The organism is Sphingomonas kyeonggiensis (assembly GCF_014196745.1).
Classification (GTDB): Bacteria; Pseudomonadota; Alphaproteobacteria; order Sphingomonadales; family Sphingomonadaceae; genus Sphingomonas; species Sphingomonas kyeonggiensis.
In genome coordinates, this window is sequence record NZ_JACIEH010000004.1 from 166971 (window position 1) to 222371 (window position 55401).

General features: G+C 67.7%; 54 protein-coding genes (1 of these 54 cut by a window edge). 34 read left to right on the top strand and 20 right to left on the bottom strand.

Annotated features, from left to right (window positions below):
• Positions 1 to 158 precede the first annotated feature (158 nt).
• Both GGR46_RS22315 and GGR46_RS22320 read left to right on the top strand, forming a co-directional pair.
• Positions 159 to 722 carry a TMEM165/GDT1 family protein gene (locus GGR46_RS22315; RefSeq protein ID WP_184000280.1) on the top strand — a complete coding sequence of 188 codons (564 nt, stop codon included), beginning with the start codon at positions 159 to 161 and terminating at the stop codon, positions 720 to 722.
• Between the two features lie 97 nt (positions 723 to 819).
• Positions 820 to 1317, top strand: coding sequence for a Dps family protein (locus GGR46_RS22320; protein WP_184000281.1), 498 nt, complete (start codon positions 820 to 822; stop codon positions 1315 to 1317).
• 96 nt (positions 1318 to 1413) lie between these two features.
• On the opposite strand, the gene GGR46_RS22325 is transcribed toward GGR46_RS22320, so the two are convergent.
• Both GGR46_RS22325 and GGR46_RS22330 read right to left on the bottom strand, forming a co-directional pair.
• On the bottom strand, positions 1414 to 1737 hold the full coding sequence (locus GGR46_RS22325) for a hypothetical protein (RefSeq protein ID WP_184000282.1): 324 nt from the start codon (positions 1735 to 1737) through the stop codon (positions 1414 to 1416).
• 35 nt (positions 1738 to 1772) lie between these two features.
• Positions 1773 to 2618: a metallophosphoesterase gene (locus tag GGR46_RS22330; RefSeq protein WP_184000283.1), complete on the bottom strand. Its 846-nt coding sequence runs from the start codon at positions 2616 to 2618 to the stop codon at positions 1773 to 1775.
• A 51-nt stretch (positions 2619 to 2669) separates the two neighbouring features.
• Between GGR46_RS22330 and GGR46_RS22335 the strand changes: the two genes are divergently transcribed.
• The 5 genes from GGR46_RS22335 to GGR46_RS22355 all read left to right on the top strand — a co-directional run bounded on the left by GGR46_RS22335 (position 2670) and on the right by GGR46_RS22355 (position 7382).
• The gene (locus GGR46_RS22335; RefSeq protein WP_184000417.1) at positions 2670 to 4247 is read left to right on the top strand and encodes a cisplatin damage response ATP-dependent DNA ligase; all 1578 of its coding nucleotides are present in this window, start codon (positions 2670 to 2672) and stop codon (positions 4245 to 4247) included.
• A 62-nt stretch (positions 4248 to 4309) separates the two neighbouring features.
• Complete coding sequence (locus GGR46_RS22340; RefSeq protein ID WP_184000284.1) at positions 4310 to 5605, top strand: metal-dependent hydrolase family protein; 1296 nt, start codon at positions 4310 to 4312, stop codon at positions 5603 to 5605.
• A gap of 39 nt (positions 5606 to 5644) precedes the next feature.
• Positions 5645 to 6082, top strand: coding sequence for a hypothetical protein (locus tag GGR46_RS22345; protein WP_184000285.1), 438 nt, complete (start codon positions 5645 to 5647; stop codon positions 6080 to 6082).
• Positions 6079 to 6912, top strand: coding sequence for an SMR family transporter (locus GGR46_RS22350; protein WP_343058306.1), 834 nt, complete (start codon positions 6079 to 6081; stop codon positions 6910 to 6912). Before GGR46_RS22345 ends, GGR46_RS22350 begins: the two co-directional genes overlap by 4 nt.
• 149 nt (positions 6913 to 7061) lie before the next feature.
• Positions 7062 to 7382, top strand: a complete 321-nt coding sequence (locus tag GGR46_RS22355) for a ribonuclease E inhibitor RraB (protein WP_184000286.1) — start codon at positions 7062 to 7064, stop codon at positions 7380 to 7382.
• A gap of 352 nt (positions 7383 to 7734) precedes the next feature.
• Here GGR46_RS22355 and GGR46_RS25760 read toward each other — a convergent pair whose 3' ends face one another.
• Entirely contained in the window at positions 7735 to 8568 is an 834-nt protein-coding gene (locus GGR46_RS25760) for a cold-shock protein (protein WP_184000287.1), read from the bottom strand.
• A 210-nt stretch (positions 8569 to 8778) separates the two neighbouring features.
• Between GGR46_RS25760 and GGR46_RS22365 the strand changes: the two genes are divergently transcribed.
• From GGR46_RS22365 to GGR46_RS22400, 8 genes are all read left to right on the top strand, one after another.
• On the top strand, positions 8779 to 9618 hold the full coding sequence (locus GGR46_RS22365; RefSeq protein ID WP_184000288.1) for a TerC family protein: 840 nt from the start codon (positions 8779 to 8781) through the stop codon (positions 9616 to 9618).
• A 9-nt stretch (positions 9619 to 9627) separates the two neighbouring features.
• Positions 9628 to 10248, top strand: coding sequence for a ribonuclease D (locus GGR46_RS22370; protein ID WP_184000289.1), 621 nt, complete (start codon positions 9628 to 9630; stop codon positions 10246 to 10248).
• Complete coding sequence (lptC, locus tag GGR46_RS22375; protein ID WP_184000290.1) at positions 10248 to 10892, top strand: LPS export ABC transporter periplasmic protein LptC; 645 nt, start codon at positions 10248 to 10250, stop codon at positions 10890 to 10892. Before GGR46_RS22370 ends, lptC begins: the two co-directional genes overlap by 1 nt.
• Positions 10893 to 10895: 3 nt before the next feature.
• Complete coding sequence (locus GGR46_RS22380; RefSeq protein ID WP_184000291.1) at positions 10896 to 11486, top strand: LptA/OstA family protein; 591 nt, start codon at positions 10896 to 10898, stop codon at positions 11484 to 11486.
• A 124-nt stretch (positions 11487 to 11610) separates the two neighbouring features.
• The gene (lptB, locus tag GGR46_RS22385) at positions 11611 to 12387 is read left to right on the top strand and encodes an LPS export ABC transporter ATP-binding protein (protein WP_184000292.1); all 777 of its coding nucleotides are present in this window, start codon (positions 11611 to 11613) and stop codon (positions 12385 to 12387) included.
• A 116-nt stretch (positions 12388 to 12503) separates the two neighbouring features.
• On the top strand, positions 12504 to 14039 hold the full coding sequence (rpoN, locus tag GGR46_RS22390; protein ID WP_184000293.1) for an RNA polymerase factor sigma-54: 1536 nt from the start codon (positions 12504 to 12506) through the stop codon (positions 14037 to 14039).
• Positions 14036 to 14869 (top strand): endonuclease/exonuclease/phosphatase family protein, encoded by an 834-nt coding sequence (locus GGR46_RS22395; protein WP_246426308.1) that lies wholly within the window; start codon positions 14036 to 14038, stop codon positions 14867 to 14869. Before rpoN ends, GGR46_RS22395 begins: the two co-directional genes overlap by 4 nt.
• A gap of 51 nt (positions 14870 to 14920) precedes the next feature.
• Positions 14921 to 15307: a hypothetical protein gene (locus tag GGR46_RS22400; protein ID WP_184000294.1), complete on the top strand. Its 387-nt coding sequence runs from the start codon at positions 14921 to 14923 to the stop codon at positions 15305 to 15307.
• A 231-nt stretch (positions 15308 to 15538) separates the two neighbouring features.
• Here the strand turns inward: GGR46_RS22400 and GGR46_RS22405 are convergent, their stop codons facing one another.
• The gene (locus tag GGR46_RS22405; RefSeq protein ID WP_184000295.1) at positions 15539 to 16537 is read right to left on the bottom strand and encodes a ligase-associated DNA damage response exonuclease; all 999 of its coding nucleotides are present in this window, start codon (positions 16535 to 16537) and stop codon (positions 15539 to 15541) included.
• 18 nt (positions 16538 to 16555) lie between these two features.
• Here GGR46_RS22405 and GGR46_RS22410 point away from each other — a divergent pair, with 18 nt between their 5' ends.
• From GGR46_RS22410 to GGR46_RS22420, 3 genes are all read left to right on the top strand, one after another.
• Positions 16556 to 18973 (top strand): ligase-associated DNA damage response DEXH box helicase, encoded by a 2418-nt coding sequence (locus GGR46_RS22410; RefSeq protein ID WP_184000296.1) that lies wholly within the window; start codon positions 16556 to 16558, stop codon positions 18971 to 18973.
• 62 nt (positions 18974 to 19035) lie between these two features.
• Positions 19036 to 20076: an aspartyl protease family protein gene (locus tag GGR46_RS22415; protein ID WP_184000297.1), complete on the top strand. Its 1041-nt coding sequence runs from the start codon at positions 19036 to 19038 to the stop codon at positions 20074 to 20076.
• A 73-nt stretch (positions 20077 to 20149) separates the two neighbouring features.
• Positions 20150 to 21583, top strand: coding sequence for a mannitol dehydrogenase family protein (locus GGR46_RS22420; protein WP_184000298.1), 1434 nt, complete (start codon positions 20150 to 20152; stop codon positions 21581 to 21583).
• A 228-nt stretch (positions 21584 to 21811) separates the two neighbouring features.
• Here GGR46_RS22420 and GGR46_RS22425 read toward each other — a convergent pair whose 3' ends face one another.
• The 3 genes from GGR46_RS22425 to GGR46_RS22435 all read right to left on the bottom strand — a co-directional run bounded on the left by GGR46_RS22425 (position 21812) and on the right by GGR46_RS22435 (position 25892).
• Positions 21812 to 22912 carry an ATP phosphoribosyltransferase regulatory subunit gene (locus tag GGR46_RS22425; RefSeq protein WP_184000299.1) on the bottom strand — a complete coding sequence of 367 codons (1101 nt, stop codon included), beginning with the start codon at positions 22910 to 22912 and terminating at the stop codon, positions 21812 to 21814.
• A 108-nt stretch (positions 22913 to 23020) separates the two neighbouring features.
• Positions 23021 to 24598, bottom strand: coding sequence for a phosphoglycerate dehydrogenase (gene serA / locus GGR46_RS22430; RefSeq protein ID WP_184000300.1), 1578 nt, complete (start codon positions 24596 to 24598; stop codon positions 23021 to 23023).
• Between the two features lie 133 nt (positions 24599 to 24731).
• Positions 24732 to 25892, bottom strand: a complete 1161-nt coding sequence (locus tag GGR46_RS22435) for a phosphoserine transaminase (RefSeq protein ID WP_184000301.1) — start codon at positions 25890 to 25892, stop codon at positions 24732 to 24734.
• A 147-nt stretch (positions 25893 to 26039) separates the two neighbouring features.
• Between GGR46_RS22435 and GGR46_RS22440 the strand changes: the two genes are divergently transcribed.
• From GGR46_RS22440 to GGR46_RS22450, 3 genes are all read left to right on the top strand, one after another.
• Positions 26040 to 26699 (top strand): DUF4328 domain-containing protein, encoded by a 660-nt coding sequence (locus GGR46_RS22440; protein ID WP_184000302.1) that lies wholly within the window; start codon positions 26040 to 26042, stop codon positions 26697 to 26699.
• Positions 26700 to 26741: 42 nt separating this feature from the next.
• Complete coding sequence (locus tag GGR46_RS22445) at positions 26742 to 27413, top strand: extensin family protein (protein WP_246426309.1); 672 nt, start codon at positions 26742 to 26744, stop codon at positions 27411 to 27413.
• Positions 27414 to 27492: 79 nt separating this feature from the next.
• A complete protein-coding gene (locus tag GGR46_RS22450) occupies positions 27493 to 28416 on the top strand; it encodes an LOG family protein (RefSeq protein ID WP_184000304.1) in 924 nt (307 codons plus the stop codon).
• On the opposite strand, the gene GGR46_RS22455 is transcribed toward GGR46_RS22450, so the two are convergent.
• The 4 genes from GGR46_RS22455 to GGR46_RS22470 form a co-directional block, all read right to left on the bottom strand.
• On the bottom strand, positions 28406 to 28801 hold the full coding sequence (locus GGR46_RS22455) for a DUF4440 domain-containing protein (RefSeq protein ID WP_184000305.1): 396 nt from the start codon (positions 28799 to 28801) through the stop codon (positions 28406 to 28408). The two genes, GGR46_RS22450 and GGR46_RS22455, sit on opposite strands and share 11 nt — an antisense overlap.
• Before the next feature lie 12 nt (positions 28802 to 28813).
• Positions 28814 to 29899: an HD-GYP domain-containing protein gene (locus tag GGR46_RS22460; RefSeq protein ID WP_184000306.1), complete on the bottom strand. Its 1086-nt coding sequence runs from the start codon at positions 29897 to 29899 to the stop codon at positions 28814 to 28816.
• 93 nt (positions 29900 to 29992) lie between these two features.
• The gene (locus GGR46_RS22465; protein WP_221262958.1) at positions 29993 to 30919 is read right to left on the bottom strand and encodes a hypothetical protein; all 927 of its coding nucleotides are present in this window, start codon (positions 30917 to 30919) and stop codon (positions 29993 to 29995) included.
• A 79-nt stretch (positions 30920 to 30998) separates the two neighbouring features.
• Positions 30999 to 31673, bottom strand: coding sequence for a c-type cytochrome (locus GGR46_RS22470; protein ID WP_184000308.1), 675 nt, complete (start codon positions 31671 to 31673; stop codon positions 30999 to 31001).
• A 102-nt stretch (positions 31674 to 31775) separates the two neighbouring features.
• On the opposite strand from GGR46_RS22470, the gene GGR46_RS22475 reads away from it, so the two are divergent.
• From GGR46_RS22475 to GGR46_RS22485, 3 genes are all read left to right on the top strand, one after another.
• Entirely contained in the window at positions 31776 to 32669 is an 894-nt protein-coding gene (locus GGR46_RS22475; RefSeq protein WP_184000309.1) for a prephenate dehydratase, read from the top strand.
• Between the two features lie 84 nt (positions 32670 to 32753).
• Positions 32754 to 33032: a helix-turn-helix transcriptional regulator gene (locus tag GGR46_RS22480; RefSeq protein ID WP_307117132.1), complete on the top strand. Its 279-nt coding sequence runs from the start codon at positions 32754 to 32756 to the stop codon at positions 33030 to 33032.
• A 14-nt stretch (positions 33033 to 33046) separates the two neighbouring features.
• Positions 33047 to 33550, top strand: coding sequence for a hypothetical protein (locus GGR46_RS22485; RefSeq protein ID WP_184000310.1), 504 nt, complete (start codon positions 33047 to 33049; stop codon positions 33548 to 33550).
• Positions 33551 to 33598: 48 nt separating this feature from the next.
• On the opposite strand, the gene nudC is transcribed toward GGR46_RS22485, so the two are convergent.
• The 3 genes from nudC to GGR46_RS22500 are packed head-to-tail and all read right to left on the bottom strand — an operon-like array spanning position 33599 to position 36809.
• The gene (gene nudC / locus GGR46_RS22490; RefSeq protein WP_184000311.1) at positions 33599 to 34471 is read right to left on the bottom strand and encodes an NAD(+) diphosphatase; all 873 of its coding nucleotides are present in this window, start codon (positions 34469 to 34471) and stop codon (positions 33599 to 33601) included.
• A gap of 11 nt (positions 34472 to 34482) precedes the next feature.
• The gene (locus GGR46_RS22495; protein WP_184000312.1) at positions 34483 to 35766 is read right to left on the bottom strand and encodes a serine hydrolase domain-containing protein; all 1284 of its coding nucleotides are present in this window, start codon (positions 35764 to 35766) and stop codon (positions 34483 to 34485) included.
• Positions 35754 to 36809 (bottom strand): NUDIX domain-containing protein, encoded by a 1056-nt coding sequence (locus GGR46_RS22500; RefSeq protein ID WP_184000313.1) that lies wholly within the window; start codon positions 36807 to 36809, stop codon positions 35754 to 35756. Before GGR46_RS22500 ends, GGR46_RS22495 begins: the two co-directional genes overlap by 13 nt.
• Positions 36810 to 36836: 27 nt before the next feature.
• Between GGR46_RS22500 and GGR46_RS22505 the strand changes: the two genes are divergently transcribed.
• The 6 genes from GGR46_RS22505 to GGR46_RS22530 all read left to right on the top strand — a co-directional run bounded on the left by GGR46_RS22505 (position 36837) and on the right by GGR46_RS22530 (position 43107).
• A complete protein-coding gene (locus tag GGR46_RS22505; protein WP_184000314.1) occupies positions 36837 to 37370 on the top strand; it encodes a DUF721 domain-containing protein in 534 nt (177 codons plus the stop codon).
• Positions 37370 to 38095, top strand: coding sequence for a thioredoxin domain-containing protein (locus tag GGR46_RS22510; protein ID WP_184000315.1), 726 nt, complete (start codon positions 37370 to 37372; stop codon positions 38093 to 38095). Before GGR46_RS22505 ends, GGR46_RS22510 begins: the two co-directional genes overlap by 1 nt.
• Before the next feature lie 28 nt (positions 38096 to 38123).
• On the top strand, positions 38124 to 38882 hold the full coding sequence (locus tag GGR46_RS22515) for a DsbA family protein (RefSeq protein WP_184000316.1): 759 nt from the start codon (positions 38124 to 38126) through the stop codon (positions 38880 to 38882).
• A gap of 29 nt (positions 38883 to 38911) precedes the next feature.
• Positions 38912 to 42319 (top strand): AAA family ATPase, encoded by a 3408-nt coding sequence (locus GGR46_RS22520; RefSeq protein ID WP_184000317.1) that lies wholly within the window; start codon positions 38912 to 38914, stop codon positions 42317 to 42319.
• Positions 42320 to 42386: 67 nt separating this feature from the next.
• Complete coding sequence (locus tag GGR46_RS22525; protein ID WP_184000421.1) at positions 42387 to 42806, top strand: acyl-CoA thioesterase; 420 nt, start codon at positions 42387 to 42389, stop codon at positions 42804 to 42806.
• Between the two features lies 1 nt (position 42807).
• The gene (locus GGR46_RS22530; protein ID WP_184000318.1) at positions 42808 to 43107 is read left to right on the top strand and encodes a hypothetical protein; all 300 of its coding nucleotides are present in this window, start codon (positions 42808 to 42810) and stop codon (positions 43105 to 43107) included.
• 12 nt (positions 43108 to 43119) lie between these two features.
• Here the strand turns inward: GGR46_RS22530 and GGR46_RS22535 are convergent, their stop codons facing one another.
• Positions 43120 to 43620: a winged helix-turn-helix transcriptional regulator gene (locus GGR46_RS22535; RefSeq protein ID WP_184000319.1), complete on the bottom strand. Its 501-nt coding sequence runs from the start codon at positions 43618 to 43620 to the stop codon at positions 43120 to 43122.
• Between the two features lie 149 nt (positions 43621 to 43769).
• Between GGR46_RS22535 and GGR46_RS22540 the strand changes: the two genes are divergently transcribed.
• Positions 43770 to 44081 carry a CC_3452 family protein gene (locus GGR46_RS22540; RefSeq protein ID WP_184000320.1) on the top strand — a complete coding sequence of 104 codons (312 nt, stop codon included), beginning with the start codon at positions 43770 to 43772 and terminating at the stop codon, positions 44079 to 44081.
• Positions 44082 to 44198: 117 nt separating this feature from the next.
• The gene (locus GGR46_RS22545; protein ID WP_184000321.1) at positions 44199 to 46289 is read left to right on the top strand and encodes a RelA/SpoT family protein; all 2091 of its coding nucleotides are present in this window, start codon (positions 44199 to 44201) and stop codon (positions 46287 to 46289) included.
• Here the strand turns inward: GGR46_RS22545 and GGR46_RS22550 are convergent.
• The gene (locus tag GGR46_RS22550; protein ID WP_184000322.1) at positions 46267 to 47103 is read right to left on the bottom strand and encodes an alpha/beta fold hydrolase; all 837 of its coding nucleotides are present in this window, start codon (positions 47101 to 47103) and stop codon (positions 46267 to 46269) included. The two genes, GGR46_RS22545 and GGR46_RS22550, sit on opposite strands and share 23 nt — an antisense overlap.
• Before the next feature lie 14 nt (positions 47104 to 47117).
• Positions 47118 to 48983 (bottom strand): SGNH/GDSL hydrolase family protein, encoded by a 1866-nt coding sequence (locus GGR46_RS22555; protein WP_184000323.1) that lies wholly within the window; start codon positions 48981 to 48983, stop codon positions 47118 to 47120.
• A gap of 158 nt (positions 48984 to 49141) precedes the next feature.
• On the opposite strand from GGR46_RS22555, the gene GGR46_RS22560 reads away from it, so the two are divergent.
• Positions 49142 to 50302 (top strand): helix-turn-helix domain-containing protein, encoded by a 1161-nt coding sequence (locus GGR46_RS22560; RefSeq protein ID WP_184000324.1) that lies wholly within the window; start codon positions 49142 to 49144, stop codon positions 50300 to 50302.
• A 54-nt stretch (positions 50303 to 50356) separates the two neighbouring features.
• Here GGR46_RS22560 and GGR46_RS22565 read toward each other — a convergent pair whose 3' ends face one another.
• Complete coding sequence (locus tag GGR46_RS22565) at positions 50357 to 51313, bottom strand: DUF6607 family protein (protein WP_184000325.1); 957 nt, start codon at positions 51311 to 51313, stop codon at positions 50357 to 50359.
• Positions 51314 to 51334: 21 nt separating this feature from the next.
• Positions 51335 to 53521, bottom strand: coding sequence for a TonB-dependent hemoglobin/transferrin/lactoferrin family receptor (locus GGR46_RS22570; RefSeq protein ID WP_246426310.1), 2187 nt, complete (start codon positions 53519 to 53521; stop codon positions 51335 to 51337).
• A gap of 213 nt (positions 53522 to 53734) precedes the next feature.
• Here GGR46_RS22570 and GGR46_RS22575 point away from each other — a divergent pair, with 213 nt between their 5' ends.
• Entirely contained in the window at positions 53735 to 54754 is a 1020-nt protein-coding gene (locus GGR46_RS22575) for a glycosyltransferase family 2 protein (protein ID WP_184000327.1), read from the top strand.
• Positions 54755 to 54852: 98 nt separating this feature from the next.
• On the opposite strand, the gene GGR46_RS22580 is transcribed toward GGR46_RS22575, so the two are convergent.
• Positions 54853 to 55401 carry the 3' portion of a class I SAM-dependent methyltransferase gene (locus GGR46_RS22580; RefSeq protein ID WP_184000328.1) on the bottom strand. Its footprint extends 180 nt past the window's final position, so 549 of the gene's 729 nt are visible here — the last part of the coding sequence; its start codon lies off the right edge, out of view; its stop codon occupies positions 54853 to 54855.

Below are 55401 nucleotides of genomic sequence, written 5' to 3' on the forward strand. Positions count from 1 at the left end.
TTCTGTAAAAAGAAAAGAGCGGCACGCTGAGGCGCACCGCTGCCAGACGCGGGCAACTGTGCGATTCTCTGCCAAAAGTCAAGGCTGCGCACCAAAGGCAGGATGCTTCACACGGGTTTAACCCCGCGGCGCCACAATATCCGCCGAAAGGGAGGCACATGGAAGCTCTGGTCCCGGCCTTCCTTCTGGCCGCCATCACTCAGTTTTGCGACAAGCCGGCGCTGCTCGCCGCGATCCTCGCCGATCGCTATGGGCGCCCGCTCACCGTGGCGCTCGCCGCGGGGCTGGCGCATGTCGCGGTCAATTTCGCCGCCGGGCTGGGGGGCATGCTGGTCGCCCCGATGATGACGCCCAACGCCCGCGCGCTGCTGCTCGCCCTCGCACTGATCTTCGGCGCGCTCGGCACGATCGGATCGGGCAAGGTGAAGGACCGGCTGGCCGGCTGGAAGCTCGGCCCCTTCCTCACACCCCTGCTCGGCGTGCTGATTCTCGCCTTTGGCGAGAGCACGCCCTTCTTCACCCTCGCCCTCTCCACCGGCGGGCAGCCCTGGTTCGCCGCCGCGGGCGCTTCGATCGCGTGCTTCGGGGTCGCCTTCGTCGCCGCCGTCCTCGGCGAGCGGACCTGGCAGGCCGTGCCGTGGCGCTGGCTGCGCATCCTCAGCGGCATCGGCTTCCTGATCGCGGGCTGCTGGATCGGCGTCGATGCGCTGCGTTTGACCTGATCGATTTCTGAGATCGGTAAATTGCAAGTGCGCGATCGGAACCGCTCCCTATATCCCGTTCGTTGATCCTCCGAATCAATTCCCCAGGGAGACGAACATGGCAGACACCAATGCGGCCCTCCGCACCCCCACCGATCTCAACCGCAACGACACCAAGAGCGTGGCGGATGCGCTGAACAGCGCCCTGGCGGACAGCTTCGCGCTCTATTTCAAGACCAAGAACTTCCACTGGCACGTCTCGGGCCCGCACTTCCGCGACTATCATCTGCTGCTCGACGATCAGGCGGCGCAGATTCTGGGCATCACCGATGCGATTGCCGAGCGCGTCCGCAAGACCGGCAACCTCACGCTGCGCTCGGTAGGCGACATCGGCCGCCGCCAGACGCTGACCGACAATGACGCCGACTATGTGTCGCCCGGCGACATGCTCGCCGAACTGCGCGAGGACAATCTCAAGCTGGTCGAGAGCTTCCGCACCGTGAAGCAGGCCGCCGAGGATGCCGGCGACAATGCGACCAGCGGGATCGTCGACGAATGGACCGACCAGGCCGAAGAGCGCGCCTGGTTCCTGTTCGAGGCCAGCCGCAAGGGCTGAGGCCTTTTTTTTGCTGTTCAGCAGAGCTGAACAGGCGCCGGGCCCGGCGAAGCCGGACAAAAAAGGGCCGGATGCGAATCCGGCCCCTTTTTCGCGTCACTTGATCTTGGCGAGGTCCGCGTCGAGCTTGGCGAGGATCTCGTCGGTGATCTTGCCTTCCGAGAAGGGCGCGACGCCGCGGAAGCTCATCGCCTTGAACTGGTCATAGGCCGGGTGCTTGTCGACATCGCCGAGGCCGTCGGCAACCAGCACCGCCTTGGCAGCCTCGTTGGCGAACAGCGCCTCGATCGGCGTGTCGGCGCTGAACTTGGCGGCCGCAGCGGGCGTCGCGGCAGGAGCCGGCGCGGGCGCAGGGGCGGTCTGGGCGAAGGCCGCGGCGGGCAGGCAGGCGAGCGCGGCGGCGGTGAGAATAAGCTTCATTACGTGGAGTCCCCTCCGGTGGTGGAACGTCGAGCCTAACGCGCTTTTTGTGACGACGCCATTGCTGCTGGCATCAGTGTCAGCAACCACACATCCGGCCTCGCGCCCAGGCGGAACGGCACGCCGCTGGTCCCCAGCCCGGCGGTGACCACCACCGTCCGCGCGCCCTCGCGCACCAGCCCGCAGCGATAGCGCCTGCCATAGCGGCTGACCTCCGGCGCGATATTCTGCCCGAACACCAGCACCTGCCCGCAATGGGTATGCCCCGCGAGCAGCAGATGCGCATCGGCGGGGAGGTCCGGCGCGACATCGGGGGAATGCGTCACCAGCACGATCGGCCCGCCCAGCGCCCGCGCCGCCTCCATCGTCGCCCGCACATCGGCATGGCCCGAAAAGTCGTCGCTGATCCCGCCCAGCGCCACGGGCCCGCGCGACACCGCGCTGTTCTCCAGCACTGTCACCCCCGCCTGGGCAAGCTGCGCCCGCACCGCCTGGGGTCCCGTCCAGTAATCGTGATTGCCGAGCACCGCCGCCACGCCCAGCGGCGCGCGCAACTCGCGCAAGGGGGCCACCATCGCCGGCCCCAGCTTCGCCGACCCCTTCGGATCATGCCCGAAGATGAAGTCCCCCGCGATCACCACCAGGTCGGGCTTCAGCGCATTCACCTGCGCGACGATCCGGCCGAGCCGCTTCGGCCCCATCGCCGCGGTGCCGACATGGATGTCGCTGAGCAAGGCGATCGTCACCGGCCGCTCCAGCCCGGGCATCGCCACCTCCGCACGGCGCACCACCGGATCGCTGGTCGCCTCGCGGAAGCACCAGCCGAGAAAGCCGGCGCCCAAAAAGGCCAGGGTGGCGAGAATCGCGAGAAGCTTGCGCATATCGAAACATCGTAACGGGAGCGCATCGGCCGCGCTATGCGTTGCGCCATCATGCGTGCCTTTGCCGACCTCCTCGACGGACTGATCTACACGCGCTCGCGCAACGCCAAGCTCAAGCTGATCGGCGACTATCTGCGCGCCACCCCCGATCCCGATCGCGGCTGGGCGATGGCGGCGCTCACCGGCAAGCTCGACCTGCCCGCGGTCAAGCCCGCGCTGATCCGCGCGATGGTCGAGGCCCGGGTCGATCCGGTGCTCTATGCGATGAGCCGCGACTTCGTCGGCGATTCGGCCGAGACCATCGCCCTGCTCTGGCCCGAGCCGGCGGTGCCGCCCGAAGACACCACGCCCCTCACCCTCTCGCACATCGTCGCCACGCTCGCCGGCATCTCCAAATCCGACGCGCCCGCGATCCTGGCATCGATGCTCGACCGGCTCGAGGCGGACGAGCGCTTCGCCCTGCTCAAGCTCGCGATGGGCGCGCTGCGTGTCGGCATCTCCGCCCGCCTCGCCAAGACCGCGCTGGCCCAGGCCTTCGGGCTCGACGTCGATGCCGTCGAGGAAGTCTGGCACGGCCTCGTCCCGCCCTATGCCCCGCTGTTCGACTGGGCAGAGGGTCGCGGCGCCCAGCCGGCCGCACGCAACGTTCCCGTCTTCCGCCCCTTCATGCTCGCCCATCCGCTCGAGGCCGAGAGCGTCGACCTTGCCGACTATGCCGCCGAATGGAAATGGGACGGCATCCGCGTCCAGCTCGTCCATGTCGCGGGCGAGACAAGGCTCTACAGCCGCGCCGGCGACGACATCACCCACAGCTTCCCCGAAATCGCGGCCAGCTTCGCCGCCCCCGGCGTGCTCGACGGCGAACTGCTGGTGAAGGGCGAGTTCCAGGGCGGGGAAGCGGCAAGCTTCAACGCGCTCCAGCAGCGCCTCGGCCGCAAGCAGGTCAGCGCCAGGACGCTCGCCGAATATCCCGCCTTCGTCCGCCTCTACGACATCCTGTTCGATGGCGAAGAAGACCTGCGCGCGCTCCCCTGGACCGAACGCCGCACCCGGCTGGAAGTCTTCGCCCCGCGGCTCGATCCCGAGCGGTTCGACGTCTCCGCGGTGATCGAGGCCGCCGACTTTGCCGCGCTGGAGGAAATCCGCGCCGGCGCCCGCGACGCCTCGATCGAGGGCGTGATGCTCAAGCGCCGCGACTCCCCCTATGTCGCCGGGCGCCGCGCCGGCCTGTGGTACAAATGGAAGCGCGACCCGCTGATCGCCGACTGCGTGCTGATGTACGCCCAGCGTGGCTCGGGAAAGCGCAGCAGCTTCTATTCGGACTACACCTTCGGCGCCTGGACCGCGGAGGGTGAACTGCTCCCCGTCGGCAAGGCCTATTTCGGCTTCACCGACGAGGAGCTGAAATGGCTCGACCGGTACGTGCGCACCCACACGGTCAACCGCTTCGGCCCGGTGCGCGAGACCGACAAGACGCTCGTCCTCGAAGTCGCCTTCGATTCGATCCACGAATCGAAGCGCCACAAGTCCGGCCTGGCGATGCGCTTCCCCCGGATCAGCCGCATCCGCACCGACAAGCCCGCACATGAAGCCGACACGATCGAGGGCCTGCGCAGGCTCGCCACCTGAGCAGCTCTCGACATCTGCACGCACCGGCATAAGCTCCGCCCCAACGAAAAAGAGGGGATTCCATGATCCGGAAATTGATCGCCGCCGCGCTGCTCGTCACCGCTTCGGGCACGGCCCAGGCGCAGACCTATGCCATCCAGGCGGGCCATGTGATCACCGATGCCGCGAAGCCGGCGCGCGGGCCGTCCACGCTGATCGTCGAGAAGGGCAGGATCGTCCGGATCGAGGACGGCGCCACCGCGCCCGCCGGCGCCACCGTGGTCGATCTGCGTAGCAAGACCGTGCTGCCCGGGCTGATCGACGTCCATGTCCACCTGACCTTCAGCGCCGGCGAGCCCTGGTATCAGGGCCTGACCACCAAATATTCCGAACCCTATGCCGCCACTGTCGGGCTGAAGAACGCGCTGGTCACCGCCCGCGCCGGCTTCACCACGGTGCGCGACCTGGGCGGCGCGGCCAATGCCAGCCTCGCGGTGCGCGATGCGATCGCCGATGGCAGCTTCCCCGGCCCGCGCGTCCTCGTCGCCGGGCCGGCATTGTCGATCATCGGCGGGCATGGCGATCAGACCACCGGCCTAGCCCCCGAGCTGCGCGACGCGATCGACCGGACCGGCGAACAATTCTGGGTGTGCACCGGCGCCGCCGAATGCGCCAAGGCGGTGCGCAAGCTGGCGGCGATGGGCATGGACGCGATCAAGTTCCACGCCACTGGCGGCGTGCTCGATCCCGGCGCGATGGGGCTCGAGCAGCATTTCACCGATGAGGAGATGAAGGCGATCTGCGACACCGCGCACCAGATGCACCTCAAATGCGCCGCCCATGCGCATGGCGCACGCGGGATTGAGGCGGCGGTGCGTGCCGGAGTCGATTCGATCGAGCACGGCACCTTCGCCGACGATACCGACGTCGCGCTGATGAAGAGCAAGGGCACCTATTTCTCGGCGACGCTGATGGCGTTCAGCGGACTGCAAATGTATCTCGGCAAGGGCATCTTCAGCGAGAATAGCGAGATCAAGGCGCGCCAGACGCTCGATCAATGGGGCAAGGCACTCAACCGCGCCTACAAGGCCGGGGTGAAGATCGCGCTCGGCACCGATGCCGCGGTCTACCCGCATGGTCGCAATGGCGAGGAGATCGGGCTGATGGTCTCCAAGGGCGGCATGACCCCGCGCGATGCGCTGATCGCCGCCACGAAAGGGGGCGCCGACCTGCTCGGCCTGTCCGCCGAGACCGGCACGCTCGATCCCGGCAAGTCCGCCGATCTGATCGCGGTCGATGGCGATCCGCTCACCGATCCCGCCGCGGTGCTCCGCATCGGCTATGTGATGGTACGCGGCAAGGTCGTGCCCTTGCAGTGAGGCGTTGCGCGCGCCGCCGCGCTGCGCCACTCTCCGCACATGGGGGAAGAACGCGTTCCGATACTGCCGCTTGTCGCCTGCGTTCTCGCGGGGCCGGTGATCGCGTCGCTGCTCCCGGGCATCTTCGCCGCCGGATCGAACGCGGGGGACAGTTTCCTGCGCATCTGGGGTACGCTGGCGCTGTTCGGCATCTGCTACGCCGCGATCGTCGGCGTGCCGATCGCGCTGCTGTTCCTGCGGGATCCGGCCTTGCCCTGGCGGCGCTGGTTCGGCGCCGGGCTGCTCGCGGGATTGGTGACCGCCGCGATCGTGCTGGGATGGACCGGGCTGACCAGCGTGCGCCACCTGGTCGCCGGACAATGGGCCGAAGTGCAGGTTCTGACGCTGTGGATCGTCGTTCCGCTCGTGCTGCTCTCGGCAATCGTATCCAGGGTCATTCTCGCTCTGTGGCTGGGCCGCCGACAGATCGAGTTGTGAGTCCCGAATTCCTGGCCCCGGCGATGATGATCGCCTCGGGCTCGATCCACGCGGTGGTCAATGCCATCCTCAAGGGCGGCAAGGACAAGATGACCGGCCGCGCGATCATCGACGGGTCGAGCGCGCTGATCCTGCTCCCCGCCACGCTGCTCGTGCCGTTGCCGGCGGGCGCTTGGGGCTGGCTCGGCCTCAGCGCCGCGATCCATTGCCTCTATCTCTACGCCGTCGTCCGCGCGTTCGAGACGAGCGACTTCTCCGCCGCCTACCCGGTGATGCGCGGCGTCGCCCCGATGCTCACCGCGGCGCTGGCGATCCTCGTCTTCGGCGAACATGTCTCGACGCGCGAGATCATCGGGATCGCGCTGATCGGCGGTGCAGTGGCGATGCTGGTGATCGGCCGCCACCTCGGTCGGGCCGGGCTCGGCTGGGCGCTGCTCACCGCGGCGATGATCGGCTGCTACACCATGGCCGACGCACACGGCGTGCGCGCTGCGCCGCGGCCGGTCAGCTATATCGTCTGGTCCTTCGTCCTGTCCGGCGGGGCGATCGTCACGATGTTCGGCCTTGCCTCGCGCGGCCGCATCTTCGTCGCGGCGCTGGGGCAATGGAAGGCGGGGGTGACCGCCGGCGCGCTGTCGATCGTCACCTATGGCCTGGCGCTCAACGCCTTTGCGCTCGGTGCGATCGCCCCACTCGCCGCGCTGCGCGAGACGGGCATGGTGACTGCGCTGGCGATCGCGATCTTCTTCCTCGGCGAGCGCGTGACGCCGATGCGTGCGCTCAGCGTCCTGGGGATACTTGGCGGGGCCACACTGATTCTAACAGCCTAGCTTCTCCGAAATTTTCCGCGCGAAGGTGATCACGCGCCCCTCGAAGTCGGTCAGGTCATATCGGCTGATACGCTCGTGAATCAGGTAATGAGGCGTTTGTGAATCCTGCTTCCCGATATAGCCTTGGTCGGCTCACAACTGAGGCGCCGATGTCGTTGTTCGAGGAGAATGCAGCGATCCTGCGGAATATGGGAGCGGATGGAAGCGACCTCGGCCCTTCTCGCGCTATCGATTTTTCTTACGTATTTCCCGATCGGGCCGCGGCTGACGCCTTCGCCCAGGCAGCAAACCGTGAAGGCTTCGCCGCTGTTGTCGAGAAAGTCGAACGCGAAGAAGACCCATGGGACGTCACTGCGTCCAAGGATATGGTCCCCACTTGCGAGAACATCACCGACACCGAGGAAAGGCTGCAAACCTTGGCACGAACGTACCGAGGACGGACAGATGGTTGGGGCTTCTTCCAAGCCTGATCAGTCTATGAGTTCACGGCCCGGTAGGTGCACGGGCGACCAAAGCGCGCGCGCCATTGGGCATCGCGAATCGCCCTAGCCCGTTCTTCTCTCGCCTCGTTGGACTTTCCACGCAGCTGCTGCTTCTGCTCCACAGTCACGTGCCCACATCGCCGCTAAATTGAGTGCGGATGATCAACTGAACCCGACCCGGGGTGAGGCACGCCCTCTCTATTCCAGTTGAGCTTGTCACTCATTCCGGTTCCTCCAGCGCCGACCTATGGGCAATCGTTACAGCGCAATATGCCCTGAAAGCAAAAGGGCCGGACGTTTCCGCCCGGCCCTTCCGTTTTACTTAGCCTGAAGGCTGGTCTCAGCTACCCGGCGTGAGGTTCACTGCCGCGTACTTGCCGCGACGATCGACCTCGAGCTCGAACTCGAGACGGTCGCCTTCGTTGAGCGTCGGCATGCCCGCACGCTCGACGGCCGAGATGTGCACGAACGCATCCGGCTGGCCGTCATCGCGCTGAATGAAGCCGAAGCCCTTCATCGCGTTGAAGAACTTGACCGTGCCGGTCGCCTTCTCGCCGGTCAGCTGGCGCTGCGGACCACCGCCGCCACGCTCGCCGCCGAAGCCGCCGCGATCACCGCCGCGGTCCTCGCGGGGTGCACGCTCTTCGACCGGCATCGGCTCGCCGTCGATCTTCAGCTCGGTAGCCGAGATACGGCCGCCGCGATCGACGAGCGTGAAGCCCAGCGGCTGGCCTTCGGCCAGGCCGGTGAGGCCTGCCTGCTCGACCGCCGAGATGTGCACGAAGACGTCTTCGCCGCCATCGTCGCGAACGACGAAGCCGAAGCCCTTCTGCGCGTTGAAGAACTTAACGACACCGGTGCCTTCGCCGATGACCTGCGGGGGCATACGGTTGCCACCGCCGAAGCCGCCGCCACCACCGCCGCCGAAGCCACCACCGCCGCCGCCGCCGCGGTAACCACCGCCACCGCCGCCGCCGCCGAAGCCGCCGCCACCGCCGCCGCGGTAACCACCGCCGCCGCCGCCGCCGAATCGATCACCGCCGCCGAAACCGCCGCGATCCTCGAAACCGCCGCCGAAGCTGCTGCCGCCACCAAAGTCATCGCCGCCGAAGCCATCACGCTTGTCGCGGCCACGTCCGCCGCGATCCCCACGGCGCCCTCTATCGAAACTCATGCCCTGTTCGTCTTCCCGGTTCGCCCAAAATCACAATCAAAAGCCAAGCGCCGGACGAAAAACGCAGGTCTTCAAGCGCAAAAAATCGCGCCACAGAATCGGTCATAGCCCAAAATCGAACAGTGAGCGAACGAAATTCGACTTGAACAGGGCGAACATCCGTTAACCGCGGCGCTTGCGCCACATTTCGTCGCAGGGCACGGTAGCGATATGGACGCGATCGCCGATTTGCTCGCCAGTCCGGCCGCCTGGGCCGCACTCCTCACGCTCATCGTGATGGAGGTGGTGCTCGGCATCGACAACCTGATCTTCATCTCGATTCTCTCGAACAAGCTGCCCGAGGGCGAGCGCCAGCGCGCGCGCCGAGTCGGCATCTCGCTCGCGCTGGTGATGCGCCTCGCCCTGCTCACCGGGATCAGCTGGATCATCAGCCTGAAGAACACCGTATTCTCGCTCGGCATCCAGGGCCCGCTCGATTCGCACGGGCAGCGCGCGTTCGAGACCGATTTCTCCTGGAAGGACCTGATCCTGCTCGCCGGCGGCCTGTTCCTGATGTGGAAGGCGACCACCGAGATCCACCATTCGGCCGATGCCGACGAACCCGGCGAGCAGGACCATCTGCTCGACAAGCACAAGGTGGCATCGCTCACCTTCACCGCGGCGATCGTCCAGATCCTGCTGCTCGACATCGTCTTCTCGGTCGATTCGATCCTCACCGCGGTCGGCATGACCGAGCATGTGCAGATCATGTACGTCGCGGTGATCGTCGCGGTCGGCGTCATGCTCGTCGCGGCCGATCCGCTCGCCAACTTCATCAACCGCAATCCCAGCGTCGTCATGCTCGCCCTGGGCTTCCTGCTGATGATCGGCATGGTGCTGATCGGCGAGGCGTTCGGCGCACACATTCCCAAGGGCTATATCTACACTGCCATGGCCTTCTCGGCGGCGGTCGAGGGGCTCAATATCTGGTCGCGGAATGCCCGCGCCCGCAAACAGGCGATGAAACAACCGCAGCCCACGGCCATTGAGCCCGGCGACGAACGGAGCTAGGCGACCCGCATGACTGTGCATTTCCACGAAGAAGACATCCCCGAGGGCCTGTTCGCGCCGGGCGCCTCGATCGCCGTCGACACCGAGACGATGGGGCTGATCACGCCGCGCGACCGGCTGTGCGTCGTCCAGCTGTCCGACGGGTCGGGGGACGAGCATCTCGTCCGCTTCGGCCCGCGCTCGGCCTATGACGCGCCGAACCTGCGCATGCTGCTCGCCGATCCCGAGCGGCTGAAGCTCTACCATTTCGCCCGGTTCGATCTGGCGGCGATCCGCTTCTATCTCGGCGTCACCGCCGGCCCGGTCTATTGCACCAAGATCGCCTCGCGCCTGGTGCGTACCTACACCGATCGCCACGGCCTCAAGGACCTGGCCCGCGAGCTGGTCGGCGTCGAGATCTCGAAGCAGCAGCAGAGCTCGGATTGGGGCGGTCCCGAACTTTCCGAGCCGCAGCGTGAATACGCAGCGTCCGACGTGCGTTACCTGCACGCAATGAAGACCGAACTCGACAAGCGCCTGGAGCGCGAAGGCCGCACCGACCTGGCCCAGGCCTGCTTCGACTTCCTGCCGGCGCGCGCCGAACTCGATCTCGCCGGCTGGCCCGAAACCGACATCTTCGCGCATATCTGATGTCCGAAGTCGCAGCACGCCTCAGATCACAAAAGCGCGGCTGGGCCCATCCCGGCAGCGGACATGATCGAGTCGTGCGGCTGTCGCTGCTCTTCCTGCCCGTCGGCATCGGCGTGCTTTCGGCCTTCCTCGTCCTCGCACCGCTGCTCACCAAGGGCGAAGTCAGCTTCGTGCTCGACAAGAACAAGGTCGAGCTGTCGCCCGAACGGCTCCGCCTCGAAGCGGCGGTCTATCGCGGCGAGGACGAGAAGGGCCAACCCTTCCGCCTCAACGCCGGCTCGGCGATCCAGAAGAGTTCGTCCGAGCCGATCGTCAAGCTCAACCAGCTCGCCGCCGAGATCAAGCTGCCCGAAGGCCCTGCCACGCTGAAGGCGGACAAGGGCCATTACGACATGGACAAACAGCAGGTCACCAGCGACGGCCCGATCAACTTCCAGACGACCGATGGCTATACGCTCGACACCACCAACGCCACGGTCGACCTCAAGACCCGCAAGCTGGAAAGCGGCGGTGCCGTCACCGGCAAGACGCCGACCGGCGTGTTCAGCGCCAACAAGCTGACCGCCGACTTGGAAAACCGCACCATCTCCCTAGATGGCAATGCACGCTTGCGGATTACGCCCAAGCGCGCGAATAGGCGCTAGATCATGATCCGTGCGACTGCCCTGCTTCCGATCGGCTTCACGCTGGCGCTGCTTGCCGCATCGCCTGCGGCTGCGCAGCAGCGGCACGACAGCAACGCGCCGATCGATTTCGACGCCCAGCACATCGAGCTGCAGGACAAGGCGAACCGCGTCCTCCTCTCGGGTGGCGTGCGGATCAAGCAGGCGGAGATGACGCTGATCGCGGCGCGCGTCACGCTCGCCTATGTCGGCCAGATCACCAACGGCTCGCCCGAGGTGACGCGCATCGACGCCTCCGGCGGGGTCAACATCACCCGCCCGGATCAGAGCGCGACCGGCCAATATGCCGTGTACGACGTCAACAAGCGGATCATCACCATGGTCGGCGGCGTCACCCTGAAGCAGGCGGGCAATGTCGTCTCGGGCGGACGGCTGGTCATCAATCTCGACACCGGCCGCGCGACGATCGACGGATCGGGCGTCGGCGGGTCGGCAACGCCGGGCACCCCGGGCGTGCAGAGTCGCGGCGGCCGCGTGACCGGACGCTTCAACGTGCCGCAGCGCGCCACTACGCCGTCGCCCGCGCCCACCGCCACGCCGACACCCAAGCAGTAATCGCCCTTTTTCCTCGGCACGCCGCGCGGGCTCTTCCCTTCCCGGCCGTCTTCATGCAGGAATCCTGCCAAACGGCCACGGGGAATCCCGCCGGAACCGCGAACCGTCCATGCAGGGACCGAGTATGACCGACGCCGCCACCCTCGAAACGCCCGTCGCGGATCCCGCCCCGCTGCCCGACAAGGGCCTCGCCGTCGTCTCGATCGCCAAGTCGTACGACAAGCGCGTGGTGCTCACCGACGTCTCGGTCTCGGTCGGCCGCGGCGAAGTGGTCGGCCTGCTCGGCCCCAACGGCGCCGGCAAGACCACCTGCTTCTATTCGGTGATGGGGCTGGTGAAGCCCGACAGCGGGCGCATCATGCTCGACGGCGAGGACATCACCCGCCTGCCCATGTATCGCCGCGCGATCCTGGGCCTCGGCTATCTCCCCCAGGAGACCTCGATCTTCCGCGGCCTCACCGTGGAGGGCAACATCCTGGCGGTGCTCGAGCTGGCCGAACCCGACAAGGACGCGCGCAAGCGCCGGCTCGACGAGCTGCTCGAGGAATTCGGCCTCACCCGCCTGCGCGCCGCGCCGGCCATGGCGCTGTCGGGCGGCGAGCGCCGCCGCGCCGAGATCGCCCGCGCGCTGGCCGCCGATCCGACGATCATCCTGCTCGACGAGCCGTTCGCCGGCATCGATCCCATCTCGATCTCCGACATCCGCGACCTGATCATCCAGCTCAAGAAGCGCGGCATCGGCGTGCTGATCACCGATCACAATGTCCGCGAGACGCTCGACATCGTCGATCGCGGCTACATCATCTATGATGGCCGCGTGCTCTTCGCCGGCGCGCCAGGCGATCTCGTCAAGGACGAGAATGTCCGCCGCCTGTATCTGGGCGAGAGCTTCGAGCTGTAGTCTATGAAAGGCGGCGCCTTTCCTAGCCGTCATCCCGGCGAAAGCCGGGATCTCAGGCCGTATCGCACGCGCCTGCCGCATGAGACCCCGGCTTTCGCCAGGGTGACGGCCTTGGCATGAGTCTCGCGCCTCGCCTCGATCTGCGCCAGTCGCAATCGCTGGTGATGACGCCGCAGCTCCAGCAGGCGATCAAGCTGCTGGCGCTCTCGAACCTCGAGATCGAGACCTTCATCGCCGAGGAGCTGGAGAAGAACCCGCTGCTCGAGAACGGCGGCACCGGCAATGACGAGCGCGAGAGCGGCAGCGAGGCTCCCGATGCCCCCGAGCCCGATTTCGACTTCGAGGAGCGGGACGGCCCGGCCGATGCCAGCGAACTGATCGCCGGCGGCGGCGAAGCCTCGGGCGAAGCGGCGCTCGACGTCGATTTCGCCGCCGAGACCTTCCACCATGACAGCGGCAGCGACACGATCGGTGCCGGCGGCGGGCTCGACGGCAGCCTGGGCCTAACCGGCACCGGCGGTGGCGGGTCGGAAGACGGGCCGGACTTCGACAATCTCGGCAGCAGCGATCTCAGCCTCGCCGATCATCTGATGGCCCAGGCCGGAGCGAGCATCGACGGCGGCGACCTGTTCATCGCCGCGCATCTGATCGACCAGATCGACGAGGCCGGTTATCTCACTGCGCCCCTGCTCGACATCGCCAACCGGCTCAACGTGGCGCTCGCCCGGGTGGAAGATGTGCTGGCGACCATCCAGACCTTCGACCCCACCGGCGTCGGCGCGCGCAACCTGGCCGAATGCCTCGCGCTCCAGGCGAAGGAGGCCGATCGCTACGATCCCTGCATGGCGCGGCTGATCGACAATCTCGATCTCGTCGCGCGCGGCGACCTGCCGCGGCTCAAGCGCATCTGCGACGTCGATGATGAGGATCTGGCGGACATGATCCGCGAGCTGCGCAACTACGATCCCAAGCCCGGCTGCCGCTATGGCGGGGAACCCACGCTTGCGGTCACTCCCGACATCTTCGTCGCGCGCCGCGGCGCCGGCTGGGCGGTCGAGATCAACGCAGCGACGCTGCCCAGGCTGCTCGTCAACCGCGCCTATTACACCGAAGTCTCCTCCGGCCCGCAGGACAAGGCGAGCAAGGCCTGGCTCACCGACATGCTGGCCAGCGCCAACTGGCTGGTGAAGGCGCTCGACCAGCGCCAGCGCACGATCATCAAGGTCGCCAGCGAGATCGTGAAGCAGCAGGAAGCGTTCTTCCTCAAGGGCGTCGCGCATCTCAAGCCGATGACCCTGCGTCAGGTCGCCGAGGCGATCGAGATGCACGAATCGACGGTGAGCCGTGTCACCTCGAACAAGTATCTCAGCTGCGCACGCGGGCTGTTCGAGCTGAAATATTTCTTCACTTCGGCGATCCAGTCCTCGGAGGGCGGCGACGCGGTCTCGGCGGAAGCCGTGAAGAACGCGATCCGCACGCTGATCCAGGCCGAGGATCCCAAGAAGATCCTGTCCGACGACACGCTGGTCGAGCTGCTCAATGCAAAGGGCTTCGACATCGCCCGGCGCACCGTCGCCAAATATCGCGAGGCGATGGGGATCGGCAGCTCGGTGCAGCGGCGCCGGCAAAAGGCACTGGAGGGCGTGGGTTGATTCGTTTCCTGTGGTTGGTGCTCGCCCTGCTCGCTCCCGTCGCGGCGCAGGCGCAGGACAAGCTCGTCGTGATGAGCTTCAACGTCCGCTATCCCTCGCCCAATGACGGCGCCAATGTCTGGGAGAAGCGCCGCGACCTGTTCGTCGAGACGGTCGCCGCCGCTGCACCCGATGTGGTCGGCACGCAGGAGCTGTTCCAGCTCCAGGGCGATTATCTCGTCGCCAAGCTGCCCCAGTATAGCTGGTTCGGGGTCGACCGCCGTGGCGACCATGCCGACGAGCATATGGGCGTCTTCTATCGCCGCGACCGGCTCAAGCTGGTCGAGCAGGGCAATTTCTGGCTGTCCGACGCTCCGGATACAGTCGCCAGCATCAGCTGGGGCAACATCTTCCCGCGCATGGTGACCTGGGGCCTGTTCGAGACCAGGGCGGGCAAGCGCTTCTACCTGCTCAACACCCATTTCCCCTATCGCGCCGAGGACGAAGCGGCGCGCGAGAAATGCGCCGAGCTGCTCCGCCGCCGCATCGCGGCTCTGCCCAAGGATGTGCCGGTGGTGCTGACCGGCGATTTCAACATCGGGCCCGAGGCGAAGCCGCACGCGCTGCTCAGCCAGGACCTCGCCGATGTCCGCAGTGCGGTACACAAGCCCGAGGGTCCGGAGGCGACCTTCCACGGCTTCAAGGGCGCGCCCGATCGTCGGATCGACTGGATCCTGGCGCGCGGCTTCCGTCCGCTGGCGTTCCGCACGATCGATGCGCATCGCGGCGAACTCTACCCCTCGGACCATTACCCAGTGGTCGCCACGCTTGCCTGGACGAAGCGACGCTAGGGAAACCGCCCTTAGCGATTTGGTAGCAAGGCTCGGGCTATCGCCAACTCCATGTCCGCCGATTTTGCCATCGATGTCGATCCTGCGCGTGATCTCGTCCGTATCCGGATGAGCGGCTTCTTCACGCCCGAGGACATCGATGCATTCCTGGCGGCGCGCGCCGTGGCGCACACCCAACTGCGCTGCGGCCCCAACCAGCATCTCACGCTCAATGACCTGAGCGACATGAAGATCCAGTCGCAGGACAGCGTCGAGATGTTCCGCGCGATGCTCGCCGATCCGATCTATCGCTCGCGCCGGCTCGCCTTCGTGATCGGCAGGACCTTGGCGCGTACCCAGCTCCAGCGCGCGCTCGATCGCCGCACCGCCCGCTGCTTCGACGACAGCTGGGCCGCCGAGGCCTGGCTGTTCGCCGGCTCGGACCGCGCCGCAGCCTGATTTCCCCCTGCTTGCAATGTAGGATTTCGTCTGTTCTGCTCACGCGGTCGGGAGAAATTTCGCTGCTCTTTCAATTTGTTGGAAAAATAGGAACGCGCGAGCGCAACAATGTTGCGAGATGCGCAGCATTTCCGCCAACCTTGTCAATTTAGGCGCACCGGAAATCCGCTCTGGGCACGAACTTTGTGAACTTTGCCAACGAATCGACCTCGCGCCTGTTGGACCGCGCGATCAGTCGTCTTCGTCCTCGAACCCGGCCAGATCGAGCGCCCGCGCCTTGACCTGGTGGAGCCGGCACCAATGGACCAGCGCGTCCTCGCGACCATGCGTCACCCATACCTCGCGCGGTTCCAGCTCCTGGATCGTGCGGGTCAGCTCGTCCCAGTCGGCATGGTCGGAGAGGATGAGAGGCAGTTCGACATTGCGCTGCCTGGCGCGCTGGCGGACCCGCATCCAGCCCGACGCCATCGCCGTGATCGGATCCGGCAATCGCCGCGACCAGCGGTCGTTGAGCGCGCCCGGCGGACACAGGATGATCCGCCCCTGCAGCTCGGCCTTGGCAACACCGGTGGCCGGGCGCAGTTCGCCCAGGTCGACGCCCTGCTCGACATAGAGGTCGCAGAGCCGCTGGAGCGCGCCGTGGATGTAGATGGGATCGTCGAACCCCATCACGCGCAGCTCGCTGATCACCCGCTGCGCCTTGCCCAGCGCATAGGCGCCGACCAGCACGCAGCGCTCCGGATTTGCACGCAGCGCGGCGAGGAGCTTGTCGAGCTCGTCATGCGTCTCGGGGTGGCGGAAGACGGGTAGCCCGAAGGTCGCCTCGGTGACGAACACGTCGCACGGCACCGGCTCGAACGGCGCGCAGGTCGGGTCGGGTCGGCGCTTGTAGTCGCCCGAAACGACGATCCGCTCGCCGCGATGCTCGAGCACGATCTGGGCGGAGCCGAGGACATGGCCGGCGGGTACGAAGCGGATATCGATGCCGTGCATCGTGATGCGCTCGCCATAATCGACCGGATTGGCGTTCTGGGGGCCATAGCGCGCCTCCATGATCGCCAGCGTCTGCGGCGTCGCCCACACCGCCTCATGCCCGCCCCGGGCGTGATCGGCATGGCCGTGCGTGACCAGCGCGCGACGAACCGGCTGCGACGGGTCGATCCAGATATCGGCCGCGGCCAGATAGATGCCGGTGGGTCTAGGATCGATCCAGTCGCCGAGCTTCGCCATCATGCCTATATGGGCGGGATGGCCCTTGGTTCCCAGCTTCCCCCGATATTGCAGGACTGGTTCGCAAGCCGCGGCTGGGCGCCGCGCCGCCACCAGCTCGAGATGCTCGAGGCCGGCCGCCGGGGCGAGCATGCGCTGCTGGTGGCACCGACCGGGGCGGGCAAGACGCTGGCCGGCTTCCTGCCGACGCTGGCCGAGCTGATCGAGGAACCGGCCGACGGGCTGCACACGCTCTACATCTCGCCGCTCAAGGCACTGGCGGTCGACGTGCAGCGCAACCTGCTCACGCCGATAGACGAGATGGGCGCGCCCATCCGCGTCGAGACGCGCACCGGCGACACGCCCTGGGAGAAGAAGGTCCGCCAGCGCGCGCGCCCACCGCAGATCCTGCTGACCACGCCGGAGTCGCTCAGCCTGTTGCTGTCCTACGAAGACAGTCTGAGGATGTTCGCGGGGCTGAGGACAGTAGTGATCGACGAGGTCCACGCCTTCGCCACCGGCAAGCGTGGCGACCTGCTCGCCCTGGCCATGGCCCGGCTCCAGCGCCTCGCGCCGAACCTGCGCCGCGTCGCACTCTCGGCAACGGTGGCGGAACCCGATGGCTATCGCGCCTGGCTCGCCCCGCATGGCGACATCGACGCGGTGACGCTGGTGCAGGGCGAGAAGGGCGCCGAGCCCAATGTCGCGATCCTGCTCCCCGAGGACCGCGTGCCTTGGGCCGGCCATTCCGGCGTCTATGCGATCCCGCAGGTCATGGCCGAGATCGAGACGCACAAGACGACGATCGTCTTCTGCAACACCCGCGGCCTGGCCGAGCTGGTCTTCCAGCAGCTGTGGAAGGTCAACGAGCTCAAGCTACCGATCGGCGTGCATCATGGCAGCCTGAGCCTGGAGGCGCGCCAGCGGGCCGAGCAGGCGATGGCCGACGGGCAGCTGCGCGCGCTGGTCGCTACCGCCAGTCTCGACCTCGGCGTCGATTGGGGCGATGTCGACTGCGTGATCCAGATGGGCGCGCCCAAGGGATCCTCGCGCCTCCTCCAGCGCATCGGCCGCGCGAACCACCGGCTCGACGAGCCCAGCGAGGCCGTGCTCGTCCCCGGCAACCGCTTCGAATATCTCGAGGCCCGCGCAGCACTGGATGCCGTCGAGCATGGCGAGCTCGACCCCGACGTCTTTCGCCCCGGCGCGCTCGATGTGCTGGCCCAGCACGTCATGGCCTGCGCCTGCGCCGCGCCCTTCGATCGCGACCAGTTGCTGCACGAGATCCGCGCAGCATTGCCCTATTCGGCACTCCCCGACGAGACGTTCGACCGGGTGCTGGGGTTCATCGCAGATGGCGGCTATGCCCTGCGCGCCTATGACAAGTTCAAGCGGCTGACCAAGGGCAAGGACGGGCTGTGGCGGGTGACCACGCCGGCCTTTGTTGCGCAGCATCGACTGAACGCCGGCATCATCGTCGAATCACCGATGATGGAAGTGCGCTTCAAGAATGGCCGGCGGCTCGGCAAGGTCGAGGAGGCCTTCGGCACCCAGCTCTCGCCGGGCGACGCGTTCGTCTTCGCTGGCATGGCGGTGGAGGTCGAGCGAGTCGAGCTGACCGACCTGATCGTCCGCGCCACCGCCAAGCCGGCGCGCTATGTCTCGTACATGGGCGCGCGGCTGGCGATCACCGCGACTTTGGCCGAGCGGGTCCGCCATTTCCTTCATGACCGCAGCCAGTGGCGCCGCTTTCCCGACGACGTCCGCGAATGGCTCGAGGTCCAGGAACGCCGCTCGGCCATCCCCGCCCCTGGCCAGTTGCTCGTCGAGACCTTCCCGCACGAAGGGAAGCACCACATGGTCGCCTACAGCTTCGAGGGCTGGAACGCACACCAGTCGCTCGGCATGCTGATCACGCGGCGGATGGAGGCACTGGGGCTCAAGCCGCTCGGCTTCGTCGCCAACGACTATGCGCTCGCCGTCTATGGGCTGGAGAAGATCGAGGATCCCGCCGCGCTCTTCTCGCCCGACATCCTCGAGCATGAGTTCGTCGAGTGGGTGCAGGGCTCGGCGCTGCTCAAGCGGGCCTTTCGCGAAGTGGCGATCATCGGAGGGCTGGTCGAGCGACAGCATCCGGGCAAGAAGAAGACCGGGCGCCAGATCACCTTCTCGACCGACCTGATCTACGACGTGCTGCGCAAATACGAGCCCGACCATCTGCTGCTGCGCGCCGCCTGGGCCGATGCCCGGGCGCGGATGACCGATGTCGGTCGCCTCGGCCATCTGCTCGACACCGCCGCCGACACGATGCTGCACATCGACCTGCCCCGCGTCTCCCCAATGGCCGTGCCCGTCCTCATCATGATCGGCCGCGAGAATGTCGCCCAGGGCATGACCGAGGACGCGCTGCTGATGGAAGCGGAGGACATCGCCGCCGAAGCGATGCGGCTGGACTAGGCTGCGACGGAAACATTCCAGACAGATTGCTGCGCAGCATGCGAAGGTGTATCTTCACAAGCATGAAAAGGCTCGCAGTGCTTCTCCTGCTCCCGCTGGCCGCCACCGCCGGAGCGCGTGACCTAACCCAGAACCCGACCGAGCACGCCCCGCCGCCGACGGTGCGGGTTCAGGATCCCGATCTGACCTTGCCCACGCCCGAAGATGTCGAGGCGACGCTGCTGGCGCTGGGCGAGATCGACAAGCGCCTCACCGTCCCCGTCGCGGTGGGCAATAGCGGCCCCTATAATTTCATCATCGACACCGGTGCCGAGCGTACCGTCATTGCGCGCGAGCTCGCCGGATCGCTGCGGCTCGGCGCGGCGTCGCCGGTGATCATCACTTCGATGACGGGGCGCGACACGGTCGGCACGGTGATCGTGCCCGGACTGAGCATCAAGTCGATCGGCGAGCAGCACACCATCGTCGCCCCGGCGCTGGAGGCCCGCAATCTCGGTGCGCTCGGCCTGCTCGGCATCGACACGCTGCGTAACCATCAGGTGACCATCGACTTCGAGAAGGGCACCATGGCTGTGCGCCCCAGCGTGAAGCGCAAGGCGGTCTCCCGGCGCGATCCCGACGAGATCATCGTCACCGCCAAGAATGTGTTCGGCCAGCTGATCGTGACCGACGCCTATTATGGCTCGACGCGCATCCAGGTGGTGCTGGACACCGGTAGCCAGGTGACGATGGGCAACAGCGCCTTGCGCAAGCGGGTCGGCCGCAATGCCCTCAAGGCCCAGCGGATCCAGCTCACCAGCGTGACCGGCGCGCAGACCAGCGCCGACTACACCAAGGTGCCCGACATCCTGATCGGCAAGGTCCGCTTCGGCGAGATGCCCGTCGCCTTTGCCGATGTGACTCCGTTCGAGCGCTTCGGGCTGACCAAGCGGCCGGCATTGCTGCTCGGCATGGACGCACTTCGCGCCTTTCGGCGAGTCGATATCGACTTCCCGAACCGCCAGGTCCGCTTCCTGATGCCCGAGGGTGCGGTCTCTAGGCGGAGCTACACCGGATCGCGGATTCCGGGTGCCGAGACCGGAGGGTCGGTGCACAGCTACTGATGTGATGCCGAGCCCGCGGAACGCAATGCCGGGCCATTGACTTTACCTGCCCGGGCGCGTTGACACCGGGGGCATGACCAGCCTTTCGCGCGCCGCCCTCGCCTCGCTTCCCGCTGCCGTCACCCGGCCCGGGCACGACCCCGCCGCCATCCGCACCGGCGTGGTCCATTTCGGCCCCGGGGCCTTCCACCGCGCGCACCAGACCGCCTATTTCGACCGAGTGCTGGACGGCGATCCGCGCTGGGGCATCGCCGCGGTCTCGTTGCGCAGCGCCGGCACGGTCGATGCGCTGAAGGCGCAGGACGGGCTCTACACGCTGGCGATCATCGACCGCGAGCCGGCCACCCGGATCATCGCCGCCCATTCCGACGCGATCGGCCCGGGCGAAGGCACCAGGCTGCGCACCCTGCTCGCCGATCCCACGGTCAAGCTCGCCACCAGCACGGTGACCGAGAAGGGCTATTGCCTCGCCGCCGATGGCAGCCTGGACTTCAATCATCCCGACATCGTCCATGACCGTGCCCGGCCGGGCGAGCCGGCAAGCGTGATCGGCTGGATCGTCTCGGGCCTGGCCGATCGCCGTGCCGCCCGTGCCGCGCCCTTTGCGATGCTGTGCTGCGACAACATGACCGGCAATGGCGGCAAGCTCCGCGCCGCCTGTGTCGCGCTGGCCCGCGAATGGGACGCCGGGCTGGCCGACTGGATCGCCGGCGAAGTCGCCTTCCCCGATTCGATGGTCGATTCGATCACGCCGGCGAGCGACCCCGCCTTCCTCGCCAAGATGGCCGGGGAGCTGGGCGTCGAGGATCAGGCGGCGGTGCAGCGCGAGCGCTTCACCCAGTGGGTGCTCCAGCGGTTCGACCTGGCCGACGGTCCCGATCTCGCCGGCGCGGGCGTGACGCTGACCAACGACGTACAGGGCTATGAGCAGGCCAAGCTGCGCATCCTCAACGGCGCACATTCCAGCCTTGCCTATATCGGCCTGGCGCTCGGCCACGAGACCGTGTTCGAAGCGGTGAGCGATCCGGCGCTGGGCGGCTTCGCCGGCCGGCTGATGCACGAGGACATCGCGCAGTCGCTCAAGCCGGTCGAGGGCCTCGACGTGCAGGGCTATGCCGATGCGGTGTTCGACCGCTTCCGCAATCCGGCGATCCGCCACTTGCTGAGCCAGATCGCCTGGGACGGTTCGCAGAAGCTGCCCTATCGCCTGCTCGACACGGTCCGCGACAAGCTGGCGGCAGGTGAGGACGTGGCGCGGCTCGCCGTGCCGGTGGCGGCGTGGATCGCGTTCCTCAACCGCAAGGCGAAGGCGGGAGAGACGATCACCGATCCGCTGGCGGAGGTGTTGGCCGGCGCGGCGTCGAGTGGCGACCCGGCGGCCGCGGTGCTGGCGCTGCGCCAGGTGTTCCCGGCCCAGCTCGCCGAGGATGCGCGCTTCCGCGACGCCGTGACGGCGGCGGTTACGGCGTTTCTCGACGGGCGCGAGGCGGAACTGCTCGCCCGCTGATCCTACGGCAGCAGCGCTGCGCGACTCGGCAAAGTACACGGAGTACATGCCAAAAGCGGGTTTTCGACGCGCTTGCGTTGACACAGTTCCGGGAAACGCCGCGCATCTCGCAGCATTGTTGCGCGGGACGAGTCCTATATTTCCTACGGTCTGAAAGAGCGGCCGAGCACGGGGATCGACGGCTTCAGGCAAACACGTGAAATCCTACATTGCAAGCAACTCGGTGGATCAGACCGCCGACGGTGCCCCGTCGCGCAGCACGTGCGTGCAGAGCTGCGCCTCAGGCGTGTCGTCTTCCTCGAGCGCGGCGACCGTCACCCAGCCCTCTTCGCGCAGCTTCGCGCCGATGCCGGCGGGCGTGCCGAAGGGCAGGAACAGCCGGCGGCGATCGCCGGCGCCGATGCCCGCGTACAGGATCGGATCGGCATAGAGCGAGAAACCGACCGCAGCTTCCTCGCGGCCATTGCCGTGGAGGATCGTATAGGTGCCGCCCCGACCGATCTCGCCGCGCACGCCGCGAGCGAAGAGCGAGAAGCCGAGCCAGCTCTGATATTCGAAGCCGTGGCGCTCGGTGGGATCGAGGGTGAGCGCGGCCTGGCCGCGGATGCTCGCGGCGATTTCGGCAAGGCCGTCGAGACGGGTGGCGAGTGCCTTGCCGGCGTCGATTGCGCGCAGGCGCTCGACCGCGGCATCGAACGGGCCGGCGGCCTCGATCAGCGGCAGATAGCGCGGGTCGATCGCGGCGACGCCGGCTGCGTCCTTGGCGTCGAGACGTTCGCGCAGGGTCGCGAGCTGGGCGCGTGTCAGGCTGTCGCCGGCGAGGCAATCGACCAGATCGGGCAAGGTGAAATCGAGCGCGATGCCCTCGACCCCGCCTGCCTGCAGCGCCTCGATCGCGACGCGCACCACTTCGGTGGCGGCGGCGACGGTATCGAGGCCAATCAGTTCGGCACCAATCTGGCGGGTGGCACGCAGCGGATCGAGCTCGGAAGCCGAGAGCTTGATCACCGGACCGGCATAGGAAAGGCGCACCGGGCGCGGGTGGTGACCCATGCGGGTGACGGCGATGCGGCCGACCTGCGCGGTGAGATCGGGCCGGATCGCCAGCGTGCGCTGCGACACCGGATCGACGAAGCGCACCGCATCGCGCAGGCCGCCAGCGGCCTTGAGGCGGGCGCTCAGCTCGTCGGCGAATTCGGCGAGCGGGGGATCAACCTGCTCATAGCCATAGGCGCGCGCGACGCCGAGCACGCGGCTCTCCAGCCGGGTGGCGGCATCGGCCGCGGGAGGGAGGCGATCGTGGAAGCCTTCGGGAAGTAATCCGCTCATGCCCGCTCCCCTAGACCAAAGCGTCATCCCGACGGAAGCCGGGATCTCGTGCGACGGGCATGGCGCCTTCACCTGAGATCCCGGCTTTCGCCGGGATGACGGGATTGGTCAAAACGTCAGCGCCATCGCGGTCTTCACGCCCGGGAGCGCGCGGACCTGGGCGAGGAGCGCTTCGCTGACGACATCGTCGACCGAGAGCAGCAGGATGGCTTCGCCACCTGCTTCGCGGCGGCCGAGGTGGAAGGTGCCGATGTTGACGCCCGCCTCGCCCAGCGTGGTGCCGAGGCGGCCGATGAAGCCCGGCGCGTCCTCGTTGACGATGTAGAGCATCGGGCCGGCGAGATCGGCCTCGACCTTGATGCCGAACAGCTCGACCAGGCGCGGCGCGGCGTTGCCGAACAGCGTGCCGGCGACCGAGCGATCGCCCTGGGCAGTGCCGACGGTGACGCGGACCATCGTGTGGTAATCGCCCTCGCGGTCGTGACGGACTTCGCGCACGTCGAGCCCGCGCTCCTTGGCGAGGAACGGCGCGTTGACCATGTTCACCGTGTCCGAATGGACGCGCATCAGCCCGGCGAGCACCGCGCCGACGATCGGCTTCTGGTTGAGCTCGGCGGCAGCGCCTTCGCTCTCGATCGCGATGTTCTTGAGATCGCCATGCGCGAGCTGGCCGACCAGGCTGCCGAGCTTCTCGGCGAGCGCCATGTACGGCTTGAGGCGCGGGGCTTCCTCGGCCGAGAGGCTCGGCATGTTGAGCGCGTTGGTGACGCCGCCCGAGACGAGGAAATCGGCCATCTGCTCGGCGACCTGGATCGCCACATTGACCTGGGCTTCGGTGGTCGACGCGCCGAGGTGCGGAGTCGAGACGAAGTTCGGCGTGCCGAACAGCGGATGTTCCTTGGCGGGCTCCACGGCGAACACGTCGAGCGCGGCGCCGGCGATGTGACCCGATTCCAGGCCTTCCTTGAGCGCCGCCTCGTCGATCAGGCCGCCGCGCGCGCAGTTGATGATGCGCACGCCGCGCTTGGTCTTGGCGAGGTTCTCGGCCGAGAGGATGTTGCGGGTCTGGTCGGTCAGCGGCGTGTGCAGCGTGATGAAGTCGGCGCGCAGCAGCAGGTCGTCGAGCGACACCTTCTCCACGCCCATCTCGATCGCGCGCTCGGGCGTCAGGAACGGATCGAAGGCGACGACCTTCATCTTCAGGCCCTGGGCGCGATCGGCGACGATCGAGCCGATATTGCCGGCGCCGATCAGGCCGAGCGTCTTGCCGGTCAGCTCGACGCCCATGAAGCGGTTCTTCTCCCACTTGCCCGCCTGGGTGGAGAGGTCGGCCTCGGGCAGCTGGCGAGCGAGCGCGAACATCAGCGCGATGGCGTGCTCGGCGGTGGTGATCGAGTTGCCGAACGGGGTGTTCATCACCACCACGCCCTTGGCCGAGGCGGCGGGGATATCGACATTGTCGACGCCGATGCCGGCGCGGCCGATCACCTTGAGGTTGGTCGCGGCCTCGAGGATTTCCTTGGTCGCCTTGGTCGAGCTGCGGATGGCCAGGCCGTCATACTGGCCGATGATCGCCTTGAGCTCCTCGGGGGTCTTGCCGGTGATCTCGTCGACCTCGACGCCGCGTGCGCGGAAGATCTCGGCGGCCTTGGGATCCATCTTGTCGGAAATCAGTACCTTGGGCATTTTGTCCTCCATCTCCCTCTCCCGCTTGCGGGAGAGGGTCGGGGTGAGGGTGTCTGTAGATCGGGGGTGTGTGGGTGCGGCCAGCTCTGACCCTCACCCAACCCTCTCCCGCAAGCGGGAGAGGGCTAGAAGGTCAGCCCGCCTTGGCTTCGGCGTAGGCCCAGTCGAGCCAGGGGCCGAGCGCCTCGATATCGGCGGTATCGACGGTGGCGCCGCACCAGATGCGCAGACCCGCCGGCGCGTCGCGATAGCCGGCGATGTCATAGGCCGCGCCTTCCTTCTCGAGCAGGGCGGAGAACTTCTTGATGAAGGCTTCGTCGGCACCCTCGACGGTGAGGCACACGCTGGTCTTCGAGCGGATACCGTGCAGCTCGGCGAGATGGCCGAGCCACGGGCGCGCCGCGACGATCTTGTTCAGCGCATCGGCATTGGCATTCGAGCGGGCCATCAGCCCGTCGAGGCCGCCCAGGCCCCTGGCCCATTCGAGCGCGAAGATCGCATCCTCGACGGCGAGCATCGAGGGGGTGTTGATCGTCTCGCCCTTGAACACGCCCTCGGCGAGCGCGCCCTTGGAGACGAGGCGGAACACCTTGGGAAGCGGCCAGGACGGGGTGTATTCGGTGAGACGCTCGACCGCGCGCGGGCCGAGGATCAGCACGCCATGCGCGCCCTCGCCGCCCAGCACCTTCTGCCAGGAGAAGGTGGCGACGTCGATCTTGTCCCAGGGCAGGTCATAGGCGAACACCGCGCTGGTCGCGTCGGCGAAGCTCAGCCCCTCGCGGTCCGCCGGGATCCACTCGCCGTCCGGCACGCGCACGCCGCTCGTGGTGCCGTTCCAGGTGAACAGCACGTCGGTCGACCAGTCGAGTGCGTCGAGATCGGGGAGCTGGCCATAATCGGCGCGGACGACGTTCGGTTCCAGCTTCAATTGCTTGACCGCATCGGTGACCCAACCTTCACCGAAGCTTTCCCAGGCGAGCGTGGTGACGCCGCGGGCGCCGAGCATCGTCCACATCGCCATTTCGAAGGCGCCGGTGTCCGAGCCGGGCACGATGCCGATACGGTGCGTATCGGGCAGGCGCAGCATCTCGCGCATCAAGTCGATGCAATATTGGAGGCGGGTCTTGCCAAGCTTGGAGCGGTGCGAGCGGCCGAGCGACTCGGTGGCGAGCTTCTCGGGCGACCAGCCGGGAGGCTTGGCGCAGGGACCGGAAGAGAAATAGGGACGCGCCGGCTTGGTGGCGGGCTTTGCGACAGGCGCAAGGGTGGCGTCGGCGGCAGTCGAATCAGTCATGTAGTCTCTCCTTACAGAGAGCGCGCGCGGCGTTGGGACCGCGTGGCCCGCCGACGGCCCTAGCGGCGAGCCTGCGAAAGTCAATTCCGGAAGTGCGTGGACAGCGCATGCCCGAGCATTCAGGATGCCGGGCAAAAGGGGGAAAGCATGGATTATGAGCTCAAGGACCCGCTCCGCCTGGCGCGGGCGGTGCGGATCGCGCTTATGCTCTGGCTGATCGCATCGATCGGCTATGGCCTGGCCGCCGTCTACAGCATCGTGGCCATAGGCAGCTTCCAGCGCGGCGCAGCGACGGTCGAGGACCTTGGCGTCGTCGATCAGGTCAACCAGATCGCCGCGATTCCGATGCTGCTGGTGAACCTGGTCACGATCGTCCTGGTTGCGCGCTGGATCTACCGGGTGAACAAGAACGCACACACGCTTTCCAACGGGATGTCGATGACGCCGGGGTGGAATGTCGGCTTCTTCTTCGTTCCGTTCGCCAATCTGTGGAAGCCGTTCGAGGGCATCCGCCAGGCATGGCGCGCCAGCGTTGCGCCGCATGACCCCTATGACGCGCCGGTTCCCGGCTGGCTGACCTTCTGGTGGGTAGGCTGGATCCTCTCCTCGATCCTCGGCAACGTCTCGTTCCGGCTCAGCCTGCGCGCCGAATCGCTCGACCAGCTTCTCGCCGTCCAATGGGTCGATGCGATCTGCATGCCCGTCGACCTGCTCACGGGCTTGCTGCTGCTCCGGCTGGTCGGCCGGCTTTCGGAAATCCAGCACGAGGCGAGCAGCGCCGAGACGCATGAGGCGGTGTTCGGATAGGCGGCTAGCGGGGGCTGGGCATAGCGCGCTATGGGTCACGCCATGCGCGTCGTTGCACTTGCCCTGCCCCTGATCCTGGCCGGCTGCATGTTCGGCGGTGACGATCGCCCTGCTCCGGCGCCGATTCGTCCGCGCGCCTCGGGTCCGGTCACGCTCAATGGCCCGACCCCGCGCGAGACGCAGCAATGCTTTGCCGACCTGTCGCGCGAGCATGTCCGCTATTCCGGGCTGCCGGACCGGGACTTCGGTGGCGGCTGCGTGGTCACCGGCGCGGTGCAACTGCTCGACATCGGCGTGCCCGTCACCGGGCTCAAGTCGATGAAATGCGGGCTGGCGCGCAACTTCACCGCCTGGGTGCGCTTCGCAGTGGCCCCGGCGGCGCGGCAGATGCTGGGCAGCGACCTGGTCAAGGTCGAGACCTATGGCACCTATTCGTGCCGCGGGATCATCGGCAACGCCGCGGCATCGGCGGCGCGCATGTCCGAGCATGGGCTGGCCAATGCGGTCGACGTGTCGGGCTTCGTGCTGGCTGATGGCCGCCGGATCACGATCGAACGCGACTGGCGGACGGGAGACCAGCAGGTGCGTGCCTTCCTCGAGACGATCCACGGATCGGCGTGCAAGCGCTTCGCCACGGTGCTGAGCCCCGATTACAACGCGGCGCACTACAACCACCTCCACCTCGACATGGGGAGGGGACCTTTCTGCCGCTAACGCGGCATCGCTGGTTTTTGCCGCTGCCGCGGCGGGGCGCTGATTGCAGGGCGCTTCGGATCGGCCTAAGCCGAGCGAAATGAGCGATACGAAAGTTCCGAGCCGCGTTTTCCGCCCTGCCCAGCAGGAAGTGCAGAACGCCAACACCGCCACCGGCACCCCGCAGACCGAGCACCCCGCCTACCGCCTCGCCTTCCAGGACATGGACTTCCTGTTGCGCGAGGATCTGCGGCCGGTGCGCTTCCAGCTCGAGCTGCTCAAGCCGCAGCTGCTGCTCGACGAGGCGCACATCAAGTCGACCTTCGTCATCTATGGCTCGGCGCGCATTCCCGAGCCGAGCAAGGCGGGCGCGCTGCTCGAGCTGGCCGAGACGCCGCAGCAGAAGATCATCGCCGAGCGGCTGGTCGAGAAGTCCAAATATTACGACGTCGCCCGCGAGCTGGCGCAGCTCGCCTCCAACTTCCCGCTCGACGAGGCGGGGAACCGCCACTTCGTGGTGACCTCGGGCGGCGGCCCTTCGATCATGGAAGCGGCGAATCGCGGTGCACGCGACGTGGGCGCCGACACGATCGGCCTCAACATCCTGCTGCCCCACGAGCAGGCGCCGAACCCGTACGTCACGCCGGGCCTGTCGATGCAGTTCCACTATTTCGCCCTGCGCAAGATGCACTTCCTGCTGCACGCGCGCGCGGTGGCGGTTTTCCCGGGCGGCTTCGGCACGTTCGACGAATCGTTCGAGCTGCTCACCCTGATCCAGACCGGCAAGATCGAACCGATCCCGGTGCTGTTCTACGGCAAGGACTTCTGGACCCGCGTCGTCAATTTCGAAGCGCTGTGCGAGGAAGGCGTGATCTCGCCCAAGGACCTGAACCTGTTCCACTTCTGCGAGACCGCAGAAGAGGGCTGGCAGATCGTCCAGGACTTCTGGAAGGACAAGGATCACACGGTGATCGCGCGTCCTCGCCCGGGGATCGACAAGCCCGAGACCGTGCTCAAGCCATAGTGAGGTAGAGCTCGGCCTCGATCACCCAGTCGGCGCCGAGCCGGCGCCATTTGGCGGTGTAGGTCCCCGAGGCCTGCACCGCCCCGCTCGCCGCCGACACACCCTGCCAGGCGCCATGCTCGAAGGCGATCGGCTCCACCGGTGAGGCGAGGATCGTCTCGGGCGTGCGGGTGTAGATGCTGCGATCGCGCGCGGCGAATTCGCGCTTCCAGGCGAGAAGCTGCGCCTTGCGGCCCGAGATCAGCGCCGAATCGGTACCGGCGACCAGTACGACATCGTTCGCCAGGATCGGGCCGATCGCATTGAGATCGGCCTCGGCCAGCGCGCGATTGAACGCCGCGCGGCGCAGGCGGATGGCGAGTTCGGGACCGGGTTGCGAGACCATGACCTCCTCTAGCTAGGCGGGGCCGAACACGTCCAGCAGCCACGCCCGCTTCGCCTCGAAATCGGCGAGCCCCCATTTCGCCGCGACTTCCAGCCCGACGATCGGATCCGAGCGGGTCGCGATACGTACCGGCGCCAGCTCGCGCTTCGTGTTCGCACAGAGGAAGACCGCGACATCGGGCGTGGTCGGCGAATCGGCGGGCTCGTCGATCACCACCGCGAGGCGCTGGCTCTCGAGCCGGACCAGTGCGCCGACCGGGAACACGCCGAGCAACGCACGGAAGGCGCGCAGCACGCGCGGGTCGAAATGGCCGGTGGTGCCCATCATCCAGTCGAGCGCCGCCCCGGGCGACCAACTGCGCTTATAGGCGCGGTTCGAGGTGACTGCGTCGAACACGTCGCACACCGCCGCCATCCGGGCATGGATGCTCAGCGTCTTCTGCGAGATGCCCGAGGGATAGCCGCCGCCGTCGATCCGCTCGTGATGATGCAGGCAGACATCGAGCGCGATCTCCGATTCGATCCCCGAATCGCGCAGCAGCTCATAGCCGCGCAGCGTATGCGCCTGGACCCGGGCATATTCGTCGAGATCGAGCGGGCCGGGCTTGTTGAGCAGATCGGCATCGATCCGCGCCTTGCCGATATCGTGGAGCAGGCCGGCCAGGCCGATCTCCTGGGTGAGTTCGGGCGGCAGGCGCAGCTCATTCCCGAGCGCGAGCATCAGCCCGCAGACCGCGACCGAATGGAAATAGGTATATTCGTCGTGCAGCTTGAAGCGCGTGACACTGGGCAAGGCGGTGGGGCTGCGCGCGACCGAGGCGGCGATCGCCGAGACCACCGGCGCGAGATTGGCAGCCTGGATCTTCCGGCCGAAGCGGATGTCCGAGAAGGTCTCTGTGACGCTGTCCTTCGCCAGACCGACGATCTCGCGGGCCCGGTCGCGCTCCACCGCCAGGCTGGCAGGGCGGGCGTTGGTGTGGAGCCGGGTGGCGGACAGCCGCCGGGGCGCGGACGCAGGGCTGGCCGACGGCGCCTCAACGCTGCCGAGATCACGCCATTCGCCGGCGTTCAATCCGTCCGAAGACGGCAAATCCCCCATGCGCCCAATCCCCCGGCCATGCGGCTCTATTTGTAGGATTTTACGTAATTTGTCCGAGGCTTGGGAAGCAATCGAGCCACATGCCAAAATGGGTCAATCGCGCAGCTCGCCCACCAGGGTGGCGAGCGTGGCCAGCATCTGGTCGAAATGCAGGGTGATGCGCCGGTTGTTGGCGATGTGGCGCTCGCCCAGCATCACGCGGGCGGGCACGAACACCCCGCCATCCTTCCAGGTGACCAGCTCGGCCGCGACCAGCGCGACGACGCGGCGGCGCACGGTCTCGAAGGGCAGGTCGATCGCGCGGGCGAGCGCACGCAACGTCACCGGCTCGCGCAGATCGTCGGGCGGCGGCATGTCCTCGGACGAATAGAGCCGGGCGAGATCCGGATCCGCCGTGACGCGGCGGACATTGATCGCCGTGATCGCGGCGACGATCGTGCCGGCGGTGACGTCACCATAGAGTTCGGTGAGCGTCTCCAATGCGCGCAGGCAGAAGGCGAGGATCAGCCTTTCGACCACGCCGGCCGGCAAGGCTGCGACACCGGCGTCCAGCGCAGCGATGGCGGGATCATAGCCGGCCTCGGCAAGAATCCCCAGCGTCCGCATCAGATCGGCGGCATCCTCGGCCGCCAGGCGGCCGAGCGCATCACCTTCGAAAAAGCGGGGCGCGACGCAGAAGCCGCTGTCGCCGCGGACCAGCAGACCTTCCTCGACCAGCTCTGCCGCGCGCCGACGCACGGTGGTGTGCGGCAGGCACATCGAATGGGCGATGGCGGTGGCATTGACCGGCCGGCCGAGCGTGCCCGCATCCTCCACCCCGATCCACCGACCGGACGCGGCATCGCGATAGGGATGGTGGGCGATGCTGCCGCCCAGCACCACTTCGAACACGAAGCCGGCCAGCCGTTCCTGGGGCACCAGCGCGAGCCCGCGCCGGCTGCGCGCCAGCAGCAGTTCGGAGACCTGGCGCGCGACGAGCCGGGTCGAGCGCTTGCGGGACTGCGCGACGGGCATCTGCATCACGACGGAACCGCCAAACCAAAAGCGCCGCGGAACGATCCGCGGCGCCTTGTAGATCCGATCCCGTAGAAAGGCGTCCTCAGACGCCCTTCTTCTCGGCCGGCGCCTTGGCGGCGGGATCCTTGGAAGGCGCGCCCTCGGCCGGAGTCGCCTCGTTCGAGAGATTGCCGCCCGCGGCATGATCGTCGGTGGCATTGCCCTCGGCGGGGGCCGCACCGGCGGCCGGCGCTGCCGGCAACGGCAGGTTCGAGCCCTGGGCGTTCAGATAGGCGATGACGTTGGCACGTTCCTGGGCGTCCGGGATGCCGGCGAAGGTCATCTTGGTGCCGGTGGCGAACTTGCGCGGATTGGTCAGCCACGCATCCATCTTGTCGAAGTCCCACTTGCCGCCGACGGCCTTGAGCGCGTCGGAGAAGGCGAAGCCGCCCTTGCCCTCGGCAATGCCCTCACCCATCGTCGCATAGAGATTCGGACCGATGCCGTTGGCGCCGCCCTGGTTGATCGTGTGGCAGGCCATGCACTTCTTGAACGAAGCCTCGCCCTTGGCGACATCCGCCTTGGCCAGACGGGTCGCGATCGGCTCGGCGACCGCCGCCGCACCGCCTTCGCTGGCTTCCTCTACACCTTCGATCACATAACCCATGTGCTCGGGGCGCTCGGCATGGAAGTACATTCCGCTGGCGATCGATAGTCCGAGCGCAGCAATCCCCCCCGCAAGTGCCCATCCCGCGATCGTATTGAAGCGATTGTCCATGAAATGCCCCTGCGGATATGTTGCGCTTCTTTAAAGCCGCCCTTGCAGCGAAAGCAAGCGGGGCTTGCGGCTACGAGGTTCGGCAGCTAGCGCCCGCGCATTATGGAGAATTTCGCGAGCCCGGCGAGAAAGCTCGTCGCGGAGATGACCGAGGCGGCCGCAAGGACCCCCGTACGTGCCGTCGCCTTCCAGGGCGCACCGGGCGCCAATTCGCATATCGCGGTGCGCGAATGCTTTCCGGACGGGCTGCCGCTCCCCTGCTTTTCCTTCGAGGACGCGATCGACGCGGTGAAGGAAGGCCGGGCCGGCTGCGCGATGATCCCGATCGAGAATTCGCTGCACGGCCGCGTTGCCGACATCCACTTCCTGCTGCCCGAATCGGGGCTGTCGATCATCGGCGAGCATTTCCTGCCGATCCGCTACGGGCTGATGGGCCTGGGCCCGATCGAGGGCGTCCGCCAGGCGATGAGCCATCCCCAGGCGCTCGGCCAGTGCCGCCACTGGCTGAAGGCGCAGGGCATCTCGCCGCTCGCCTATCCCGACACCGCCGGCGCCGCCGCGATGGTGGCCGAGGACGCAGACCCCGCGGTCGCCGCTCTGGCGCCGCCGGGCGCGGCCGAACTCTACGGCCTGAAGATGCTGGGCGAGGACATCGCCGATGCCGAGCACAACATGACCCGCTTCGTGATCCTGGCGCGCGAGCCGCTGGTGGCCGAGGAGGAAAGCGGTCCGTTCATGACCACCTTCGTCTTCGAGGTGAAGAACGTGCCGGCGGCGCTCTACAAGGCGCTGGGCGGCTTCGCGACCAACGGGGTCAACATGACCAAGCTGGAGAGCTACCAGCGCGGCGGCAGCTTCGCGGCGACCGAGTTCTACACCGACATCGTCGGCAGCCCCGACGAGGCCCCGGTCGCCCGCGCGCTGGAAGAGCTGAAGTTCCACACCAAGTGGATGCGCGTGCTCGGCACCTACAAGCAGGCCCGCCCGCGGGCGTAAACAGACGCCGAAAGCGACAAGGATTGCGCCGGGACGTGATTCCCGGCGCGATGGCGTTTGCTTGACTCAACACCACGAATCGTTGTGTATAGACAACATATCGTCATTCGAGTCGCCACATTGCCGCAGATTCACAACCGAATTGCCCTGTTCCGTGCCGAACGCGGGATGAGCCGGCGCGAGTTGGCCGAAACGGTGGGGGTGAACCCCCAGACGATCGGCTATCTCGAGCGCGGCGACTACAGCCCCAGCCTGGAGCTCGGCATGAAGATCGCGCAGGCGTTCGACCTGCCGGTCGAGCTCGTCTTCTCCTTCACCCCTTTCGAATCGGTCGCGGCTGCCCTGCGCCGCGCCGCCGAATGATGCCGGAGGCCGCCATGTCCAAGTTCAACGAGCGCCTGTTCGCCAAACTCGACGCCGCGTCGGAGCGCACGGGCATTCCCGCGCTGGCCCGGCACGAGGTGCGGCGCCGCCATCTCCGCTGGATCCCGATATTTGCACTGGCCCTCGCGATCGGCGGCTGGATCTGGGGGCTGGCGCGGCCCGACGCGACGCAGCTCGGCTATGCCGCGATCTCGGCCGGCTTCGCGCTCGGCGTGTTCCTGCCGATCTTCGGGCCGATCAAGGCCTGGGGCACGCCGGGGGCCGACGAGTTCGACCGCCAGCTGCGCCAGCGCGCCTTCCTCGCCGGCTTCGCGACGGTGGCCTTCACCGCCTTTCTCGGCCTGTGGCTGACCCTCGCACTCACCCTGATCGGCAATTGGAGCCGCGACGTGCTGATCGGGCAGATCGCCAACTTCGCCTATATGCTGTTCGTGCTCTATTTGACCGTTCCGACGCTCTACGCGAGCTGGACGACGCAGCCTGCCGACGAGGATTGAGCTTCCCGTTGAAGCTCCCCTCCCTTGCAGGGAGGGGAATAAGAGAGGCTAAGCCCCCTCCGCCCAGGCCGTCAGCAGCGTATGGGCGATCGCATAGGGCGGCGGCGCGATGAACGGCGCGGCGGGATCGCGGGCCAGTGCCTGGCGGACCTCGTCGCGGGTGAACCAGCGGGCATCCTCGAGCTCGTTGGCGTCGATCGCGATCTCGTCGTTCAGCGCCTCGCCGATACAGGCAACCATCAGCGAAGCCGGGAAGGGCCAGGGCTGGCTGGCGACATAGCGAACCGCACCGACGCGGATACCGGATTCCTCGCACGTCTCGCGGCGTACCGCTTCCTCGATCGCCTCGCCCACCTCGAGGAAGCCGGCCAGCGCAGAGTAGCGGCCCGGCGGCCAGCTCGGCTGGCGGCCGAGCAGTGCCTTGTCGCCGCTTTCGGCGAGCATGATCACCACCGGCTCGACCCGCGGGAAATGCTCGGCGCCGCAATGGGGGCAGTGGCGCCCCCAACCGGCGTGCGAGATGCGCGTCGGCGAACCGCAATTGGCGCAGAAACGGTGGCGGCCGTGCCAGAAGACCAGGCTGCGCGCCGCGGCATAATTGGCGGCATCGGGCGCGGCGAACCGGTCGAGCAGCGCGAACATCGCCAGCGAGCGGCCCATCGGGACGGGCATGTCGTCGGGCAGCGCCGAGACGAAGCGAGGCACGCCCTGGTCATAACCGAGGAAGAGCAGTTCGCCCTGGGCCTCGGCCAGATCGGTCCAGGTCAGCCGGCCGTCCTCGTCGAGGATCGGATCGAGCCCGTCGAGCACCAGCAGCCGCGCGCCCGCATCCGCCAGCGCCGCTTCGAGCAGCTCGGGCTGGTGGCGGACACGGTCGGCACGGTCGAGCGTGTTGCCGGTGAAGCCCGGCCGCAGATCCATCTGGCCCGGTTTCACTTGGCGATGTCGCCGTAGATCGCCTTGGACACTTCGCGCTTCAGCGGCGTGTCACCGAACAGGTTGATCATGCCGACGCCGCGCACCTTGTGGACTGGATCGACCCAGGCGATCGTGCCAGCAGCACCACCCCAGCCGAAGGTGCCCTTGCCCGGGCCGCCGGCCACGTCGTTCAGATAGACCGAGCCGCCGGCGCCGAAGCCCATCTGCGCGCCAGTGTCCTTCGCGGTCTCGTTGAGGATCGAGGTGTCCGCACCGGCGGGGAGCAGGTTCGACATCGCCACCGCGACCGTCTCGGGCTTGAGGATGCGGGTGCCGTCGAGCGTGCCGCCGTTCAGCAGCATGTGGAGGAACCGGTCATAGTCGCGCGCCGACATCACCAGGCCGGCGCCGCCATAGGGGAATTCGGGCTTCTTCAGGTAGATCGAGCCGGCCGCCGGATCGGCGACGACGCGGGTGGCGCCCATGAAGACATAGTTGCTGGAGAAATTGCCGAGCTTGTCCGCCGGCACCGTCCAGTAGCTCTGCTGCATCTTGAGCGGTGCGAATATCCGCGTGTTGACGAATTCGTCGAACTTCATGCCGCTCGCCACTTCGATCACCCGGCCGAGCACGTCGAGGCCGATCGAATAGCTCCATTTGGTGCCGGGCTCGGCGATCAGCGGGAGCGAGGCGGTGCGGTTGGCGAATTCCTCCAGGCTGTCCGGGCGGACGGCCGCCATCTGGCCTTCCATCTGCGCGTTCACCTGGGCGGGGTTGATGCCGAGCTTGTTGTACTCGTCGAGCAAAGGCCCCTTGGTGATGATGTTGTAGCCCAGGCCCGCAGTGTGGGTGAGCAGGTGGCGCACCGTGATCGGGGTCTTCGCCGGACGGGTGGTCAGGTCCTTGGACGGATCGACCAACACCTTCATGTCCTTGAACGCCGGGATGAAGTCGCTGATCGGCTGATCGAGCCTGAGCTTGCCCTGCTCGACCAGGATCATCGCGGCGATGCCGGTGATCGGCTTGGTCATCGAATAGACCCGCCACAGGCTGTCGATATCCGCCTTGTGCGCCGTCGGCTCGTCGGCAACGCGGCCTTCGCTCACCACGGTGACGCTGCCATCGGGCCGGCCGGCGAGAATGACGATGCCGGGCACCTTGCCCTCGGCGACATAGCGCTTCGCCAGCGCGGTCTCGGCCGAAACGTTGGGCGCGGCAGGAGGCTTGGGAGCGGTCTGCGCGAATGCCGGTGCGGCCAGCGCCGCGATGCCAAAGCCGAAACCGATCAGACCGCGCATAGCATTCTCCTGAATTGCCGTGCCGCCTTGGCGAAAACGGTGGGCAGGCCGGCCGATTCGAGATCGGCGACCGGCCACCATTCCCCTTCGACGGCGGCGCCTGCATGCGACGACAATGTTGCAGCCGCAAGTGCGACATCGAGGTTGAAATGGGTGAAACCGTGAGAGACGGTTTCCGTGAGCAGCTTCCATTCCGCCTTTGCGGGCGGATCGGCGAGACCGGGCGGCGAATCGGCCCAGGCGCCGGTGGGCAGCGCGCGCATGCCCCCCAGCAGCCCCTTGTCGGGACGGCGGACGAGCAGCACCGCGCCGTCGCGCTCGAGCCAGAACATCGTGCCGAAACGCTGGGGTTTGGGCGGTTTGGCGGCCTTGCGGGGATAGCGTTCGGGCGTGCCGCCCGCGAAACCGGCGCAATGCTCGCGCAGGGGACAGAGCAGGCATTTGGGCGAGCGGGCCGTGCAGATGCCGCTGCCCAGGTCCATCATTGCCTGGGCGAAATCGCCCGAGCGCAGCTCCGGCGTCACCGAATCGGTGAGCGCGTAGATTTTCGCCTTGGCGCCCGGCAGCACGTCCTCGACCGCGAACAGGCGCGAGACGACGCGTTCGACATTGGCATCGACCACCACCGCGCGCCGGCCGAATGCGATCGCGGCGATCGCGGCGGCGGTATAACCGCCCACCCCGGGCAGTTCGCGCAGGCCCTGCTCCGTATCGGGGAACGCCCCGCGCCGCGCCACTTCGCGGGCGCAGGCGAGCAGGTTTCGCGCGCGAGCATAATAGCCGAGCCCGGCCCAGGCAGCCATCAGGTCGGCATCCTCCGAGGCGGCGAGCGCCTCCACCGTCGGCCAGGTCCGGGTGAACTTATCGAAATAGGGAATGACGCTGGCGACCTGGGTCTGCTGCAGCATCACTTCGGACAGCCAGACCCGATAGGGGTCGGGCGCATTGGCGCCGGGCCGCGCACGCCAGGGCAGGTCGCGGGCGTTGTGGTCATACCAGTGGAGCAGCGCGGAGGCGATTGCGCGAGGGGCGTTGTCGGGCACAGGGCCCTATGGCATGGGTTGGTGGAAATGACGAAGCCCCCACGCGCCACGACCCGCCAGCCCAAGCCCGAGCCGCAGCGCGCGCTGCGCGCCCGCTCGGTCTCCGAGCTGCTGCCCGATGTCGGCGCGGCGAGCTTCCGCAAGTTCGGCTTCGTCCAGCACTCGATCGTCAGCCGCTGGGCCGAGATCGTCGGCGAGCGCTATGCCCGCGTCTCGATTCCCGAATCGATCAAGTTCCCCCAGGGCAAGCGCGAGCAGGGCGTGCTGAGCCTGATCGTCTCGGGCGCCTTCGCGCCGACGATGCAGCATGTCTCGCCCGAGATCATGGACCGGGTGAACCGCTTCTTCGGCTATCCGGCGGTGGCGAAGATCGCCATCCGCCACGGTCAGGTGAAGGCACCGGCCAAGGCCGCGCCGCCGCCCAGCCTCAAGCCGCTGAGCGAAGCGATGGGCGACAGCCTGCGCGGCATCGCCGATCCCGAATTGAAGGCCGTGCTCGAGGCACTGGCCGCCGGCGTCGCGGCGAGCGACGAGAAACCCAAGATCGGCCGGATCGACTGATGCGTAATATCCTCATGATCGCCGGCGCGCTCGCGCTGGCCCTGGCTGGCGGTGCCTCGGCGCAGCAGGCGAAGAAGGCGCCGGCCAAACCCGCGGCCGCACCCAATTGGGAAGCCACCGTCGCCCTCACCCCCCAGGGCGGCTTCCGCCTGGGCAATCCGGACGCACCGGTGAAGCTGGTCGAATATGGCTCGCGCGGCTGCCCGACCTGCGGACGCTTCGCCGCGGAAGGCGTACCGCCGCTGCGCAAGGACTTCATCGCCAGCGGCAAGGTCAGCTACGAGTTTCGCGACTATCTGATCCACGGCCCGCCCGACCTTGCCGCGGCGCTGCTCAACCAGTGCGTGCCGACGGCGCGCTTCTTCCCGGTGCTCGATGCGCTCTTCGCCAATCAGCACCAGTTCGAGGAGAAGCTGATGGCGGTGCTGAAGGACCAGCCCCAGCAGGTCGAGGCCTGGCAGAAGCTGCCGGCCGGCCAGATGGCGACGCGCTTCGCGGAGGCGACCGGCATGATCGCCTTCATGAAGACCCAGGGCCTGCCCGAGGCCCAGGCGCGCAAATGCCTGGCCGATCCCAAGCTGATCGCCCGCATCTCGCAGACCAATGCGGATGCAGTGAAGATCTACCAGGTGCAGGGCACCCCCACTTTCATCGTCAATGCGCGCAAGGTAAGTGCCTTTAGCTGGGACAGGCTGCTGCCCGAGCTCTGGGCGAACGGCGCCTGATTTCGGATATTCTGGAGAAGATATCGCTATGCGTACCAAATTCGCCCTGGCCCTGATCCCCGCGCTGTTCGCGCTCGCTTCGTGCGGCGGGGGCGACACGGGCAACAGCAGCGCGGCGGTCAGCGCCGCTCCGGTTGCCTCGGTCACCGCACCCGCCGGCAAGGCCTGGGTCGACACGATCGCCAAGACCAAGGATGGCGGCTACCTCCAGGGCAATCCGAACGCGCCGATCAAGCTGGTCGAATATGGCTCGCGCAACTGCCCCTATTGCGGGCTGTTCGGCCGCACCGCGCCCGAGCCGCTGCGCCAGAAGTACATCTCGACCGGCAAGGTCAGCTGGGAATTCCGCGACTTCCTGATCCACGGCGCGCCCGACCTCGCCGCCGCGCTGCTCAACCAGTGCGTGCCGGACGAGAGCTTCTTCAGCATGCTCGACCAGTATTTCGAGAACCAGGAACAGTTCCTCCAGCGCACCGAGCAGCTGGTGAAGACCAACCCGCAGCTGGCGCAGCAGCTCCAGAGCCAGCCGGCGCCGCAGGCCGCGGTGGGCTTCGCCGAGGCGCTCGGCATGATCGACTTCATGAAGCAGCGCGGCGTTCCGGAAGCCAAGGCGCGCCAGTGCCTGGGCGACCAGAAGAAGATCGAGGAGATCGCCAAGGTCAATGCGGACGGCGCCACCGTCTATGGCGTGAACGGCACCCCGAGCTTCTTCATCAACGGCAAGAAGGTCGAGGCCGGCACCTGGGAACAGCTCGAGCCGCTGCTCAAGGCAGCGGGCGCGCGCTGACGCCCATGATGCCGCGGGGGTAGAGCCAGGTGCAGATCAAGCGGCTGCGGCTGACGGGCTTCAAGAGCTTCGTCGACCCGGCTGACCTCCGCATCGAGCCGGGGCTGACGGGGATCGTCGGCCCGAATGGCTGCGGCAAATCGAACCTGCTCGAAGCCCTGCGCTGGGTGATGGGCGAGACCAGCGCCAAATCGATGCGCGGCGCCGGCATGGAAGACGTGATCTTCGCCGGCACCGCCACCCGTCCCTCGCGCGACTTCGCCGAAGTCACGATCCAGGCCGACCAGGTCGGCGAGGACGACGAGCTGGAAGTCGTCCGCCGGATCGAGCGCGGCGCGGGCTCGGCCTATCGGATCAACGGGCGCGACGTGCGCGCCAAGGACGTCGCGCTGATGTTCGCCGATGCGGCGACGGGCGCGCATTCGCCGGCGCTGGTCAGCCAGGGGCGGATCAGCGCGATCATCATGGCCAAGCCGGGCGAGCGCCGGGCGATGCTGGAAGAGGCCGCGGGCATTTCCGGGCTGCATGTGCGCCGCAAGGATGCCGAGCAACGCCTGCGCGCGACCGAGGCGAACCTCACCCGGCTCGACGAAGTGATCGGCGACCAGGAGAATCGCGCCGCGCAGCTCAAGCGCCAGGCGCGCCAGGCCGAGCGCTACCGCGAGCTTTCCGACCGGATCCGCGTCGCCGAGGCGCGGATGATCTTCGCGCGCTGGCGCGACGCGGCGACGGCAGCGGATGCGGCCAAGAAGGAAGCGGTGGCGGCCGAGGCCCTGGTCGCCGAGCGGACCAGGGCACATGATTCGGCGGTGGCGGTGCAGCAGGAAGCGGCCGAGAAGCTCGCCACCCTGCGTGCCGAGGCGCTGAGCGTCCGCGACCGGGCGACCGAGGCGATGCACGGGCTCGCGACGCTGCGTGCCGACAAGGCAGCGGTCGAGCGGCGTATCCAGGAATTGCAGGACGCGACGCGCCGGCTGGAGGAGGATCGCGGCCGCGAAGGCGCGCTCGCCCGCGACGCTGCCGAGGCGCTGGCGCGGCTCGACGAGGAAGTGAAGACGCTCGACCGGCGCATCGCCGAGACGACGGCACGGATGCCGCATCTCGACGCCGCCCTTGCCGATGCCGAACGCGCCGCGCGCGATGCCGAGGTCGCGCTGGCCCAGGCGCTGGCGGCGCAGGCGAGCGAGGCGGCCGAGGCACGCGTCGCCGAAGCCGCACTGGCCGCGGCGCGCACCCGGGTCGAGCGCTCCGAACGCGACCGGGCGCGGATCGATGCCGAATTGAAGGCGCTGCCCGACCCCGAGCCGCTGCACGCCGAGAAGAAGCGCGCCGCCGAGGCGCGGGCGCAGGCGATTCACCAGGCGGAGAGCGCGCGCACCGGGCTTTCCCGCGCCGATGCCGAGGAGCGCAGCGCGATCGAGGCGCGCAACCACGCCCAGGCCAAGCGCGCCACCGCCCATGCCGAGCTCGCCCAGCTCGACAGCGAAGCCGCCGCGCTGGCCAAGGCGACCCGCCCCTCGGACAAGGACCGGCTGCTCGACAAGCTCAAGGTCGATGCCGGATACGAGCGGGCGCTCGCGGCAGCGCTGGGCGACGATCTCGAGGCCGGGCTCGACACCAGCGCCGAGCGCTATTGGGCGGGCGCCGAGCCGCAGCCGGGCGATCCCGGCGCGCCTTCGGGTACGTCGCCGCTCGGCCAGCATGTCCAGGCGCCCACGGGGCTGTCGCGGCGCCTGGCCCAGGTTCTGGTTGCCGATAGCGATGACGGCCAGCCGCTCGCCGTAGGGCAGCGGCTGGTGACACTGGCCGGCGTGCTGCGGCGCTGGGACGGCTATGTCGCCAAATCAGGCGGCGCGGCGGCGGCCGAGCGGCTGGTGCGGGTCAACCGGCTCGCCGCGATCGAGAAGGCGCGGCCAGCGGCGGTCCGCGCCGTCGAGAGCGCCGATGCCAAGCTGGCGCGGATCGAGGGCAACATCACCGAGGCGCGGCGCGCGGCTGCGGATTGCCGGCGCGTGCTGGAGCATGCCGAGAATGCCGGGCGGGAGGCGGGCCGGGCCGAGGACCGGGCGACGGCGCAGCTGGAACGGCTCGATTCGCAGCGCGCCGATCTCGACGCGCGCATCCGCCGGATCGCCGCCGAGCAGGACGAAGCCGCGACCGAGCTGAACCGCGCCGAGGCGGCCAAGGCGGCGCTGCCCGACGGCACCGAGACGCGCGCCCGGGTGGCGTCACTCTCCACCGATGCCGAGGGCAAGCGCGCGGCATCCGCCAGTGCCCGGGCCGAGCGCGGCACGCTGGAGCGCGAGATCGGTGCATCGCGCGAGCGCCATGCTGCCGCCGGCGCCGAGGCCAAGAGCTGGAAGTCGCGGGCCGGCGACGCAGCTAGGCGCGCGAACGAGATGGAGAAGCGCGGGCTACAGCTCGCCGAGGAAAGCGAAGCGATCGCCGGCAAGCCCGCGGCGCTGGAGGCGCAGCTCGCCGAGGCCGAGGCAGCGACCGAGAAGGCGCGGATCGAGAGCGCCGCCGCCCAGGCCGCCGAGCGCGAGGCCGAGATCGCGGTGCGCGAGACCGAAGGCGCGGTGCGCGGCGCCAACGAGATCCTGGCCCAGGCCCGCGAGGAGCGCGCCGGCGCGGTGGCCCGGGCCGAGAACCAGGAGACCCGCCGGATCGAGATGGGCCGAATCTCCGGCGAACGCTTCGAATGCCCGCCGCCCCTCCTCCCGCAAAAGGCCGGGTTCGAGGAAGCGACGGTACGATCGCCCGAAGAGGAATCGACCGGCCATGAGAAGCTCAATGCCGAGCGCGAGCGGATCGGGCCGGTAAACCTGGTCGCCGAGACCGAGCTGGCCGAACTGGAGGCCGCCTTCACCAGCAACGCCGCCGAGCGCGACGAACTGGCCCAGGCAGTCAACCAGCTGCGCGGCTCGATCGGCACGCTCAACCGCGAGGGCCGGCAAAGGCTGCTCGCGGCGTTCGAGGCGGTCGACCAGCATTTCCGCCGGCTGTTCTCGACACTGTTCAATGGCGGCCAGGCGCACTTGGAGCTGATCGATTCGGACGATCCGCTGGAGGCCGGCCTCGAGATCATGGCGCAGCCGCCGGGCAAGAAACTCCAGTCGCTCACCCTGCTTTCGGGCGGCGAGCAGGCGCTGACCGCGGTGGCGCTGATCTTCGCGCTGTTCCTGACCAACCCGGCGCCGATCTGCGTGCTGGACGAAGTCGACGCACCGCTGGACGACGCCAATATCGATCGCTTCTGCGACCTGCTCGAGCGGATGACCGAAGAAACCGCGACCCGCTACCTGATCGTCACCCACAATGCCGCGACGATGAGCCGGATGCACCGGCTGTTCGGCGTGACCATGGTCGAGCGCGGCGTGAGCCGGCTGGTGTCGGTCGACCTGGGTGGCGCGGAGAGCCTGCTGGCGGCCGAATGAGCGTCCTGGCCCCGGGACTGGCGAAGTGACAGTTGACGTGGGCGGAGCGCCGCGCCACCCGAACGCCATGCGCCAGGGCTTCCAATTCTCCACCCGCTTCCGCGTCCGCTATTCCGAGATCGACGGGCAGAAGATCGTCTTCAACTCGCGCTATCTCGAATATGCCGACGTGACGCTGGGCGAGTTCTGGCGCTGGGCGGACCTGGGCGATATCGGCCCCGACTGGCTCGACGCCGAATTCAACGTCGTCAGCGCGCGGGTGAATTACAGGAAGCCCTTCGTGTTCGACGACATGGTCGAAGGCTTCGCCCGCGTCGAGCGCGTCGGCAGCTCGAGCATGACGATGCGCATCGAACTCTGCCACGCCGACACCGGCGAGCTGCACACCGAGATCGAGATGGTCAGCGTCCATGTCGACCTGGAGACGCGCAAGTCCAAGCCGATCCCGGAGAATGTGCGGGCACGACTGGAAGGACTGGGCGGCTGAAATGCGCTGCTACTATGTCCTGGTGCATGGTGTGCTCGATTGGCATGTCGCCGGACCGGATCAGGACGGACATCCACGGCCACGCGGCTTCTACTGCCACCGCTATGTTCCGGCATCTGATGCCGAACGGGCGATCAGAGCAGCATTCGGACGCGTTCGCCGCAACTTCGAGCGCCGCTTCGATTGGCTAACCGATCAACATGCAAGCTTGCGCCTCGAGGTGGAAGAAATGGCGGTCGTGCCGTTGTACAATCTGCTCCGGCGACGAAATCCGGGCCACGCCTTCTATACCCAGGATTGAACGCAGCCGGCGCTACTCCGCCGCCTTCACCTCGGGCAGCTCGTCATCCCGAACCACATCCTCCGGCAACGCCCAGAGCAGGTCGCCCTTGCCCAGCGGCCGTCCGTCATGGCTCAGCACCTGGACCTGGCGGATCGGGCGGCTGTCGCGCGCGTCGACCAGCACGGGGTAGGCCGGCGTGCCCGTCTCCCAGCGCTCGCCCCATTGCCTGAGCGCGATCATCGCCGGCAGCAGCGCATAGCCCTTGTCGGTCAGGCGATATTCGATCTTGCGGCGATCGTCGGCACAGGGCTCGCGGACCAGGATGCCCTTGTCGACCAGCCGCGCCAGGCGGTTGGCCAAGATGTTGCGGGCGATGCCCAGCTCGGACTGGAATTCCTCGAAATGATGCAGCCCGTTGAACGAGCCGCGCAGGATCAGGAACGACCAGCGTTCGCCCATCGCTTCCAGTGCCGCCGGAAGGCTGCAATCATTGGCCAGCTGGCGCAGGGATTCTCGAATGGCACCACCCATGACTTGTCACCCTATCGCAAAAGCCGACGTTACGGAATGGCGTAACTTCTTGCATTGCAGCAATAGTTTCTCGTTGCAACTTACCTTTATGTCAATTAGATATTGAATCGCAACGCCCGTTGCATGTGATTCGACCCCAGGAGGTTTCCATGACCCGCTTCTTCGCCGCAGCGGCCGCGGCCACGCTGGCCCTCGTCCCCGCCGCCGGCATCGCGCAGGGTGCCCCGAACGGCTATTACGCCGCCACCCCGGTGACCGCACCGGCCAAGGCCAGCCTCGTCACGCGCTCCACGCTGTGGAAGTGCGGCGCCGGCACCTGCACCGCCGCCAAGGCCAATGCCCGCGACGGCATCGTCTGCGAACTGGTCGCCCGCGAAGTCGGCAAGCTCTCGGCCTTCCGCGCCAACGGCACCGAATTCGACACCGCCGCGCTCGAGAAGTGCAACGCCAAGGCGCACTGACCGGTATGGCGCCAGCGCCACACCAGCACCGATAAAAGAGGTTGAGCGCGGTTCGGAACGTCCGGATCGCGCTCAATTTTATTGCAAAGCAACAGCCCCGGGCCCCATCTAGTTCCCGTGCTGCGCCAATATGAACTTGTTGACCGGGTCCTGAGCTACGACCCCGATGCCGATGAAGCGATGCTCAACCGGGCCTACGTCTTCTCGGTCAATGCGCATGGCAGCCAGAAGCGCGCGAGCGGCGACCCCTATTTCAGCCACCCGATCGAAGTGGCCGGCATCCTCACCGACCTGCACCTCGACGACGAGACGATCGTTACCGCGATCCTGCACGACACGGTCGAGGACACGGTAGCCACGCCCGAGGACATCCAGCGCCTGTTCGGCGACAATGTCGCGCGCATGGTCGACGGCGTCACCAAGCTCTCCAAGATCGAGGCGCAGACCGAGAGCGAGCGCGCCGCCGAGAATCTGCGGAAATTCCTGCTCGCGATGTCGGACGATGTCCGCGTGCTGCTCGTCAAGCTGGCCGACCGGCTGCACAACATGCGCACGCTGGTCCACATCAAGAACCCGGACAAGCGCAAGCGCATCGCCCGCGAGACGATGGAGATCTACGCCCCGCTCGCCGAGCGGATCGGCATGTACGAGTTCATGAAGGAGATGCAGACGCTCGCCTTCCGTGAAGTCGAGCCCGAGGCCTATGAATCGATCACCAAGCGGCTCGACAGCCTCAAGGTCGAGGGCGAGGACCGCATCGCCAAGATCGCCTCGGGCCTGAAGCTGCTCCTGTCGCGCGGCGGCATCGATGCCGAGATCACCGGGCGCGAGAAGCACCCCTATTCGATCTGGAAGAAGATGTCGGAGCGGCACGTGTCGCTCGAGCAGCTCAGCGACATCATGGCCTTCCGCGCGATCGTCGATACCGAGGAGGAATGCTACCGCGCCCTCGGCGTGATCCATCGCCGCTGGCCGATGGTGCCGGGCCGGTTCAAGGATTACATCTCGACGCCGAAGCGCAACGGCTATCGCTCGCTCCACACCAGCATCATCCATGCCGGCGACACGCGCATCGAGATCCAGATCCGCACCCGCGACATGCACGCCCAGGCCGAATATGGCCTCGCGGCGCACTGGGCCTACAAGGCGAGCAACGTCCGGCCCGACACCCAGGTCAGCTGGATCAAGGACCTGATCGAGATCCTGGAGCATGCCGACAGCCCGGAGGAGCTGCTCGAGCATACCCGGATGGCGATGTACCAGGACCGGATCTTCGCCTTCACGCCGAAGGGCGAGCTGATCCAGCTGCCCAAGGGCGCGACGCCGATCGACTTCGCCTATGCCGTCCACTCGAACCTGGGCGACCAGGCGGTGGGTGCCAAGGTCAATGGCCGGGTGGTGCCGCTACGCACCGAGATCGCCCAGGGCGACCAGGTCCAGATCCTGCGCTCCAAGGCGCAGGAGCCCCAGGCCAACTGGCTCAACTTCGCGATTACCGGCAAGGCGCGTGCCGCGATCCGCCGGCACATCCGCCACAAGGAGCGCGAGGAGACGATCGCGTTGGGGCGCAAGCTCTATGACGAGATCGTCGAGCGGCTGCCCACCCCGCCGGGCGAGGCCGCGATCCCCGACGCGCTGCGCCGCCTGAAGCTGCAGGACGAGGCCTCGCTGATGGAGGCGATCGCCCGCCGCCAATTCACCGACGGCCAGGTGATGGAAGCGGTGATGCCGGGCTCGACCGATGGCGAGGACGAGCACGACCTGCCGCCGCAGCAGCATGCGATCGAGATCAAGGGGCTGACGCCGGGCGTCGCCTTCCATTTCTCGGCCGAGTGCCGCCCGGTGCCCGGCGATCGCATCATCGGCATCCGCCGCCCCGGCGAGCCGATCGAGGTCCACCGCATCGACTGCCCGAGCCTCGCCGACACTACCGAGGAAGACTGGGTCGATCTCACCTGGGGCGATAAGGCCGAGGGCGGCATCGCCCAGATCGAGATCACCCTGAAGAACGAGCCCGGCGCGCTGGGCGCGGTCGCCACGCTGATCGGCCAGCAAAAGGCCAACATCCTCGGCCTGCGCATGGACAATCGCGACACGACTTTCCACACCAACACGATGGACCTGGAAGTGCGCAACGCCGCGCACCTGATGCGGCTGCTGGCCGCGCTGCGGGCGGCGGACGTGGTCAGCTCGGCGGAGCGGGCCTAGCCGAAGCACGGGCCATGGCGAGGATCGCCGCCGCTATCGCGCGCGGCTGATCGCGCTGCATGTAGTGGCCGCTGCCCTGGACCACCTGAACCCCGGCATGGGTGAAGCCACGCGCGAACTCCGCTGCATACCCCTCCCATAGCGCCTGCATCATCGCGCCGCCGGGCGCACCCCGCCCGGCCGTGAGGATCGTGACCGGGATGTCGCGGATCGCCCGCAGATCGGCGAGCGCCGCGTCGGTTTCCTCCAGGCCGCGTATCTCCACCCGCTCCGCCGGCGACATCAGCAGCGTCAGCCATTTCGGGATCTGGCACAGGCGCATGCCCTCGGCCTCGCAGCGCCGGGTGAAGCCGGGCAGCCGCGGATCGACGAACACCAGGCCGGCCACTTCGGCGGGATAGGCCTTGGCGAAGCTCAGCGCATAGCTCGCCCCGATCGAATGACTGACCAGCACATAGGGCGCCGGGACATGCGCATCCGCCAGCCGCTGGTGGAGATGCGCCGCGACTTCGGCGCCGGTGCGCCTGCCATCGCCGTCCGAAGGCCAGAGCCGCCCGCTGCCGATCAGCTCGCGCGCCATGCCCCCGCCATAGCCGGCGCGGCTCCAGGCGAAGACCGGCAGGTCGGCGGGCAGGACCGCGCGGAGCGGGCGCCAGGCCTCCGCGCCATCGCCGAGCCCGGCCTCGAGCACGATAGTGGGGCTGGAGCCGGGGCTAGCCCGAGGCGCGACCGCCGCAACGGGCGTCGCGACGAGGCCGAGCGTGGCTGAAGCGAGCAGGACCGCCAGACCGGCGCCGGCAAGGATCTTCCGCATCATCCCGCTCCCGATCAGAAGACGAAGGCGATGCGGGCCGCGACGCCGTCGCTCCGCTCGCCGGGTCCGGTGAAGCTGCGCGCATAGGAAAGGTCGAGCCGCACGACCTTACCCAGCGCGGCCTCCACGCCGCCGCGCAGGGCCATGCCCTGGCCGGCAAGGGTCCACACTTCGGTGCTCGCCGGGTTCGCCAGATTGTCGAGCAGCGTGGAGCCGATGCGGTGCTTGCGGCCGTGCAACTGCTCACGATCGTCGAGCTCGACATAGGGCGTCAGCGCGAAGCCATCCGTGCGCCCTGCCAGCGCGAGGCTCAGCCGGGTTTGGGTATCGAGCGTCACCAGGCCGGCCGATTGCCGCCCATAGCCAAGTGCCAGGCCCGTGGCATTGCCTTCCGCGAACCCGTCGAGCGTGCCGTGCGCATAGTCGAGCCGGCTGCGCGAGGACAGGCGCAGGCCCGGTAGCAGCATCGTGCTTCCCGCCGCCTCGATGCCGACCGCATAGCGTGTACCGCGGGTCTCGCCCGTCGCGACCACGCCCAGCGCATGCGTGTCGCGCGCGAAGCCTTCGACGCGCGGCCGCGCATAGCTGGCGTGCAGCGCCACCCTCGCCCCACCCAGAGTGATGCCGGCCGCGCCCGACACCGACCATTCCCGCATGGTGAACCGGTCCGCGCCCGCACCCCGGGCACGCTGCTCGAGCCAGGCACCGGACAATGCGACGAAGCCATTCGCCCCCAGCCGCCCCTGCACGCCGATCAATCCGCCGCGCTGCCGCAGGTGCAGCCCGGCCTCGGCGTACCGGACCGTACCGAGGAGCGGCGCCGCGAACAGGCCGAACCGGTCGCCGGGCCCGGCCGCCAGCGCGCGCGCCGCATCCGTCTCGCGGGCGATGTCCCGCGCGCCGGTGAACAGCGCGTCCATCGTCCGCGCGGCGCCACGTGCGGCCTCGCCCGATGCGCCGTCGAGCGTGGCGCGATACCAGTCGGCCAGCAGCACATGGCCCTTCGCGGAGAAGTGATTGCTGTCGAAGAAGACGCGCGCGCTCTGCCCGGCCCGGTCCTGCGCGCAGAGCTTGCCCGCATCGGCATCATAGCAGGGCGTGTCGAAACTGGTGAAGCCGAGCGCGAGATAGCCGGTGCGGAGTCGCTCGAAGAACGCCTGCTGGTCGACGAGGATCAGGTTGGTGCCCTGCGCCAGGCGCGGCCGGAGCCTGGCCAGCGACGCGACGAGATCCGTGTTGATGCCGGCGACGAAGCCCCCCATCGCGTCACGCAGGCCGGCCAGCTCGCCCTCGCCAAACAAGGGCAGATATTGCACGGGCTGCACCGTGGCGACGACGATCGTCCGCGCGCCGCGACCGGCCAGGGTCGCGACATGGTCAGTCGCGGCGGAGACGATGTCGGCGCGGATGGCATCGGGGCTGTCGCCCGCGAGCAGGCGAGTCAGGTCGTTGGTGCCTGCGTGCAGGAAGAACCGGTCGCCCCCGCCCACCCGGATCGCGCCCTTGTCCTGCAGGGCGGCGAAGCGCGCGATCTGGCGCGTCACGCCGGTATCGACCGGCAGCGACGGATCGCCCCGATCGGTCATGTGCGCGCCCGAAACGGCGAAGTTGAGCGACCCGTTGAACGACGGCGCGGCCAGCACCGGCATCACGCCGGGCGACAGCCGCTCCGCCCAAACCGGCCCGTTCGAGTCACGGCACAGCCCGCCATCGCAATAATAGGGCGCATTGTCCTCCGCCGAGGTGCCGGCGAGACGCTGGAAATTGCCCTGCTCCAGGTCTGAATCGCCGAAGAAATAGTCGTGCTGGGCATGTGCCGGCTGGGTGGCCAGCGCGATCGCCGCCACGGATGTGAAAGCGAGGAGGGGAAGTCGAGCCATCTGGGTGCAGTCCTTTCGGGTGTTTCGGTCCCCGCGAAATCGCCGCCGCCCGCGGCACTGTCGTCCGGGCCAAGCGGCCCGGTCGTCCGCCAAACGGCCCGGTCGTTGTCGGTGGCAGGAAACTGCGGCAGGACGCCCTCGCCACAATCGAGCGAGCGATGACCGACACGCTATTCACCGCCATGCTGATCGGGATGGGACTGGCCGCCGGGCTCGCGCTGCTGCTGCGCCGGCGCGACCAGCCCAAGCTCGGTGCGGCGCTAACCGCGCTCGCGGCCTTCGAACTGCTCCTCGCCCTCCTGTTGCTGCCCGATACGATCGGCACGGCTCTGCGCCTGGGCGGTGCCGAAGTTCTGGCACTTCCCTTCCTGCCGGGGCTGCTACGCCGCTATATCGACGGCCTCACCGGCGGGCGCGCGAACCCGAGGGACTGGCTCTGGACCGCACTGGCGGGCGCGCTGCTGCTGCCCTTCCTGTCACTGCCGGTCCATGCCCGCGACGCGCTGTTCGCCGGCCGCGACCCCGGTCTCGCGGGAGAGACGCTGCTGTTCGCCCTCGCCTCCGTCGTGGCATTCTGGCTCGCGACGCTGGCGATCACCCTGGTCTCGGCGGTGCAGATTCTCGCGCGGCTGCGGCGGCACCGCGCCCGGCTGGCGGCAGTCTATTCCACCCGAGGCCGGGGCAGCCTTCGCGGCTTCACGGTGATGGCGGCGCTGGTGGGTGCGGTCTTTCTGGGCCAGCTCGCCAACATGATCGCCGCGGGCTTCGGGCACGACCTGCTCAGCGGATGGAGCGAGACGCTGTTCCTGCTGCTCGCCATTCTGGGCTTTGCCTGGCACGGGCTAGTGGTCGAGCCTCCCTTTCCGGACTGGGCGGAAGAGGCCCTGGCCCCCGCCGGGCCCGCGACGCCCGAGGCCTCCCGCCCGGCCTATGCCCGCTCGGGGCTGACCGATGGCGATCTGGACCGCATCCTGGAGCGGCTCGACCGGGTTATGGACGAGCGAAGACTCTGGTCGGATTCGATGCTCACCCTGAAGGAGCTGGCCGACGCGGCGAGCGTGCGCCCCGGCTATCTCAGCCAGGCACTAAACCAGCGGCGGAGAGTGAGCTTCTTCGACTATGTGAACGGCTGGCGCATCGATGCGGCCGCGCACCTGCTCGCCGACACCGACCGGACCGTCCTCGCCATCGCGCAGGATACCGGCTTCAACGCCAAATCGACGTTCAACGCTGCCTTCCGCAAGGCGAAGGGATCGAGCCCCAGCTCCTGGCGCCTCCAAAAAAATGGGGCGAGTCCGACGGGCTTGGGATCCGCCTGACTCGCCCCGACCCTCTCCGACCAAGGAAAGAGGGCCTTTTCCCGAGGGGGAAACCTACCGCGCCGCGCGCGTCGCCTGGTCCATCAGCGCCCTGGCCGTCTTGATCCCGTCGGCCTCGCTGGTCTTGCCCTGCTGGATCTCGTCGGCGATCTCGAGGACGCGGCCGGCGATCACCGTGCCGTGATCGGCTTCCTCGGTGACGCGGATGCCGGCCTTGGCCGCCGCGATGCGGTCCCATTCGGCGCGGATCGCCGCCCAATAGCCCTTGGTCGCCGCCCAATAATCGTCCGCCGCCTTCACGTCGAAGTCGCCGAACCTGGTATAGCTGTTGAGGACATATTCCTGGACGACCGGCGTGTCCTTGCCGTCCATCTTCAGATTATCCTGCCAGTGGATCCAGCCGGCCGGCGCGATCGCGTGGCGGTTGACGCCAAGGTAACGGTCATAGACCGGCCCGCGCACCGCGTCGCGCCGGGCGAGCGGCCGCCAGGTCCGGTTCGATTCCCAGCGCCGGATGCCACCGACATCGGCCCATTTGCCCCAGCCACCATAGCGGGGACTGTCATCGACCTGGTAGACTGTCTGCGACCAGGCGCCCTTGCGCTCGGCGGCGGGCACATCGGCCCAGGTCCAGGCGTCGCGATCCGAATAGACCAGCACCTTGGCCGGCTCGTACTGCCAGTCCTGGCGCCAGTGCTTGATCACCATCTTCTTCCCGTCGCCCATGTCGACCACCAGGAGATGCTGCAGCCGGATCGTCCTGCCGCTGTCCTCGATCACCCGGACGACTTCGTTGCCGCCCGAGACCTTGACCGGGATCGGGGTATAGTCCGCGCGCCAGGAGGTGCTCTCCTGCATGTCGAACTTCACCTTGTAGGTCCCGGCCATGGCGAGGATGTCGGCACGGTCCGCCTCGAAGGCGGACCTGGCCGCCGGCGCCGCGGCGGGAGTCTGGGCAAGCGCCGGCATCGGGGCCAGCAGCGACAGGGCAATCGGAAGAAGGAGCTTCATGATCTTGGTCCTCAGAAGCGGTTAGAAACGATAGCTGATCGAGACCGAGCCGTTACGGCCCGGCTGGGTGTAGGCGTCCCGCACGGCGGAGTTGGCGGCCAGGCCGCGAATGTCCTGCCACAGCCAGTATTTGCGGTCGGTCAGGTTGAACACGCCGCCGCGCACCGTCACGCCGTCGGTCACGCGCACATAGGCGGTGATGTCGAAGGTGACGAAGTCGCCGCCGGTGAAGCAGTTCGGCAAGGCAGTGGCGGTCGCGGCGTAGCAGCTCGATCCGCGCGTCCGGGCGATCTCCTTCTGCCCGCCATAGGTCGCCATCAGCCGGCCGCCGAAGCGCCGGTCGACCGCGTCATAGCCGATGCCGCCCACCACCTTGAGCGGGTCGATCGACTGGAGCGGCAGCTTGGCGCCATTCGTGCCGACCGTGTCGCCATGCGAATAGGACAGCGCCAGCGTGCCGGTCAGCCCCTTGAGCGGGCGCACCTCGGTCCGTGCCTCGAAGCCACGGATCTTCACCCCGCCCAGGTTGCGCCACTGGTAGATCCAGGGATTGGCCGGCGACGGGAAGGGCAGCCCGGTCGTCTCCACCTGGTCGATGAAGTCGTGGTATCGGGCATAGAAGCCGGTCAGGTCGAACGAGACCAGGTCGTTGAAATAGCGCAAGCCGCCTTCGAAGCTCTCGCTGTTCTCCGGCTTCAGGTTCGGATTGGCGATGCTGGTATAGCCGACCGGCGGGTTGGCGAAGAAGTTGTTCACCTGGCTCGGCTCGGGCGCCTTGAAGCCCTGTGCGTAATTGGCGAACAGCCGCGTGCCTTCGGACAGCTTGATCACCGCGCCGATCTTCGGCGAAACGCGCGAGCCGTCCTGGCCCGAGGCGACGAAGGTCGGCAGCAGCGGATCCTTTTCGGGCGTCAGCTTGTACGCATCGAAGCGGAGCGCCGGATAGAGCGTGACCGGCCCGAACGCGATCTCCCCGGCGGCGACCAGGCCGGCCAGCATATAGTCGGTCTCGGGGAAGGCGCGGGTCGGGAAGGTCTCGCCGGCCGGCGGCGTCACGCCGTCGCGCAGGCCCTTCTGGTTGGTCCAGCTGATGTCGCCGGCCAGCGTCAGCTTGGCACGCAGCCCGGTCTCGTCGCCCAAACTGAAGCGGACTTCGCCCGAGGCGCCATAGACGCGGTTCTCGAAGGTATTGAGCCGTTCGCGATCGGCGACGGGGCTGCGGTCCTCGTCGGTGAACTGGCGATCCTTGCTGTTCTGCCAATAGCCGCTCAGCCGCGCGAACTCGAGCGTGCCTTCGCCGCTCCAAGTCCAGTCACCGGCGATGCGACCGCGCTTGCTGGTGTCGCGCGCCTGGAGCAGGTCGATCGTCGTGCCGGTGGCCGGAAGCGGGGTCAGGCCGGTCAGCACATTGGTGTCGAGGCGGCTGTCGACATATTCTCCGGTGATCCGGAAGCGGTTGTGCGCATCGGGCTCCCAGACGAGCCGGCCGAGCGCGGCGTTCGAATGACCGTCCTGCGGGTTGGGCTCGGTACGGGCGGTGCCGATGCCGCCGGTCGTCGCCTTATTGTCGAGCTCGTGATAGTCGCGGCGGGTATAGGCGACCATTGCCGAGAGGTCGCCGAAGCGGCCGGCAAGGATGCCGGTCTCGGAGAATTCATTGTCCGCCGAGCTGTAGGCGGCGCGGGCCAGCCCGCCGACCTTCTTGCCGTCGCGCAGGAAATCGGACGGATCACTGGTGGTGAAGCTCACCGCGCCGGCCAGGCCGTCGCTGCCGTACAGCGCGGAGGCCGGGCCGCGCAGGATCTCGACCGACTTGACCAGGCCCAGGTCGACATAGTCGCCGCGCCCGGTCGACTGGGCGCCGAAGCTGAAGCCGTCGGGCACGCGCACGCCGTCCACCTGGATCAGCACGCGGTTGCCGCCGATGCCGCGGATCACGAAGCCTTCATTGCCGGCGCGGCCGGTGGTGCCCAGCGCCGCACCGAAGCGGGTCGGCCCGCGCGGCACGCTGATGCCCGGTTCGTAACGGACCAGGTCCTTGATGTCGGTGGTCAGCTCATCCGCCATCTTCCGCTCGTCGATCACGGTGACGGTGGCGGGCACTTCCTTGACGTCGGCCGGGATGCGCGTGGCGGTGACGGTGATCGTCGAGTCCTGCTGCTCGGCGCCCTTCTTGTCCTGGGCCTGCGCCGGCAATGCGACGGCCAATGCCCAAAGACTGATCCCACCCCCCAAAACCCCGCGCATGCCTTGAAACCCTTTCTGCTAATGCAAGTGATTCTCAATCGCTCTTGGCGTTAGACGTCGAAGGCGCGCAGCGTCAACCCCGTAACGAGATGCAAAAGAGGGCGACGCGGATGTGGGGAGCGGAATCATCCAGCCGCTCGACGGCGGCCCGTCGCGGCGTTAAGGCATCCGGTCATGCAGAAGCGCCCGCAACTTTCCGTCGTCATCCCCTGCTACAATGAAGAGCAGTGCCTCGAGATGCTGCACAGCCGCGTCTCCGGCGCTGCGCGCGCGGCGGTGGGCGACGATTACGAGATCGTGCTGATCAACGACGGCTCGCGCGACAAGAGCTGGGAAGTCATGCAGCGCCTGTCGGCCGCCGATCCCCGCCTCGTCGCGATCAACCTGTCGCGCAACCATGGCCACCAGCTCGCGCTCACCGCCGGGCTCGACCTGTGTTCGGGCGACGAGATCCTGATCATCGACGCCGATCTGCAGGACCCGCCCGAACTGCTGACCGACATGCGCGCCGCGATGCGCAGCCAGGGCGCCGATGTGGTCTATGCGGTGCGCCGCAAGCGCGACGGCGAGACGATCTTCAAGAAGATCACCGCCGCCTTCTTCTACCGCATGCTCGACAAGATCACCGACACGCCGATCCCGCTCGACACCGGCGACTTCCGCCTGATGACGCGGCGGGCGCTCGATGCGTTCCTGTCGCTGCCCGAGCAGGCGCGCTTCATCCGGGGCATGGTCGCCTGGGTCGGCTTCAAGCAGGTGCCCTTCCCCTATGACCGGCACGAGCGCCATGCCGGCGAGACCAAGTACCCGCTCGGCAAGATGATCCGCTTCGCCCTCGACGCGATCACCGGCTTCTCGACGGCACCGCTGCGCTTCGCCAGCCATGTCGGCCTGGTGCTGACCGGCCTGTCGGCGCTGCTGGTGCTCTACATCGTCGCCGGCTGGCTGATGGGCGCGGCGATCCCCGGCTGGACCTCGCTGATGCTGGTCGTGGTGGTGCTGGGCGCGGTGCAGATGTTCGTGCTCGGCATGATCGGCGAGTATCTCGGCCGGCTCTATGTCGAGTCCAAGCGCCGCCCGCTCTACATCGTGGCGGACGTGGCGGGCCCGGTGATGGGCCATGCCTCGCTCGGCTATCGCTACGCCGATTCAGGCGAAGTCAGCGTCTCGCCGGTCACGCCGCGCGAAGTCTGACCTTCTCAACCGTCATCCCGGCGAAAGCCGGGATCTCGCGCGGCTCTATTCCCGCCTTCGCCTGAAACCCCGGCTTTCGCCGGGGCGACGTTCAGTGGCTATTTCGGCTCGGCCAGCACGATGATCGACAGGCCCGGCGGCATCGGCAGCCGGCCGAGCAGGTGGCGCTCGATCCCGAACACCGCCTCGAACGCCGCGTTGAGCGGCTTGGGCGGCGGCGAATCGTCGCTGTCGTCCTTGCCGGTCAGCTTGCCGACGAAGCGCGCCGCCACGGCGACCGGGAACAGCAGCGAGTTGAACCAGCGCAGCTTGCGCCAGCCCAGCCCCGCCTCTTGCAGCGAGGCGACCAGCGAGCCCTTGGAATAGCGGCGCTTGTGGTGGTTCACCACGTCGTGCGCGCTCCACATCCACTGGTGCGCCGGTACGGTGATCAGGATCTTGCCGCCCGGCTTGAGCACACGCGCGATCGCCTTCAGCGCCGCGACATCGTCCTCGACATGCTCGATCACGTCGAGCACCGCGACCATGTCGTAGCTGGCGTCCTCGACACCCGAGAGCTCGGGCAAGGGCGAGGAGCCGACCTTCTTGCCCAGCCGTTCGCTCGCCTTGGCGGCGGCGGTCTCGTCGATCTCGATCGCGTCGATCTC

Excerpts from the sequence above, each read along its gene's own strand:
- GGR46_RS22445 (WP_246426309.1), top strand. The coding sequence starts at position 26,742 with ATGCGCGTCGTTGCACTTGCCCTGCCCCTGATCCTGGCCGGCTGCATG.
- GGR46_RS22365 (WP_184000288.1), top strand. The coding sequence starts at position 8,779 with ATGGACGCGATCGCCGATTTGCTCGCCAGTCCGGCCGCCTGGGCCGCA.
- GGR46_RS22325 (WP_184000282.1), bottom strand. The coding sequence starts at position 1,737 with ATGAAGCTTATTCTCACCGCCGCCGCGCTCGCCTGCCTGCCCGCCGCG.
- GGR46_RS22405 (WP_184000295.1), bottom strand. The coding sequence starts at position 16,537 with ATGGCGAAGCTCGGCGACTGGATCGATCCTAGACCCACCGGCATCTAT.
- GGR46_RS22475 (WP_184000309.1), top strand. The coding sequence starts at position 31,776 with ATGGAGAATTTCGCGAGCCCGGCGAGAAAGCTCGTCGCGGAGATGACC.
- GGR46_RS22345 (WP_184000285.1), top strand. The coding sequence starts at position 5,645 with ATGGGGGAAGAACGCGTTCCGATACTGCCGCTTGTCGCCTGCGTTCTC.
- GGR46_RS22425 (WP_184000299.1), bottom strand. The coding sequence starts at position 22,912 with ATGAGCGGATTACTTCCCGAAGGCTTCCACGATCGCCTCCCTCCCGCG.
- GGR46_RS22465 (WP_221262958.1), bottom strand. The coding sequence starts at position 30,919 with ATGCAGATGCCCGTCGCGCAGTCCCGCAAGCGCTCGACCCGGCTCGTC.
- GGR46_RS22535 (WP_184000319.1), bottom strand. The coding sequence starts at position 43,620 with ATGGGTGGTGCCATTCGAGAATCCCTGCGCCAGCTGGCCAATGATTGC.
- GGR46_RS22370 (WP_184000289.1), top strand. The coding sequence starts at position 9,628 with ATGACTGTGCATTTCCACGAAGAAGACATCCCCGAGGGCCTGTTCGCG.
- lptB (WP_184000292.1), top strand. The coding sequence starts at position 11,611 with ATGACCGACGCCGCCACCCTCGAAACGCCCGTCGCGGATCCCGCCCCG.
- GGR46_RS22400 (WP_184000294.1), top strand. The coding sequence starts at position 14,921 with ATGTCCGCCGATTTTGCCATCGATGTCGATCCTGCGCGTGATCTCGTC.
- GGR46_RS22315 (WP_184000280.1), top strand. The coding sequence starts at position 159 with ATGGAAGCTCTGGTCCCGGCCTTCCTTCTGGCCGCCATCACTCAGTTT.
- GGR46_RS22410 (WP_184000296.1), top strand. The coding sequence starts at position 16,556 with ATGGCCCTTGGTTCCCAGCTTCCCCCGATATTGCAGGACTGGTTCGCA.
- GGR46_RS22380 (WP_184000291.1), top strand. The coding sequence starts at position 10,896 with ATGATCCGTGCGACTGCCCTGCTTCCGATCGGCTTCACGCTGGCGCTG.
- GGR46_RS22320 (WP_184000281.1), top strand. The coding sequence starts at position 820 with ATGGCAGACACCAATGCGGCCCTCCGCACCCCCACCGATCTCAACCGC.
- GGR46_RS22495 (WP_184000312.1), bottom strand. The coding sequence starts at position 35,766 with ATGCGCGGTCTGATCGGTTTCGGCTTTGGCATCGCGGCGCTGGCCGCA.
- GGR46_RS22505 (WP_184000314.1), top strand. The coding sequence starts at position 36,837 with ATGACGAAGCCCCCACGCGCCACGACCCGCCAGCCCAAGCCCGAGCCG.
- GGR46_RS22415 (WP_184000297.1), top strand. The coding sequence starts at position 19,036 with ATGAAAAGGCTCGCAGTGCTTCTCCTGCTCCCGCTGGCCGCCACCGCC.
- GGR46_RS22355 (WP_184000286.1), top strand. The coding sequence starts at position 7,062 with ATGTCGTTGTTCGAGGAGAATGCAGCGATCCTGCGGAATATGGGAGCG.
- GGR46_RS22460 (WP_184000306.1), bottom strand. The coding sequence starts at position 29,899 with ATGGGGGATTTGCCGTCTTCGGACGGATTGAACGCCGGCGAATGGCGT.
- rpoN (WP_184000293.1), top strand. The coding sequence starts at position 12,504 with ATGAGTCTCGCGCCTCGCCTCGATCTGCGCCAGTCGCAATCGCTGGTG.
- GGR46_RS22335 (WP_184000417.1), top strand. The coding sequence starts at position 2,670 with ATGCGTGCCTTTGCCGACCTCCTCGACGGACTGATCTACACGCGCTCG.
- GGR46_RS22330 (WP_184000283.1), bottom strand. The coding sequence starts at position 2,618 with ATGCGCAAGCTTCTCGCGATTCTCGCCACCCTGGCCTTTTTGGGCGCC.
- GGR46_RS22525 (WP_184000421.1), top strand. The coding sequence starts at position 42,387 with ATGCGCCAGGGCTTCCAATTCTCCACCCGCTTCCGCGTCCGCTATTCC.
- GGR46_RS22565 (WP_184000325.1), bottom strand. The coding sequence starts at position 51,313 with ATGAAGCTCCTTCTTCCGATTGCCCTGTCGCTGCTGGCCCCGATGCCG.
- GGR46_RS25760 (WP_184000287.1), bottom strand. The coding sequence starts at position 8,568 with ATGAGTTTCGATAGAGGGCGCCGTGGGGATCGCGGCGGACGTGGCCGC.
- GGR46_RS22510 (WP_184000315.1), top strand. The coding sequence starts at position 37,370 with ATGCGTAATATCCTCATGATCGCCGGCGCGCTCGCGCTGGCCCTGGCT.
- GGR46_RS22440 (WP_184000302.1), top strand. The coding sequence starts at position 26,040 with ATGGATTATGAGCTCAAGGACCCGCTCCGCCTGGCGCGGGCGGTGCGG.
- GGR46_RS22575 (WP_184000327.1), top strand. The coding sequence starts at position 53,735 with ATGCAGAAGCGCCCGCAACTTTCCGTCGTCATCCCCTGCTACAATGAA.
- GGR46_RS22555 (WP_184000323.1), bottom strand. The coding sequence starts at position 48,983 with ATGGCTCGACTTCCCCTCCTCGCTTTCACATCCGTGGCGGCGATCGCG.
- GGR46_RS22530 (WP_184000318.1), top strand. The coding sequence starts at position 42,808 with ATGCGCTGCTACTATGTCCTGGTGCATGGTGTGCTCGATTGGCATGTC.
- GGR46_RS22540 (WP_184000320.1), top strand. The coding sequence starts at position 43,770 with ATGACCCGCTTCTTCGCCGCAGCGGCCGCGGCCACGCTGGCCCTCGTC.
- nudC (WP_184000311.1), bottom strand. The coding sequence starts at position 34,471 with ATGGATCTGCGGCCGGGCTTCACCGGCAACACGCTCGACCGTGCCGAC.
- GGR46_RS22550 (WP_184000322.1), bottom strand. The coding sequence starts at position 47,103 with ATGCGGAAGATCCTTGCCGGCGCCGGTCTGGCGGTCCTGCTCGCTTCA.
- GGR46_RS22560 (WP_184000324.1), top strand. The coding sequence starts at position 49,142 with ATGACCGACACGCTATTCACCGCCATGCTGATCGGGATGGGACTGGCC.
- GGR46_RS22435 (WP_184000301.1), bottom strand. The coding sequence starts at position 25,892 with ATGACTGATTCGACTGCCGCCGACGCCACCCTTGCGCCTGTCGCAAAG.
- GGR46_RS22340 (WP_184000284.1), top strand. The coding sequence starts at position 4,310 with ATGATCCGGAAATTGATCGCCGCCGCGCTGCTCGTCACCGCTTCGGGC.
- serA (WP_184000300.1), bottom strand. The coding sequence starts at position 24,598 with ATGCCCAAGGTACTGATTTCCGACAAGATGGATCCCAAGGCCGCCGAG.
- GGR46_RS22485 (WP_184000310.1), top strand. The coding sequence starts at position 33,047 with ATGTCCAAGTTCAACGAGCGCCTGTTCGCCAAACTCGACGCCGCGTCG.
- GGR46_RS22515 (WP_184000316.1), top strand. The coding sequence starts at position 38,124 with ATGCGTACCAAATTCGCCCTGGCCCTGATCCCCGCGCTGTTCGCGCTC.
- GGR46_RS22420 (WP_184000298.1), top strand. The coding sequence starts at position 20,150 with ATGACCAGCCTTTCGCGCGCCGCCCTCGCCTCGCTTCCCGCTGCCGTC.
- GGR46_RS22450 (WP_184000304.1), top strand. The coding sequence starts at position 27,493 with ATGAGCGATACGAAAGTTCCGAGCCGCGTTTTCCGCCCTGCCCAGCAG.
- GGR46_RS22470 (WP_184000308.1), bottom strand. The coding sequence starts at position 31,673 with ATGGACAATCGCTTCAATACGATCGCGGGATGGGCACTTGCGGGGGGG.
- GGR46_RS22455 (WP_184000305.1), bottom strand. The coding sequence starts at position 28,801 with ATGGTCTCGCAACCCGGTCCCGAACTCGCCATCCGCCTGCGCCGCGCG.
- lptC (WP_184000290.1), top strand. The coding sequence starts at position 10,248 with ATGTCCGAAGTCGCAGCACGCCTCAGATCACAAAAGCGCGGCTGGGCC.